This window comes from Catenuloplanes sp. NPDC051500, assembly GCF_044454585.1.
Lineage (GTDB): Bacteria > Actinomycetota > Actinomycetes > Mycobacteriales > Micromonosporaceae > Catenuloplanes.
The window spans coordinates 1-56,242 of the sequence record NZ_JBITDX010000009.1; the positions used below are offsets into that span (position 1 = coordinate 1).

General features: G+C 71.8%; 53 protein-coding genes and 1 pseudogene (1 of these 54 cut by a window edge). 30 read left to right on the forward strand and 24 right to left on the reverse strand.

Annotated elements, in window-relative coordinates; all coding sequences use genetic code 11:
• The 6 genes and pseudogenes from ACIA8K_RS19300 to ACIA8K_RS19325 form a co-directional block, all read left to right on the forward strand.
• Positions 1-191: pseudogene (locus tag ACIA8K_RS19300) on the forward strand (AAA family ATPase); the annotation flags it as partial.
• Positions 192-649: 458 nt separating this feature from the next.
• A complete protein-coding gene (locus ACIA8K_RS19305) occupies positions 650-1,147 on the forward strand; it encodes a hypothetical protein (protein WP_396060781.1) in 498 nt (165 codons plus the stop codon).
• 35 nt (positions 1,148-1,182) lie between these two features.
• Entirely contained in the window at positions 1,183-3,147 is a 1,965-nt protein-coding gene (locus ACIA8K_RS19310; RefSeq protein WP_396060783.1) for a histidine kinase, read from the forward strand.
• A 582-nt stretch (positions 3,148-3,729) separates the two neighbouring features.
• On the forward strand, positions 3,730-4,380 hold the full coding sequence (locus ACIA8K_RS19315; RefSeq protein WP_396060786.1) for a response regulator: 651 nt from the start codon (positions 3,730-3,732) through the stop codon (positions 4,378-4,380).
• A gap of 26 nt (positions 4,381-4,406) precedes the next feature.
• A complete protein-coding gene (locus tag ACIA8K_RS19320; RefSeq protein WP_396060788.1) occupies positions 4,407-5,972 on the forward strand; it encodes a Na+/H+ antiporter in 1,566 nt (521 codons plus the stop codon).
• Between the two features lie 58 nt (positions 5,973-6,030).
• Entirely contained in the window at positions 6,031-6,945 is a 915-nt protein-coding gene (locus ACIA8K_RS19325) for a lytic polysaccharide monooxygenase (protein ID WP_396060790.1), read from the forward strand.
• 104 nt (positions 6,946-7,049) lie between these two features.
• On the opposite strand, the gene ACIA8K_RS19330 is transcribed toward ACIA8K_RS19325, so the two are convergent.
• From ACIA8K_RS19330 to ACIA8K_RS19350, 5 genes are all read right to left on the reverse strand, one after another.
• Positions 7,050-7,232: a hypothetical protein gene (locus ACIA8K_RS19330; RefSeq protein ID WP_396060792.1), complete on the reverse strand. Its 183-nt coding sequence runs from the start codon at positions 7,230-7,232 to the stop codon at positions 7,050-7,052.
• Positions 7,233-7,328: 96 nt separating this feature from the next.
• A complete protein-coding gene (locus ACIA8K_RS19335; protein WP_396060794.1) occupies positions 7,329-8,564 on the reverse strand; it encodes a hypothetical protein in 1,236 nt (411 codons plus the stop codon).
• Between the two features lie 217 nt (positions 8,565-8,781).
• Positions 8,782-9,723 carry a hypothetical protein gene (locus tag ACIA8K_RS19340; protein WP_396060796.1) on the reverse strand — a complete coding sequence of 314 codons (942 nt, stop codon included), beginning with the start codon at positions 9,721-9,723 and terminating at the stop codon, positions 8,782-8,784.
• 134 nt (positions 9,724-9,857) lie between these two features.
• Entirely contained in the window at positions 9,858-10,934 is a 1,077-nt protein-coding gene (locus ACIA8K_RS19345) for a sensor histidine kinase (RefSeq protein WP_396060799.1), read from the reverse strand.
• Positions 10,931-11,590 (reverse strand): response regulator transcription factor, encoded by a 660-nt coding sequence (locus ACIA8K_RS19350; protein WP_396060803.1) that lies wholly within the window; start codon positions 11,588-11,590, stop codon positions 10,931-10,933. Before ACIA8K_RS19350 ends, ACIA8K_RS19345 begins: the two co-directional genes overlap by 4 nt.
• 165 nt (positions 11,591-11,755) lie before the next feature.
• On the opposite strand from ACIA8K_RS19350, the gene ACIA8K_RS19355 reads away from it, so the two are divergent.
• Positions 11,756-12,679 (forward strand): hypothetical protein, encoded by a 924-nt coding sequence (locus ACIA8K_RS19355; protein ID WP_396060805.1) that lies wholly within the window; start codon positions 11,756-11,758, stop codon positions 12,677-12,679.
• 84 nt (positions 12,680-12,763) lie between these two features.
• On the opposite strand, the gene ACIA8K_RS19360 is transcribed toward ACIA8K_RS19355, so the two are convergent.
• Positions 12,764-13,651, reverse strand: a complete 888-nt coding sequence (locus ACIA8K_RS19360; RefSeq protein ID WP_396060807.1) for a hypothetical protein — start codon at positions 13,649-13,651, stop codon at positions 12,764-12,766.
• Between the two features lie 28 nt (positions 13,652-13,679).
• Positions 13,680-14,168, reverse strand: coding sequence for a peptidase inhibitor family I36 protein (locus ACIA8K_RS19365; RefSeq protein WP_396060809.1), 489 nt, complete (start codon positions 14,166-14,168; stop codon positions 13,680-13,682).
• A gap of 318 nt (positions 14,169-14,486) precedes the next feature.
• On the opposite strand from ACIA8K_RS19365, the gene ACIA8K_RS19370 reads away from it, so the two are divergent.
• The gene (locus ACIA8K_RS19370) at positions 14,487-17,231 is read left to right on the forward strand and encodes a germacradienol/geosmin synthase (protein WP_396060812.1); all 2,745 of its coding nucleotides are present in this window, start codon (positions 14,487-14,489) and stop codon (positions 17,229-17,231) included.
• A gap of 115 nt (positions 17,232-17,346) precedes the next feature.
• Here ACIA8K_RS19370 and ACIA8K_RS19375 read toward each other — a convergent pair whose 3' ends face one another.
• The 9 genes from ACIA8K_RS19375 to ACIA8K_RS19415 all read right to left on the reverse strand — a co-directional run bounded on the left by ACIA8K_RS19375 (position 17,347) and on the right by ACIA8K_RS19415 (position 26,903).
• The gene (locus tag ACIA8K_RS19375) at positions 17,347-18,042 is read right to left on the reverse strand and encodes a hypothetical protein (RefSeq protein ID WP_396060814.1); all 696 of its coding nucleotides are present in this window, start codon (positions 18,040-18,042) and stop codon (positions 17,347-17,349) included.
• Between the two features lie 297 nt (positions 18,043-18,339).
• Positions 18,340-18,978: a maleylpyruvate isomerase family mycothiol-dependent enzyme gene (locus tag ACIA8K_RS19380; protein WP_396060817.1), complete on the reverse strand. Its 639-nt coding sequence runs from the start codon at positions 18,976-18,978 to the stop codon at positions 18,340-18,342.
• A gap of 21 nt (positions 18,979-18,999) precedes the next feature.
• Positions 19,000-20,061, reverse strand: coding sequence for a polyprenyl synthetase family protein (locus tag ACIA8K_RS19385; RefSeq protein ID WP_396060819.1), 1,062 nt, complete (start codon positions 20,059-20,061; stop codon positions 19,000-19,002).
• Positions 20,058-21,476, reverse strand: coding sequence for a family 2B encapsulin nanocompartment shell protein (locus ACIA8K_RS19390; protein ID WP_396060821.1), 1,419 nt, complete (start codon positions 21,474-21,476; stop codon positions 20,058-20,060). Before ACIA8K_RS19390 ends, ACIA8K_RS19385 begins: the two co-directional genes overlap by 4 nt.
• Positions 21,476-22,900 (reverse strand): family 2B encapsulin nanocompartment shell protein, encoded by a 1,425-nt coding sequence (locus ACIA8K_RS19395; RefSeq protein ID WP_396060823.1) that lies wholly within the window; start codon positions 22,898-22,900, stop codon positions 21,476-21,478. Before ACIA8K_RS19395 ends, ACIA8K_RS19390 begins: the two co-directional genes overlap by 1 nt.
• 278 nt (positions 22,901-23,178) lie before the next feature.
• On the reverse strand, positions 23,179-24,651 hold the full coding sequence (locus ACIA8K_RS19400; RefSeq protein WP_396060825.1) for a glycosyltransferase family 39 protein: 1,473 nt from the start codon (positions 24,649-24,651) through the stop codon (positions 23,179-23,181).
• Between the two features lie 11 nt (positions 24,652-24,662).
• Positions 24,663-25,607, reverse strand: a complete 945-nt coding sequence (locus ACIA8K_RS19405; protein ID WP_396060827.1) for a GNAT family N-acetyltransferase — start codon at positions 25,605-25,607, stop codon at positions 24,663-24,665.
• A 17-nt stretch (positions 25,608-25,624) separates the two neighbouring features.
• Positions 25,625-25,834 (reverse strand): hypothetical protein, encoded by a 210-nt coding sequence (locus ACIA8K_RS19410; RefSeq protein ID WP_396060830.1) that lies wholly within the window; start codon positions 25,832-25,834, stop codon positions 25,625-25,627.
• Between the two features lies 1 nt (position 25,835).
• A complete protein-coding gene (locus ACIA8K_RS19415) occupies positions 25,836-26,903 on the reverse strand; it encodes a LacI family DNA-binding transcriptional regulator (protein ID WP_396060833.1) in 1,068 nt (355 codons plus the stop codon).
• A gap of 149 nt (positions 26,904-27,052) precedes the next feature.
• Here ACIA8K_RS19415 and ACIA8K_RS19420 point away from each other — a divergent pair, with 149 nt between their 5' ends.
• The 4 genes from ACIA8K_RS19420 (at position 27,053) to ACIA8K_RS19435 (ending at position 30,414) form a co-directional block, all read left to right on the forward strand.
• Positions 27,053-27,655, forward strand: coding sequence for a hypothetical protein (locus ACIA8K_RS19420; RefSeq protein ID WP_396060835.1), 603 nt, complete (start codon positions 27,053-27,055; stop codon positions 27,653-27,655).
• Between the two features lie 284 nt (positions 27,656-27,939).
• On the forward strand, positions 27,940-28,419 hold the full coding sequence (locus tag ACIA8K_RS19425) for a macro domain-containing protein (protein ID WP_396060836.1): 480 nt from the start codon (positions 27,940-27,942) through the stop codon (positions 28,417-28,419).
• Positions 28,420-28,478: 59 nt separating this feature from the next.
• Positions 28,479-29,669 (forward strand): cellulose binding domain-containing protein, encoded by a 1,191-nt coding sequence (locus ACIA8K_RS19430; protein ID WP_396060839.1) that lies wholly within the window; start codon positions 28,479-28,481, stop codon positions 29,667-29,669.
• 25 nt (positions 29,670-29,694) lie between these two features.
• Positions 29,695-30,414: an alpha/beta hydrolase gene (locus tag ACIA8K_RS19435; protein WP_396060842.1), complete on the forward strand. Its 720-nt coding sequence runs from the start codon at positions 29,695-29,697 to the stop codon at positions 30,412-30,414.
• Here the strand turns inward: ACIA8K_RS19435 and ACIA8K_RS19440 are convergent.
• On the reverse strand, positions 30,407-30,811 hold the full coding sequence (locus ACIA8K_RS19440; protein ID WP_396060845.1) for a hypothetical protein: 405 nt from the start codon (positions 30,809-30,811) through the stop codon (positions 30,407-30,409). The two genes, ACIA8K_RS19435 and ACIA8K_RS19440, sit on opposite strands and share 8 nt — an antisense overlap.
• 186 nt (positions 30,812-30,997) lie before the next feature.
• The gene (locus tag ACIA8K_RS19445; RefSeq protein WP_396060847.1) at positions 30,998-31,987 is read right to left on the reverse strand and encodes a hypothetical protein; all 990 of its coding nucleotides are present in this window, start codon (positions 31,985-31,987) and stop codon (positions 30,998-31,000) included.
• Between the two features lie 296 nt (positions 31,988-32,283).
• Here ACIA8K_RS19445 and ACIA8K_RS19450 point away from each other — a divergent pair, with 296 nt between their 5' ends.
• Entirely contained in the window at positions 32,284-33,711 is a 1,428-nt protein-coding gene (locus ACIA8K_RS19450) for an MFS transporter (RefSeq protein ID WP_396060850.1), read from the forward strand.
• 28 nt (positions 33,712-33,739) lie between these two features.
• Positions 33,740-34,492: an SGNH/GDSL hydrolase family protein gene (locus ACIA8K_RS19455; RefSeq protein WP_396060853.1), complete on the forward strand. Its 753-nt coding sequence runs from the start codon at positions 33,740-33,742 to the stop codon at positions 34,490-34,492.
• A gap of 63 nt (positions 34,493-34,555) precedes the next feature.
• On the opposite strand, the gene ACIA8K_RS19460 is transcribed toward ACIA8K_RS19455, so the two are convergent.
• Positions 34,556-35,218 (reverse strand): FMN-dependent NADH-azoreductase, encoded by a 663-nt coding sequence (locus ACIA8K_RS19460; RefSeq protein ID WP_396060856.1) that lies wholly within the window; start codon positions 35,216-35,218, stop codon positions 34,556-34,558.
• Positions 35,219-35,356: 138 nt separating this feature from the next.
• Here ACIA8K_RS19460 and ACIA8K_RS19465 point away from each other — a divergent pair, with 138 nt between their 5' ends.
• Positions 35,357-35,929 carry a MarR family winged helix-turn-helix transcriptional regulator gene (locus tag ACIA8K_RS19465; RefSeq protein WP_396060858.1) on the forward strand — a complete coding sequence of 191 codons (573 nt, stop codon included), beginning with the start codon at positions 35,357-35,359 and terminating at the stop codon, positions 35,927-35,929.
• A gap of 14 nt (positions 35,930-35,943) precedes the next feature.
• Here the strand turns inward: ACIA8K_RS19465 and ACIA8K_RS19470 are convergent, their stop codons facing one another.
• Positions 35,944-37,038, reverse strand: a complete 1,095-nt coding sequence (locus ACIA8K_RS19470; RefSeq protein WP_396060861.1) for a CapA family protein — start codon at positions 37,036-37,038, stop codon at positions 35,944-35,946.
• Positions 37,039-37,299: 261 nt separating this feature from the next.
• On the opposite strand from ACIA8K_RS19470, the gene ACIA8K_RS19475 reads away from it, so the two are divergent.
• From ACIA8K_RS19475 to ACIA8K_RS19525, 11 genes are all read left to right on the forward strand, one after another.
• Positions 37,300-37,929, forward strand: a complete 630-nt coding sequence (locus ACIA8K_RS19475) for a CDP-alcohol phosphatidyltransferase family protein (RefSeq protein WP_396060863.1) — start codon at positions 37,300-37,302, stop codon at positions 37,927-37,929.
• Positions 37,926-38,864: a DUF881 domain-containing protein gene (locus ACIA8K_RS19480; protein ID WP_396060865.1), complete on the forward strand. Its 939-nt coding sequence runs from the start codon at positions 37,926-37,928 to the stop codon at positions 38,862-38,864. The genes ACIA8K_RS19475 and ACIA8K_RS19480 overlap by 4 nt, the downstream gene beginning before the upstream one ends.
• On the forward strand, positions 38,864-39,196 hold the full coding sequence (locus tag ACIA8K_RS19485; protein WP_396060867.1) for a small basic family protein: 333 nt from the start codon (positions 38,864-38,866) through the stop codon (positions 39,194-39,196). Before ACIA8K_RS19480 ends, ACIA8K_RS19485 begins: the two co-directional genes overlap by 1 nt.
• 17 nt (positions 39,197-39,213) lie before the next feature.
• The gene (locus ACIA8K_RS19490; protein ID WP_396060869.1) at positions 39,214-40,941 is read left to right on the forward strand and encodes a DUF881 domain-containing protein; all 1,728 of its coding nucleotides are present in this window, start codon (positions 39,214-39,216) and stop codon (positions 40,939-40,941) included.
• A gap of 29 nt (positions 40,942-40,970) precedes the next feature.
• Positions 40,971-41,351 carry a glycine cleavage system protein GcvH gene (gene gcvH, locus ACIA8K_RS19495; RefSeq protein WP_396060873.1) on the forward strand — a complete coding sequence of 127 codons (381 nt, stop codon included), beginning with the start codon at positions 40,971-40,973 and terminating at the stop codon, positions 41,349-41,351.
• Positions 41,352-41,590: 239 nt separating this feature from the next.
• A complete protein-coding gene (locus tag ACIA8K_RS19500) occupies positions 41,591-42,037 on the forward strand; it encodes an FHA domain-containing protein (RefSeq protein ID WP_033337387.1) in 447 nt (148 codons plus the stop codon).
• Positions 42,038-42,158: 121 nt separating this feature from the next.
• Positions 42,159-42,839, forward strand: coding sequence for a MerR family transcriptional regulator (locus ACIA8K_RS19505; protein ID WP_396061614.1), 681 nt, complete (start codon positions 42,159-42,161; stop codon positions 42,837-42,839).
• Positions 42,840-43,022: 183 nt separating this feature from the next.
• A complete protein-coding gene (locus tag ACIA8K_RS19510; RefSeq protein WP_306831386.1) occupies positions 43,023-43,487 on the forward strand; it encodes a bifunctional nuclease family protein in 465 nt (154 codons plus the stop codon).
• A 245-nt stretch (positions 43,488-43,732) separates the two neighbouring features.
• Positions 43,733-44,281 carry a MerR family transcriptional regulator gene (locus ACIA8K_RS19515; protein WP_396061617.1) on the forward strand — a complete coding sequence of 183 codons (549 nt, stop codon included), beginning with the start codon at positions 43,733-43,735 and terminating at the stop codon, positions 44,279-44,281.
• A gap of 207 nt (positions 44,282-44,488) precedes the next feature.
• Positions 44,489-45,043, forward strand: a complete 555-nt coding sequence (locus tag ACIA8K_RS19520; protein WP_396060875.1) for a hypothetical protein — start codon at positions 44,489-44,491, stop codon at positions 45,041-45,043.
• A 168-nt stretch (positions 45,044-45,211) separates the two neighbouring features.
• The gene (locus ACIA8K_RS19525; RefSeq protein WP_396060877.1) at positions 45,212-45,718 is read left to right on the forward strand and encodes a hypothetical protein; all 507 of its coding nucleotides are present in this window, start codon (positions 45,212-45,214) and stop codon (positions 45,716-45,718) included.
• A gap of 48 nt (positions 45,719-45,766) precedes the next feature.
• On the opposite strand, the gene ACIA8K_RS19530 is transcribed toward ACIA8K_RS19525, so the two are convergent.
• The 3 genes from ACIA8K_RS19530 to ACIA8K_RS19540 all read right to left on the reverse strand — a co-directional run bounded on the left by ACIA8K_RS19530 (position 45,767) and on the right by ACIA8K_RS19540 (position 49,300).
• Positions 45,767-46,663 (reverse strand): LLM class flavin-dependent oxidoreductase, encoded by an 897-nt coding sequence (locus tag ACIA8K_RS19530; protein ID WP_396060879.1) that lies wholly within the window; start codon positions 46,661-46,663, stop codon positions 45,767-45,769.
• A complete protein-coding gene (locus ACIA8K_RS19535; protein ID WP_396060881.1) occupies positions 46,660-48,912 on the reverse strand; it encodes an LLM class flavin-dependent oxidoreductase in 2,253 nt (750 codons plus the stop codon). Before ACIA8K_RS19535 ends, ACIA8K_RS19530 begins: the two co-directional genes overlap by 4 nt.
• A gap of 160 nt (positions 48,913-49,072) precedes the next feature.
• A complete protein-coding gene (locus ACIA8K_RS19540; RefSeq protein ID WP_396060884.1) occupies positions 49,073-49,300 on the reverse strand; it encodes a ferredoxin in 228 nt (75 codons plus the stop codon).
• A 190-nt stretch (positions 49,301-49,490) separates the two neighbouring features.
• On the opposite strand from ACIA8K_RS19540, the gene ACIA8K_RS19545 reads away from it, so the two are divergent.
• From ACIA8K_RS19545 to ACIA8K_RS19555, 3 genes are read left to right on the forward strand one after another with little or no spacing between them, the layout of a single operon-like run.
• Positions 49,491-50,474 carry a DUF418 domain-containing protein gene (locus ACIA8K_RS19545; RefSeq protein WP_396060887.1) on the forward strand — a complete coding sequence of 328 codons (984 nt, stop codon included), beginning with the start codon at positions 49,491-49,493 and terminating at the stop codon, positions 50,472-50,474.
• Positions 50,474-51,688 carry a sensor histidine kinase gene (locus ACIA8K_RS19550; RefSeq protein WP_396060890.1) on the forward strand — a complete coding sequence of 405 codons (1,215 nt, stop codon included), beginning with the start codon at positions 50,474-50,476 and terminating at the stop codon, positions 51,686-51,688. The genes ACIA8K_RS19545 and ACIA8K_RS19550 overlap by 1 nt, the downstream gene beginning before the upstream one ends.
• Positions 51,685-52,311, forward strand: coding sequence for a response regulator (locus tag ACIA8K_RS19555; protein WP_396060892.1), 627 nt, complete (start codon positions 51,685-51,687; stop codon positions 52,309-52,311). Before ACIA8K_RS19550 ends, ACIA8K_RS19555 begins: the two co-directional genes overlap by 4 nt.
• Positions 52,312-52,337: 26 nt before the next feature.
• On the opposite strand, the gene ACIA8K_RS19560 is transcribed toward ACIA8K_RS19555, so the two are convergent.
• A complete protein-coding gene (locus tag ACIA8K_RS19560) occupies positions 52,338-53,855 on the reverse strand; it encodes a sulfatase-like hydrolase/transferase (RefSeq protein WP_396060895.1) in 1,518 nt (505 codons plus the stop codon).
• Positions 53,856-54,289: 434 nt separating this feature from the next.
• On the opposite strand from ACIA8K_RS19560, the gene ACIA8K_RS19565 reads away from it, so the two are divergent.
• Positions 54,290-56,242, forward strand: partial view of a phosphocholine-specific phospholipase C gene (locus ACIA8K_RS19565; protein WP_396060898.1) — the 5' portion only. It continues 72 nt past the right edge of the window; 1,953 of the gene's 2,025 nt are visible here — the first part of the coding sequence; it begins with the start codon at positions 54,290-54,292; the stop codon falls past the right edge of the window.

Below are 56,242 nucleotides of genomic sequence, written 5' to 3' on the forward strand. Positions count from 1 at the left end.
TCGAGGACAACCTGTCCGAGCGCATCCTCTTCAACGAGCTGCGCCCCGGCCACATCATCGTCGTCGACTGCGAAGGCGACCCGGACAACATCGACGAGTCGAAGCTTGTCTTCCGCTCGTCGGAGAAGCCGGCCGAGGTGCCGGACGCGATCCCGGCCGACCTCGGCACGGCCGCGTCCACCGAGGAGTAGCAAGACCAGGCAAGACACCGACGAAGGCCCCCACCCTCCCCCCGAGGGTGGGGGCCTTCGCGCACCCCCCGGTGCAATAAAGCTGCGGTCAGCCCGGCCCGAGATAGCGGCGAGATGTCGCATATCCGCCGCAATCGAGGTACGAGCACGTCGTGTGGTGCAGGCTCGTCGCGTACATCGTCGGCTTCCGTTCTGTGGGTTGTCCCGGCCGGCGCGTTCACCCCGCGCCGCTGTCCTGAAGAAGACAATGGCCGCCGGGATGTCCCGCCCGATGCGGGCTGGTGTCCCGCCGCCCCGGGAGCTTCGGCCATTTCCGCTGCCCGAGCGGTGTGCCAGGCCACCGAAACCTCCTACCGCCTCGGGACATCCGTCCCATGGATCCGGGTCGACAGCGGTGTGCAGGATGGGCGCGAACACAAGCGACGCCTTCACATCCGCATTGGATAAGGGAGATCCGGATGTCCACAGAGTCCCTGCACGCGATCTTCGCGGTCGCCGCCGACAACAAGTGGGTCCACGTCTACCGCGACGTGAAGACCCTGCTCGCCGAGACCGACATGGGCGTCGGCCACGAGCCCACAGTCGCCAACACCATCGAGTTCTTCAACGTCAACGGCAAGCGGCTGCTCCCCGCGTTCGGCCGCGACTGGGCCCTCGTCGACCTGATCGAGAGCGGCGACGCCGCCGACCCGGCCGGCGTCCACGCCCGCATCACCGCGGTCATCGACAAGACCAAGGCGATGATCCTGGAGCACGCGGACGACTTCACCGAGGCCGGCTTCAACCCGCAGACCACCATCGCCCAGCTGCCCACCACCGCAGGCAAGACGCTCACCGAGATCGCCGACGAGCTCGAGCCGAACTTCGGGGCGCTCACCGAGCCGCCCGCGGTCCGGTCCCTGGTCATGATGACCCAGGGCAGCGCACTGCACATGCTGCTCTGCCACAGCTGGTAAGAACAATCCACCACACCATCTGCATAGGAGTCACGATGCCCAGGACCCGTGGTTGGCTCGGGACTCCGAGCGGCGCCATAGCCGCGGCCACCTTCGTCATCGCGGTGTTCGCGGTCATCGGCCAGCTGGTCAGCGACAACCCGTACATGCTGGACTTCACCGGTCTGAACGCGGCCATCGCGGTCGCGTTCACCGCCGCCGGCATGCTGGTGCTCACCGGCGCGCCACGGCACCGCGTCGGCCTCCTGATGACGGCCGGCGGGCTCAGCGCCGCGATCTCCGTGCTCGCCGGTTCCTGGACCGGCACCGTGCTCACCGTCTGGATCAGCAAATGGCTGTGGTGGCCGCCGTTTGGCCTGGTCCTCTTCGCGCTGCTGCTCTTCCCGGACGGCAAACTGCCGTCCCCCCGGTGGCGCCCGGTCGCCTGGGCCCTCGCCGTCTCGGTGCTCGTCGCCACCCTGGGACTCGCCGGCACCGCAGCGGACCGGCCCTACGCCTTCCTGATCGAGGACACGCCCGAATTCAGCACCCTCGGACGTGCCTCACTCCTGGTCGCGCTCCTCGGCGTCGGCATCACGCTGGCGCTCGGCATCGCGATCGTCGCATCACTCTGGGCGCGGTGGCGTGTGGCCGAGGGGGACACACGCCGCCAGCTCGCCTGCCTCATCCCGGCCTCGGTGCTGATGGCCATCGGTATCGGCCTCGACGCCAAATTCGGCTTCGCGCTCGCGTTCCCGCTCATCGCGGTCGCGGTGCCGATCGCCATGGCCGTCGCCATCCTGCGCTACCGGCTCTACGGCCTCGACCGCACCGTCAACCGCACCACCGTGTGGCTCGTCATGACCCTGCTCGTGCTCGTCACGTTCGTCGTCGTGGTCACCGCGCTCCGCACGGTCCTGGTCGGCGACGACAACTCCACAAACGCGTCCCTGCTCGCCACCGGCCTCATCGCGGTCGGCTTCGAACCCGTCCGCCGCCGCGTCCAGCAGAGCGTCGACCAGCTCCTCTACGGCGACCGCGCCAACCCGTACAAGGTGATCGGCGTGCTTCTCGACCTGCTCCGGCACACCGCCGAATACGGCGACGTGCTCCCACGCCTCACCAGCGCCGTCGCCGAAAGCCTCCGCCTGCCCTACGTCGCCGTCGCACTCACCGACGCCGACGGCACCCGCATCGTCGCCGAACACGGCGAGCGCAGCAACCACCTCGAAACGTTCGCCATGCAGACCCACGGCAAAGAGGTCGGCCGCCTCCTCGTCGGCCGCCGCAGCCCCGGCAGCCACTTCACCGCCCGCGAACGCCGCCTCCTCGCCGACGTCGCCCTCAACGCCGCCATGGCCGCCGAAGCCACCCGCCTCATCCAGGACCTCCGCCAGTCCCGCGAACGCCTCGTCATGGCCCGCGAAGAAGAACGCCGCCGCCTCCGCCGCGACCTCCACGACGGCGTCGGCCCCGCCCTCACCGGCATCGCCATGCAGATCCGCGCCGCCCGCAAACTCTCCGGACCCTCCAAGGTCACCGACATCCTCGACGGCCTCACCGGCGACCTGCAGATCTGCACCGCGGAGGTCCGCTCCCTCGTCACCGCGCTCCGGCCACCGGCCCTCGACCGCGGCCTCGGCGAAGCACTCCGTGCCGAATGCCAGCGCTTCAACAGCGACGACCTCGACATCTCCTTCGAAGCCGACGGAGACCTCACCGGGCTCCCCGCCGCCGTCGAAGTAGCCGCCTACCGCATCGTCTCCGAATCCCTCAACAACGTCGCCCGCCACGCCCGCGCCCGGCACTGCCGCGTCTCGGTCACGCGTAGCGGGACGCTTGACCTCGAAGTCATTGACGATGGGGTGGGGTTGCCGACGTCTGATACGGGGCGGGCGGGGGTTGGGCTTCAGTCGATGCGTGAGCGGGCTGAGGAGCTTGGTGGGGAGTGTGTTGTGACGTCGGCTGTTCCGCATGGGGCGGCGGTGCGGGTGCGGCTTCCGATTGTTGGCTTGGGGTAGGGGTTCGCTGCTTTCGGGCTTGGTCTTGTGGGTTGCGCTGGGTGGGGTGTCGGGGCATGGCGCCTTACTTCGGGCGGTCAGGCTTGATCCCTACGTAAGGCGCCATGCCCCGACACCCTCGGTGGGCACGTTTAGTGGGGCGGCGGCAGTCTGCTTTTTAGGCTTGGTGTAGCCGCTGTGCAGGGGTTATAGCGGAGCGCAGTCGGGTGTTGTGAGCCGAGGGTGGAGAGCGAGTGCTGTTCGTGGCTGCGTCGCAGGTGCGGTTGCGTCACGTTGTGGTCCGGGGATTGGCGGGGTCGAGTGCAGACCTGGCCTTGCCTGGAACCCCTGTCCGGTAACGCTTTCACGAATTTTGGGGTGTCTGCAAGATGACATAAAAGGGTGAAAGGGCAGCTGGCGGCTTGGTGGGTGTGGGCGGGGGGATCGAGTGGGAAAACGATGTTTGGGGGAGCTGCAGGTCAGGGATGGAGGGGGCGGTGGAAGGGGTGTAGGGATGCGCACTATCGTCTTCTGCTTGGTGGAGGCAGGTCGGTAGGGGGCCGCCGCACGGGAAGAAAGCCCGGAGTATCGAAGGCGGCGCGCATGGCCCAGATGAAACGGGTGCTCGTGGTGGACGACCACCCCGTGGTGAGGCGTGGCTTGCGCGCGATGCTCGAGAACGAGGACTGGGTGTCCGAGGTTCTCGAGGCGTCCACAGTCGCGGACGCGGTGCGGGAAGCGGTCGCCGGCCAGGCGGACGTCGTCGCGATGGACTTCGCGCTCCCGGACGGGGACGGCATCGAGGCCACCCGGAAGATCCTTGCCGCCAGGCCTGCGGCGCGGATCGTCATGCTCACCATGACTGACGACGAGGATGTCGTGATCAATGCGCTGCAGGCGGGCGCGGCCGGCTTCGTCGTCAAAGATGATGATCCGGACGTGGTGATAGACGCACTCCGTACCGCCGGCAATGGTGGGGTTGTTCTCGGGCCTTCGGTCACGGCGAGCGTGCTGTCGGGCGTGGGGCGGACGAAACCGCTTCCGGCGCCGTTCGACAAGCTGACGCCGCGGGAGCGGGAGATCATGGGACACCTGCTGACCGGCGAGGCGAACGCGGAGATCGCCAGGCATCTCACGGTCAGTGAGAAGACGATCCGCAACCAGCTCACGGCCGTTTTTGCGAAGATCGGGGTCACCGATCGGACTCAGGCGGTGCTGCGCGCCCGCGATGTGGGTATGGCTCCCGCGCATTAGCTGACGCACGACACAAGGACGGCCGGATGGCGCTGGAGATCGTCGTGGTGCTCGGCGCCACGGTGCTGTTGTGCAATGCGATCGCGGGGCGGCTGCGGGTGGCGCCGCCGGTGCTGCTGCTCGGTGCGGGCGCGCTGATCGGGCTGGTGCCGGCGTTCCACGAGGTGCGGCTGCCGCCGGACGTGATGCTGCTGCTGTTCCTGCCCGCGCTGCTCTACGTGGAGAGCCTGACCACGTCGCTGCGCGAGATCCGGTACATGCTTCGCGTCGTGCTGCTGATGAGCACGGTGCTCGTGGTCGCGACGGCAGGCGGCGTGGCCTGGATCGCGCACGAGATCGGCCTGGCCTGGGGTCCCGCGTGGGTGCTTGGCGCGGCGCTGGCACCGACTGACGCGACAGCCGTCGGTGTGCTCGCGCGGGCGCTGCCCCGCCGCACAATGACGGTGCTGAGAGCAGAAAGCCTGATCAACGATGGTACGGCGCTGGTGCTCTACGGCGTGGCGGTGGCACTGACCATCGGCGAGGAGACGCTGAGCCTGCCGCACATCGGTTTCCTGTTCGCGGTCTCGTACGTCGGCGGTGTCCTGGTCGGCCTGGTGGTCGCCGGTGCCGGACTGTGGATCCGCGCGCACCTGGACCGGCCGATGCACGAGAACCTGGTGTCGCTGCTGACCCCGTTCACCTCGTTCCTGCTCGCGGAGCTGTTCGACGCGTCAGGTGTGCTCGCGGTGGTGGTCGCCGGGCTGGTGATGAGCCAGGTCGGGCCGCGGGTGATGCGGGCGGACACCCGGCAGCAGGCGTTCGCGTTCTGGCAACTGTCCACGTTCGCGCTCAACGGCGCGCTGTTCGTGCTTGTCGGACTGCAGATCACCGCCTCGGTACGGGATCTGCCGGCGGGCGGCCTGGCGGAGGCGCTGATCGCGGTCGGCGTGATCAGCGCGGGCGTGGTCGGCGTGCGCTTCCTGTGGAGCTTCACGCTGCCCTACCTGCTGAGGGCCGTTGATCGCCGGCCCAGCCAGCGGGAGCGCCGGTCCACCGCCCGCTCCCGGGTGGTGATGTCGGTGGCCGGCTTCCGGGGCGCGGTGTCGATGGCGGCGGCGCTCGCGGTGCCGGTCGCGCTGCGCTCGGGGGAGCCGTTCCCGGACCGCGAGCTGATCATCTTCGTGACGTCGGGCGTCATCGCGGTCACGCTCGTGGTCGGCGGCCTGGCGTTGCCGGCGGTCGTGCGGTGGGCGCGGCTGCCGGAGGACACCGAGGTCGAGGAGGAGACGCACCTGGCCGAGCGGGAGGCGACCCGCGCCGCGATCGAGGCGCTGCCGGAGGTCGCGGAGCGGATGCGGATCCCGGCAATTGTCGCGGAGCGGCTACGACTGGAGTACGAGCAGCATCTGAGCCACATCGAGGCGACTGACAACGGCGACGCGGACGCGCTGGACGCGCTGCGGCTGGAGATGGTCCAGTACAAGCGGATGATCGTGGTCGGTCTGCGCGACGACCGCCGGATCGACGACATCGTGCTCCGCCGTCTGCAGCTGCGGCTCGACATCGAGGAACTGCGCCTGGCCAACCGCGGCTCGAACGACGGGGATTGAACCCTGGCGGGGGTCGCGGCCGTACCTCAGCACACAATGCCTGAGGAAGGGCCGTTCCATGTCTGCTGGACGCCGGATCGCCGCGCTTATCGCTGCCGTGAGCGCACTGGTCGCGGTGCCCGTGCCCGCGTTCGCGCACGGCGCGCCCACGAACCCGCTTAGTCGCTCGGCCGCCTGCGGTCCGGAAGGCGGCGGCGCCCGGGGTTCCGCCGCGTGTGAGGCGGCCCGCGCGGCCGGGTTCGCCGCGTGGGACAACCTGCGGGTCGCGGGCGTGGCAGGACGGGACCGCCAGGTGGTGCCGGACGGCGAGCTGTGCAGCGGCGGGCTGCCCGCCTACAAGGGGCTGGACCTGCCGCGCGAGGACTGGCCGTCGACCACCCTCAAGCCGGGCGCGACGATCACATCCACGTACCGGGGGACGATCGCGCATCCGGGCGAGTTCCGGATGTACGTGACGCGGGCAGGCTACGACCCGGGGGCGCCGCTGACCTGGGACGACCTGGAGGCGAAGCCGTTCTTCGCGGTGACCGACCCGCCGTTCCGCAACGGGTCGTACGCGATGAGGGTGACGCTGCCCGCGGACCTGACCGGCCATCACCTGATCTACACGGTGTGGGAGAACACCGGGCCGGACACGTACTACTCCTGCTCGGACGTGATCTTCGAGGCGCCCGCGAAGCCGTCCCCCGCGGCGGAGGCCGCGAAGCCGTCCCCGAGCGCGCCGTCGCCGAGTCCGGCCGGGTCGAGTCCGGCGGAGTCGAGCGCAGCGGAGCCGAGTGCTTCGCCGAGCGCCGGCGGGCCGGCCGCGGTGGAGAGCGAGACCGCCCCGCCCACAAACCTGGTCGCCTCGCGGTCCGGAACCGGGACGCCGCTGATGTTCACGCTTGTCGCGGCCGGGCTGATGGTGCTGCTGGCCGCGGTCGCTGTCACGTTGCTCGTGCGCCGCCGCACCCGCCGGTCCACGGCGGGCTGACGCGGCGGACCCGAGGCTCGGAAACTGATCGAGCGCTCAGGCCATGTGAACTGACCGGTCAGGCACGAGGTGAACTGACCGGTCAGGATCGGCGGAGTGACGGCTCAGGCGGGCGGGGGAGTGGCGGGGGCGCCGGTGATCGCCTCACGGAGGCTGCGGACCTCGTCCGCGATGGCCAGCAGCGCGCGTACCTGCGCTTCGGCGATGAGCCGGTCGCCGGCCGGGTTGGCGGACGCCTCCTCGATGATGCGGAGCGCTTCTTCGCGGTTGTTCCGGTGATCGACCATCGAAGCTCCTCAGGTGCCGGGATGCATGTCCTGGCTCCATCCAAACCCCACGACCGCGGAAACGCAGCCGGACACGCGATCAATTTTTCCGGCCGTTCACCCGGGCAGGCCGGGACGCCGCAGATAGAGCCAGGCGTGCCCGCCCGCGGTGATTCTCCGGAACGCGGCCGGATCCGGCGGCCCGTCCCCGCCCGCGACCGTGTCCCGGAACAACGCATCCGGTACCACAAGCGCGAACGCGGCATCCCGATGCTCATCCAACGCCGCCCGCACGGCCGCCGCCTCAAGCAACGCCTCCAGCGCGCCGGTCACGGCCCGCTCGTCGGCCGGCAGTTGATCCACCGTGTACCGACAGGCCCGACCACCGTCCGGCAGCGCTTCCGGCGCGCCGTGCTGCTGACCGCCATGCTGGTCACCGCCGTGCTGGTCATCGCCGTGCTGCTGACCGCCGTGCTGCTCATCCCCGTGCTGCTCCGACAGTGTCCGGTGCAGCGCGAACCGTAGCCGCACTCCGTCCGCCTGTGCCTGTGCCGCCCGCCCCGCCACCGCCGCCGTCAACGCCGACACCAGTGCCGGCACCTCCACCTCCGGCGGTAGCAGCGCGAAACGCCCCGCGCCCAGCCGATGCCGCCCCCCGATACCAGCCGCCGCCAGTACCTCCGCGACCGTCACGCCCTCCGGATCGGTGGCCGGGTCGCCGGCGGCCGCGGCCAGCCAGAGCCGGGTGGCGGGCGAGGGGCCGGGGGCGTCCGGCACCGGGACGGAGAAGGCGAGCGGCTTGCGCGTCCCCACCCGGCGCAGTGTGGCGCCAGACAGGTCCGCCTCCGCGGTCAGGAAGCCGAGAAGCGTGGACACGTCCGGCGCGATCTCCAGCAGCGCGTGGCCGGCCAGCTCACGCGGCAGGTCCGGGGTGGCCCGCCGGTCGGTGAAGCGCCAGCCGAAGCGTGGGCTCCCGGCGCCGTCGACGGCCGCGACCGGCGTCTCCCGCCGGACCAGGCCGGATGCGGCCCGCAGCGCCCGCCAGGCGAGCGGCGTGGAGCAGCCGTCCGGGGAGACGCCGAACTCGCCCGCGTCCGCGTAGACCGAGAGCGCGACGACGCGGGACGTGTCCGGATGTCGCAGGTCGACGCGGAGCCAGGCCGCGGCGTACCGCTCACCGCGCCGGGTGGCGGGCAGCCCGAACGGGAACATCGCGCCGACGAAGCGGGCGCCGGGGGTGGCGCGGAGCGGGGCTGGCAGGTCGGTCACGGCCACCGGGTAGAGCACCGGGCGGCCGCAGGCGAACCGGACCGGACTCGCCGGGATGTGCCGCGCAGTGGATCTCGCCACCATCGGTGTGCCTCCGCGTGAGCTTGACGCCGCGGGCGCCCGGCGCGGGCCCCCGTCCGGCATCTCACTGTGGCATCGGCTCCTACGCTGGGACAACGTCCTGCGGGAATGACGGCCGAACGTCGTACCCATTCCGGCTCATCCACGGGCCGCCCGATTTTCACAGACGAAAAGGCCTGCGGGGGTACGCGTACCCCCGCAGGCCTTTGACGTGTCTTTGTCAGCGGCGCAACGTCGGGGCCAGCAGCGGGCCACGGCGTCCACGACCGCGGGAGGGCGGCGTGAAACCGTCGTCGTCCTCGGCCGCGGTGGGGTCGTTCCTGGTCCCGCGCATGACCGTGACAAGCAGTGCGCCACCGATGCCGGTCATGCCGACGCCGACCACGATGATCAGCGGGCCGAGGCCGTTGAAGAACGTGGTCTGGCCCGCCGCGGTGGTGAGGTCGACCCCGGCCGCTTGGTTTCCCTGCTCGGCGGCCGGTGCGTCGGTGTCGTCGTCCTCCGCCGCGGCGCCGGCTTCGGCAGTTTCCTCATCGTCGGGGCTGCTGTCGGATCCAACGGTGTCGTCCTCGTCTACTGTGCCGGGGTTCTTCTGCGGGGAATCGTCGTCTTCGTCGTCCGCCGCGCGGTTGTTGCCGGTGCCCTGCAACACCTGCCGGGTCTCCACCGTGCGGTCCAGCCGGTCCGCGTTGGCGCTGTTGAACGCCTCGCCGATGAAGTCGACGCGCCCGTCCGGCGCGTCACCGGTGAACGTGACCCGGTACCGGACCTGGATGCGCTGCTCCTGGCAGAGCTGGGCGTTCGCCGGCACGACCGGGGCGCTGGAGACCGCGTCGTCGGTGAGCTGCACCGTGTTCAGCGGGATCCAGGTGCCGTTCTCGTTGACCGCGATCTCGATCTCGTCGCGTTGCAGGCCGGACATCTGCACGGTCATCAACGTCTTCACCCGCACGCAGTTACGGTCCGTGCGGGTCACCTGCAGCACCGCCTCACGCGGCACGTTGTCGGTGGCCAGGTCGCCGGAGACCCGCAGACTGACCTGGCCGGGTTCGGCGTGGGCGGGCGAGGCCGCCAGGACGATGCCACCGGCCACTCCGGCGAGCGCGGCACCGACCCGCAGTGACCAGCTTGGCCTCACGGCCACGACTGCTCTGCTCGACACGCGAAACGCCTCCTCCTCGGCCGGGCGCGGTGCCGGCCGGTGTCGTCACCGGGCAGAAAGTCCCAGAACCCATCCGAAGCGAGATACGGCCTTCGGGCGAGGAAGGTTCAAGCGTTCAGTCTTTGTGGCGATTCCTACGGCTGTGGAAACAGGACCGTAATACGGAGACCGCCGGCCGGGCCGGGCTCGGCCGTTATCGTGCCGTCGTGCGCGGCCACGATCGAGCGCGCGATGGCCAGGCCGAGGCCGCTGCCGCCGCCGTGATCGATCCGGTCGGTGGCAAGCCTGGTGAACGGCTCGAACAGGCGGCCCACCTCGGCGGGCGGGACCGGCGGGCCGGTGTTCGTCACGGTCAGCGCGGGCTCGTCACCGACCTCCACATGCACGGTGCCGCCCGGCGAGTTGTACAGGATCGCGTTGTGCACCAGATTGCGGACCAACTGCTCCAACAACACATCATCACCGGGTACGGTGCGCGGTGCCAGCGACCGGACCAGCGTGACCGACCGGTCCGCGGCCGGGACTGCGTGCGCGGTGACCACCTCGTCCGCGATCGCGTCCAGCCGTTCCGGCCGGCGCCCGGCCAGCCCTTGATCTGCCTGGCTGAGCACCAGCAGGCCCTCGATCAGCCGCTCGTTGCGCGCGTTCGCGGCAAGCAGCTGGCTGGCCAGCAGCGCGGACTGCTCCGGCGTGAGCGGCACGGCCATGCCCACCTCGATCAGCGTGCGCTGCAGCGCAAGCGGGGTGCGCAGCTCGTGCGACGCGTTCGCGGCGAACCGGCGCTGCGCCTCGTAGCCGGCGCCGATCCGGTCGAGCATGGTGTCGAGCGCGCGGCCGAGCTTCGCCACCTCGTCGCGGCGGCGGCGCGCCGGGCGTACCCGGTGGCCGAGGTTCTGCGGGCCCATCTGGGAGATCACCGGGACCATCGCGCGCAGCGGCGCCAGCACCCAGCGGGCGAGCAGCGGGAACAGGGCCGCGGTCAGCACCAGCATCCCGACGAGCGGCCCGAACGTCGTGATCGGCAGGAACCGCTGGGCCTGCGCGCAGAGCTGGGTGACGTCGCGGTACTCCATGTTCCAGTACGCCTGGCTGAGGCAGCTCTGGTCCAGGCCGTAGAACGCGGTCGGCAGCCGGTACCAGTTCTGCTCGACGCTGACCGTCACCAGCAGAAGCCCGGCGAGGACCAGCGCGAGGCGGGCCCGGACGTTCACGCGCCGACCCGGTACCCGGCGCGCGGAACCGTGTGCACGATCGCCGGCTCGCCGAGCTTGCGGCGAAGCGTCATCACCGTCACCCGGATCACGTTCGTGAACGGGTCGGTGTGCTCGTCCCAGACCTGTTCCAGCAGGTCCTCCGTGGTGACTGTCTGTCCGCGGGCCCGCATCAGCGCGTGCAGCAGGCCGAACTCCTTCGTGGTCAGATGCAGCGGCCGGCCGTCCCGGGACGCGGTGCGCGCGGCCACGTCGACAACGATCCCGTCCTGCTCGAGCACCGGTGGCAGCGCGGGCGCGGTGCGCCTCCCCAGCGCACGCACCCGCGCCACCAGCTCCGCGAACGCGAACGGCTTCGTCAGGTAGTCGTCCGCGCCAAGTCCCAGGCCCGCGACCCGGTCGTAGACGCCGGCCGCGGCCGTGAGCAGCAGCAGGCGCGTCTCCGGGCGGTTCGTGGCGGCCCAGCGGCACAGGTCGTCGCCGGTCTGCCCCGGCATGTCCCGGTCCAGCACGGCCACGTCGTAGCGGTTGACCGAGAGGCGCTCGTGCGCGCCGTTCCCGTCGTAACAGACGTCGACCGCCATCGCCTCCCGGCGCAGCCCGAGCGCCACGGTGTCGGCGAGCAGCCGCTCGTCGTCGGCAACCAGAACCCGCACCGTCGTCACTCCCCGTCACCCGTGAACCAGCGTCTTGCATGATGGCAGATGCGGGGATAAGCCGGAGATAAAGACGGCGGGCATCAGAGCCTGTGCCGATCTGCCAGGCGGTGGCTGGGCCTCGCCACAGTCGGCCACCACATCGACACAGGCTAGGGTCTGCGGGTGATGTTTCGGGGCGCGGTGGCGCTGTTCGCGGTGGCCTGCGTGATCCACGTCGGTGGTGCGGCGCTCGGCACAGACGGCCCGGTCCCGGTGGCGGCCGGCGCGTTCGCGCTGGCGCTGCTCGCCGGGTACGTGATCACCGCGCCGTCCGGGGCGCCGGGCGGCGTGTCGGGGCGGGCGCGGGCGCTGCTCTGCGGCGGACTGCTCGCGGTCGCGGTGGCGATCGTCGCGGGGTGGCAGCCGCAGCCGGATTCGTTTCCCGCCGGGTCTGCGCCGGACCGGATCCTCGCCGCCTATGCCGAGCGCGCCGTCCCGCTGGCCTCCTCGGCCCGGGCGGTCGCGATCGCGCTGGCGGTGGCGGCGGCCGCGTTCCTGCTCGGCATCCTCACACTTCCCCGGGACCGGCGCGGCGGGTTCCTCACCGCGGGCCTGGCGATGATGCTTGTGGTGGGCGTCGCCGTGATGTTCTCGCTGTGGGTGCCGCTGCCCACGCTGCCGCTGCTCTTCGGCGGGCCGGTGCGCTTCGCGCTGTCGCTCGCGGCCGGGTTCGCGATCGCGGTGTTCCTGCTGCTCCGCGCGGCGGGCCGGCGCGGTTTCCCGGTCGGGGTGGCCGGCGTGCTGCTCGCGGCCGGTCTCGGTGCGGTGGTGATCCACCTGCTGGGCGCCTGGGAGTCGATGGAGGACACCCGGGCGGCCGCGGAGGCGACCGTGGCGCGCGGCAACGCGTTCCTGCAGCCAGGCCTCCGGATCAGCAGCGCCAGCGCTGTCTCGACGGCCCCGGGGTGGGCCGGGCCGGGCGCTACGTTCCGGGCGGCGCTGCTGCTGGCCGGGCCGCTGTTAATCGTCGCGGGCGCGCTTGGCACATTCCGCCTCCCGCGGTGGCCGCCCACCGCCTTGGAGAGCGTGCCGCCTGCGGACTCCTGACGGCGGGCCGTCTGCCGACCTGAGGAGCCTGCCGCGCGCACCCGTGACCGCGGCCACCCGCCGGTCCCCGACAGTGTGGCGCCCTCAGGAGAGCGTTCCGGCCCGGGCGACCGCCTGGGCGCGGAGGTCTGCGAGCGCGTTGAGTTCCGCGATGCCCGTCTCGTCCAGGCCTGCGGCGTGGTCGCGCAGCAGCGACTCGACCGTGCCCGGGACGCCGGCCCGTGTCGCGCACCCGGCGTCCGCGACCGCGACCGCGATCTCGTGCGGCGAAGCGGTCGCCGGGGCGTCGGGCGGGTACTCGGCCGCGAGGCTCTGCTTGGCCGCGCTCGGGCTGGCGAAGTCGTGCCCCTCGGCCCGCATGCACGCGGACCAGGCGGTCAGCGCGGTCCGGTAGGCCGGCTGCGCGATCGCCGCCAGGTAGGCAGTGTTGTGGTAGTTCTGCGCCAGGTAGTCGATCCGGGCGGCCTGCGCCGGGTCCCCGAAGACAGTGGTCCGGGCTTCCGCCAGGCACCCGGTGCTCGGGAACGTGAACTGCTGGCCGTCGCGAAGCGTGATCGCCTGCTGGGCGTCACCGTTCATCGCGGCCAGGAACTGGTCCTGGCGCTCCGCGGGGAGTGCCCTGACGTAGCGCCCGGCCGGACTCTCGGCCTCCGCCTCCTGGGAGGCGCGCAGACGGTAGCCGCCGGCCTGCCGCTCGGCGAGCACGGGCCGCCACTCCTCGTCGGCGCTGCCCGGACGGGTGGTGTCGACCGTGAATCCGGCCGCGGCCAGGCAGCCGTCGGCGAGCCGGTTCTCGGTGCGTTGCAGCAGGTCCTGGTCCTGGTAGTAGGTGCCGGTACGGCTGATCAGGTCGCCTGCGCCCGCGGTGAGCGCGGGGCCGGCCGGAGTCCTCGCCGGCTGCGGTGCGCAGCCGGCGAGGAGCATGACCAGGACGGCGACACGCGCGTACCGGAAGGTGAATGGTCTGGGCATGTCGCGTCCTCTCCGGGTCAGTGGGCGGTCAGCACCAGTTGTTCGACCGGATGTTGTTGTTCCAGTCGTAGCCGCTGATCGTGCCGAGGCTGGCGTAGCCGCTGCCGCGCGAGACGTTCAGCACCGGCGCCCCGTAGTTCTCGTAGTAGTAGACGTGCGCGACGCAGCTGGTGCCGTTGTTGTAGATGGACGAGGCGCAGTCGCTCCAGGTGCCGTCCGGGCAGGAGGAGTGGCTGAAGTTGCCCCAGTTCGTGTTGCTGCCGCTGACCTTGCCCGGGCCGTCGCTGTAGTTCGTGTTGTTCCAGAAGCACAGGTAGGTGGCACCGCAGTTGGCCGGCGCGGCCAGCGTGGTGACCGGGGCGGACTGCGCGACGACCGCCGCGCTCTCGGCCGCCGGGGCGGACTTCTCGGACACCGCGGCGGAGGCCGCAGAGGCGCCGCTGAAGGCGAACGCGAGCATCGTCGCCGCGCCCACCACGAACAGGCGTGCGGGGCCGACCTTGCCGAACAGGGACATGGTGTTTCCTCTCTCCGTGCGGAGATGCGGACCCCCGTGCCAGGAACCGCTGGCTGGGCCGTCATCGCTTTCGAGATAGATCGTTTCAACCATCGAAGATCGACTACACGGAGTTTCGATCAGCATCGAAAGAGGGAAATCTATTGCTGTAAGCCGTTCTGGCGGGCGGCTGGATCGACGATCGTGTGTTATTGGGCCCGAGTGTGCGGGCGCTCGGCGTACCCCCAAAGAGCGAATTTGGTGGTTTTTTGCCCCTAAAACCGGACGAAAGGGTGAGATGGGGGCGTCAACGAGGTAGTCAGGAAAGGCCGAAGCAGCGTGAGCCAGCCGTTCACCCTCCCCGAGTTCTACGTGCCGCACCCGGCCAGGCTCAATCCGCACCTCGAAGGCGCACGCGTGCACTCGAAGGCATGGGCGCGCGAGATGGAGATGATCGAGGGATCCGGCATCTGGGACGAGGCCGACTTCGACAACCACGACTATGCGCTGCTCTGCGCCTACACGCATCCGGACTCGGACGGGCCGGAGCTGGACCTGATCACCGACTGGTACGTGTGGGTCTTCTTCTTCGACGACCACTTCCTGGAGCTGTACAAGAAGACGCGTGACCAGGCGGGGGCCAAGGCCTACCTGGACCGGCTCCCCGCGTTCATGCCGATCGGCGACCTGTCCGCGATGCCGGAGCCGACGAACGCGATCGAGGCGGGCCTGGCCGATCTGTGGCGGCGGACCGTGCCGGCGATGTCCGAGGCGTGGCAGACACGGTTCCGGGAGAGCACCGAACACCTGCTCGTGGAGTGCGTCTGGGAGCTGTCCAACATCAGCGACGGGCGGCTGGCCAACCCGATCGAGTACGTCGAGATGCGCCGCAAGGTCGGTGGCGCGCCCTGGTCCGCGGACCTGGTGGAGCACGCGGTCGCCGCCGAGCTGCCGGCCCGGGTGGCGCTGACCCGGCCGCTGCGGGTCCTCAAGGACACGTTCTCCGACGCGGTCCACCTGCGCAACGACATCTTCTCCTACCAGCGGGAGACGGAGACCGAGGGCGAGGTCAACAACGGCGTCCTGGTCTTCGAGCGCTTCTTCGGGATCACCCCGCAGGACGCGGCGGACGCGGTCAACGACCTGCTCACCTCGCGCGTGCAGCAGTTCGAGAACACGGCGCTGACCGAGGTGGCGATGATCGCCGCCGAGCACGGGCTGTCGCCGGACGAGGCGCTGGCGGTGGCGCGGTACGCGAAGGGCCTGCAGGACTGGCAGTCCGGCGGGCACGAATGGCACCTGCGGTCCAGCCGGTACATGAACAAAGGGTCGCACCCGGGGCTCGGGATGTCGGCGACGCGGCGCTTCACCGCGCAGCCGGGCGCGGGTGCGGTCGGGGCCGGGCGGCTGAAGCAGCTCACGCACACGCACTTCCAGCCGGTCGGCGAGCTGCCGAGACCCGACTTCCTCATGCCCTATCCGTTGCGGACCAGCCCGCACCTGCAGCGCGCCCGGGAGGCGACCGTCGCCTGGTGCCGGGACCAGGGATACTTCGCGCCGGCCGTCGGCGTGCCCGGCCCGCCGGTGTGGAACGAGGAGCTGCTGCGCGGCTTCGACTTCGCGCTCTGCGCCGCGCACATCGCCCCGAACGCGTCGCCGGAGCAGCTTGACCTCTCCTCGTACTGGCTGGCCTGGGGCACCTATGCGGACGATTACTTCCCGCTGGTCTTCAACAGGTCCCGCGACTACGCGGCGGCGAAGGCGCACATCACGCGGCTCAAGCAGTTCATGCCGATCGAGGACCTCGCGGGTGTGCCGGCGCCGGCGCACCCGCTGGAGGCCGGGCTCGCGGACCTCTGGACCCGCACCGCCTCGCCCATGAACGCGGACCAGCGCACGCAGTTCCGCCGCGCGGTGTCGGACATGCTGGACAGCTGGCTCTGGGAGCTGCAGAACCACCTCCAGCACCGGGTGCCCGACCCGGTCGACTATGTGGAGATGCGCCGCCGCACGTTCGGCTCCGAGCTGACCATGAGCCTGTCCCGGATCGCGCACGGTGACCTGCTCCCGCCGGAGATCTACCGCACCCGCACCATGCGCGGCCTGGACAATTCGGCCGCCGACTACGCCTGCCTGATGAACGACGTCTTCTCCTACCGCAAGGAGATCGAGTTCGAGGGGGAGCTGAACAACGGGGTGCTCGTCATTCAGCGCTTCCTGGAGATCACGCCCGCGGAGGCGATGCAGGTGGCGGCCGAACTGATGGCCGCACGACTCCAGCAGTTCGAACGGATCGCGGCCGACGAACTCCCGATCCTGTGCACCGATTTCGCGCTGTCCCCCGAAGCAGTGCAAAAGCTCCGGGGGTACGTGGACGAGCTGCGCGACTGGATGGCCGGCATCCTCGCCTGGCACCGCGGAACGGAACGGTACGACGAGAAGGACCTGCACAAACTCCCGCACTCGCCCCGCAATCTGGTTCCGGTGGCCACGCCGCGCGCGTCCCGCCTCCCCGGGCCGGTCGGCGTGCCCGGCCGGGCGGCCGTGAAGGAGCGGCGCGAGCCGTTGCCGGCCGGTACATCGGGTGCCCCGGCTGTGCCTGCGCTTGCCGGTGTGACAGCGCTTGCTGGTGTGCCTGCGCTCGCCGGTGTGCCTGCGCTTGCTGGAGTGCCTGCGCTGAGCGGGATCTCGGGCATGGCTCCGTGGGCCGGGGCTTCCGGCTCGCAAGCACAGGCCGGTGCGTCTCGGCTGCCCTCCTCCGGCGTGCCCCTGCCGTCGGGCGCCTCCGGGGTCTCCACACCTCACGCCACCTCCCATGTGTCCGCGTTGCCGGGTGCGTCCGTGTTGCCGGGTGCATCTGCGGTGCCGGGCGCACCCGGGTCGCCGGGCGCGTCCGGGGTGTCCGCCCTCGGTGGAGCGTCCCGGGTGCCGGTGGACTCCGGCGGGTCCGTGCCGTCGATCGTTCCCGCTGTCGGTGGCGCCTCCGCTCCGGCCGCCCCGGCGCTGACGATGACGCTGCCCGGCCCGGCCGGGTTCGGAAACAGCGCCGCCCGGCTGTTCGCGCGCACCCCCGCCTCCCACTAGTGGTCGGTGGTCCGGGCGTCACGGTGCCGCGTGACGCCCGGGCCGTGGTGGGCTGAGCCGCGTGATGCCCCGGGCCGTGGTGGGCTGAGCCGCGTGATGCCCGGGTCGTGGTGCGCTAACCGGATCGGTGTGCGCGGACGCGGAGGGCCGCCAGCCCGTTCAGCCCTACGCCCCAGATCAGCGCGACCACCAGGTACCGCGCCCAGTCCGCCGCGTCCACCTCGCCGGAGATGAGCGTGCCGGCGACCGGGAACGGGGTCACCCACTCCCGGACGGCCGCGAGCGGTCCGGCGAACCCGAGCAGAGCCCACACTCCCAGCGGGATCACGATTGTGGCGAGGCAGGCGACCCAGGCCGGCCTGATCAGCACGCCCAGGCCGGTGCCGGTCAGGGTCGCCACCGGCTGCATGAGGAGGCCGCCGAGCATGATGAGACCGGCGTGGTCCCAGGCGCCCGGCACGTCGGAGCCGGTGGCGGCCAGCGCGGCCACGATCACCAGGTCGCCGAGGGTCGCCACGCCAAGCGCGACCGCCATGGCCGCCCTTAGCGCCGGTGCGATCGGGGCCGCGGGATCGGACAGCAGGTCGCGGCCGAGCAGCACGCCCAGGAACGGCAGCGTCACGGACATGACCATGTGCGTCGGATAGGCGATGATCGCCAGCGTCCGCTCGTCGGAGGGCGGCGCGGCGGCCACCGCGACCGCGGTCAGCACGCCGAGCAGCAGCGTGATCGCGAGGATCCACCACCGGGTGCGGGTGGCGAGGATCCGCCGGAACGCGTGCGCCGGGTGTCCGGTGTCCTGCAGGCTCATGAAGATCGACCCCCGTATGTCTGTGAGGCCATCATGGCGGCCCGATCACACACAGAGCCAGCGTTTTGCCACGCCACCGGCACGATCGGTCACACAGCGGTGAGGGCTGGCCGGGCGCAGGCGAGCGAGCCTCGCCGGCGGCGCGTTAGGCCGGGCCGAACCCGCCTCGAGCCACGCCGGGCCGAGTCGCCGGCGACGGAGAGCGTCTGCGCCAGCCAGAAGGCCCGAAAGCCCCGACGAGACGACCGAGCGCCCCTACCAGACAACCGAACGCCCCTATCAGACGATCGGAAGCGGTCAGGAGACAAGGGGGAAGAAGGCCCCGGCGCCACGGCCGGTGGCGGCCTCGATGAACGCGACCGGGGACGGGATCGCGGCCAGGATCTCCGCGGTCTGCGTCAGGCCGGACTCGGGCACTGACGGCTCCCGGCCGAGCGCCCGCTGCAGGTCGAGCAGGTGCACAGTTGATTCGACCACGCCGATCCCGGCCGCCTCGGCAAGGGAAAGCCGGGCGATGCCGAAGTACTCGACCACGACCGGCCCGAGCCGGTGCGCTTCGTCGATCGCGGCGGGCCCGATTGCGGCGAACGCCTCGGTGAGCTGCTCGGGCGTGTGCTGCAGGGCGGCCTCGCGGGCGCCCTTGGCGACGCGCGGGGCTTGGAGCGCGGCCAGGCCGCGCGGGCGGTTCAGGTCGCGGAGCAGGGAGGTGGCGGAGTCGTGGGTAGGCTCGTCGTCCCGGACCAGGCTCAGCATCTGCGCGAAGCCGTGCGGCCACGCGGCGAGGTGGGCGAAGAGGGCCTTGACGTCCCAGCCTTCCAGCCGGGTCGGGCGGGTCCAGCGGGCGGCGTCCAGATCGTGTCCGTGCGCCGCCCACACCGCCCACAGCTCGCCGAGCGCCGTCAGGCGAGCCTCGAGCAACTGCTCCGCAGAGGACATGCCGCAGAGGATAGCCGGAGATCAGTACGCACGGTGCGTGGCGACCCGTGCGAGTTCCGTCAACTCGGCCGCGCCCTCCGGCGTGGGTGACGCCGCGGCCAGCGCCTCCGAGGCCTGGTGCAGCAGCGCGTCCCGGTGCGCGATGCACCAGGCCCGGCCTCCGGCCTCGTCGATCAGCGCGGCCACCCGGACCAGCTCCGCGTCGGTGAACGCGGACTCCCGTTCGTAGAACGTGACCAGCTCACGGCCGGCCGGCGTGCCGGAGGTGAGCGCGGCCAGCACCGGCAGCGACTTCTTCCGGCTGCGCAGGTCGGAGTGGTTCGGCTTGCCGGTGACCTGTGGGTCGCCCCAGATGCCGAGCAGGTCGTCGACGAGCTGGAACGCGAGCCCGACGAGGGAGCCGAAGCGGTCCATCGACGCGGCCCGTTCGGCGGTGGCGCCGCCGAGCAGCGCGCCGACCGCGCAGGACGCGCCGAGCAGCGCGCCGGTCTTGTCGGACGCCATCGCCAGCGCGTCCTCCAGCCGTACCGACGTGGTCTGCTCGAAGCGCAGGTCGGCGGCCTGCCCGTCGATCAGCGCCTGGACGGCCGCGCACAGCCGCCGGATCGCCGGGACCATCGCCGGGTGCCCGGATCCGGCCAGCGCCTCGATCGCGGCGGCAAGCAGCGCGTCCCCGGCGAGGATCGCGGTGTCGATGCCGTAGACCGCCCAGACCGTGGGCCGGTGCCGCCGGGTGGCGTCGCCGTCCATCACGTCGTCGTGCATCAGCGAGAAGTTGTGCACCAACTCGACCGCGACCGCACCGGGTACGGCCGCGGCCCGGTCCCCGCCCATCGAGGCGGCCGCGGCCAGCGCGAACGCGGGCCGTAGCGCCTTGCCGGCGTTCCCGGCGGACGGCTGCCCGGCCGCGTCCCACCAGCCGAAGTGGTAGCCGCTCGGCAGCGCCGTGGACGGCGGCAGGGCGGCTACCGCTTCCCGTAACGCGGACTCGGCGAGCGTCCGGCCCTCGGTGGGCGTCCGGCCCGCGGGCTCCGCCGCGCCGGCTGACCCGGCGGAGCCCCGTACCGTGGAAAGGGTGGTCATGAGCTCGTGCCGATCTCGACGTGTTCGAGAATGCCGAGCGCGTCCGGGGTCAGCACCGCTGCCGAGAAGTAGTTGCTGACCAGGTACGACGTGATCGCGTTCGCGCCGACGCCCATGTACCGGACGTTGAGGCCCGGCTCGGTCTCGTGCGGGAGCGCCTTCGGGATCAGCCCGACCACGCCCTGGTCCTCGGCTCCGAGCCGCATCGCGATGAGCGACGTGGTGCCGGCCGCGGTGACCGGGATCTTGTCGCAGGGCAGGATCGGGACGCCGCGCCAGGACGGCGCCCGCACCCCCTCGACAGTGACCGTGGGTGGCGTGAGCCCGCGAGAGTTGATCTCCCGGCCGATCGCGGCGATGGCGCGTGGGTGCGCCAGGATGACCTTCGTCTTGCGGCGGCGCGAGATCAGGTCGTCCAGGTCGTCCGGGGCCGGCGGCCCGGACCGGGTCGGGATGCGCTGGGTCAGGTCCGCGTTGTGCAGCAGGCCGAAGTCCGGGTTGTTGACCAGTTCGTCCTCCTGCCGCTCACGAAGTGCGGTGATGGTGATCCGCAGCTGCTCCTCGGCCTGGTTCATCGGCTGGTTGTAGAGGTCGGCGACGCGCGTGTGCACCCGCAGGACCGTCTGCGCGAGGCTGAGCTCGTACTCCCGCGGTGTGAGCTCGTAGTCGACGAACGTGCCCGGGATGGGCGGCTCGCCGTCGTGGCCGCTGGTGAGCGTGATGTCCGACTCGCCGAACGCGTTGCGCGGCACCGCCTTCGACTCCGCTACCCAATTCCGCAAATATCCAATTAAATCGGACCGGAGCGACCCGTCGAGCGCGCGCAACGCGTCCGCGGACAGCGTCAGCACCGTGCACGCGGTCTCCGCGCGCACCGTGTGCGGATGCGTCGCGACCGGCACCAGCAGCGTCGAGGTCAGCACCTCGCCGCCCACATGGTCCCCGTCCGCGATCATGCCCAGCCGCACCGTGTCGCCGTACTCGCCGGACTGCAGGCGTGACGCCTTGCCGTGCGCGATCAACACCAGCTGGTCGACCGGATCACCGGCAGTTGCGATCACCGCGCCCGGGACGTACTCCCGCTGGGTGAACCGGTCCGCAAGCCGGGCCAGCCCCGCCAGGTCCGGAAAGCCCGACAGCACCGGGATCTCCCGCAGCGAGCCCGGCACCACCCGCACCGCGGCCCCGTCGTTGACGAACCGCAACCGCCCGTCCCCGGCCTGGTAGCGCGCACGCCTGTTGACCCGGAACGCGCCGCCCTTCACTGGCACCCACGGCAGCATCCGCAGCAGCCAGCGCGGCGAGTCGGCCGCGTTCTGCGGCCTCGTCTTCGTGGTGGTGGCGAGCTTCTTCGCCGCGGCCGGCCCGAGCGACTGCCGCCGCTCCTCCTCGACCGGATCCAGAACCGCGGTCATCAGTCCTCACGCCCGAGCTCGACGTTCTCAAGCACGGCCAGCGCGTCCGGCACCAGAACGGCCGCGGAGTAGTACGCGCTCACCAGGTACTGGATGATCGCCTGCTCCGTGATGCCCATGAACCGCACGTTCAGGCCCGGCTGGTACTCGTCCGGGATGCCGGTCTGGTGCAGGCCGACCACGCCCTGCTTGTCCTCGCCCGCGCGCATCAGCATGATCGAGCTGGTCCGCCGGCCGGTGACGCCGATCTTGTTGGACGGGAAGATCGGGATGCCGCGCCAGGCCGGCACCTGGTGCCCGGCCACGTCGATCGACGACGGGTAGACGCCACGCTTGCTGCACTCCCGGCCGAACGCCGCGATCGTGCGCGGGTGCGCCAGGAAGAACGTCGGGTCCTTCCAGACCAGCGCCAGCAGCTCGTCCATGTCGTCAGGCGTCGGCGGGCCGGACCGGGTGTAGATGCGCTGCTTCAGGTCCGCGTTGTGCAGCAGCCCGAAGTCCGGGTTGTTGACCATCTCGTGCTCCTGGCGCTCGCGCAGCGCCTCGATGGTCAGCCGGAGCTGCTGCTCCACCTGGTCCATCGGCTCGTTGTAGAGGTCCGCCACCCGGCTGTGCACGCGCAGCACGGTCTGCGCCACGCTCAGCTCGTACTCGCGCGGCGACGCCTCGTAGTCCACGTAAGTGGCGGGCAGCGCGGGCTCACCCTCGTGGCCGGACGCCAGCTCGATCGCGGCCTCGCCGTGCTTGTTCTGCGGCCGCCCGGTCTTCTGCGACATCCGCTGGATGTGCGCACGAAGCGGCTCCGCCTGGCCGTTGAGCTGCTGCATCGCCTGCGTGGGCAGCTCCAGCACGGTGCACGAGGTGATCGTCTTGATGGTGTACTGCCAGCGGCCCGGCGTACCAGTAAGCACCTGCTCGCCGAAGTAGTCGCCGTCCGCCATCAGGCCGAGCACGGTCTGGTCGCCGTACTCGCCGGCGCCGATCTTGTTGACCTTGCCGTGCGCGATCAGGTAGACGCGGTCCGCGGTCTGGCCCTCGGTCACGATGATCTCGCCCGGGCCGTACTCCTTCTGCTGGAACCGCTCCGCAAGCGCCTGCAGCGCGCCCGCGTCGGTGAACCCGCGCAGCGGCGGCAGTTCGGTCAACTCCAGCGGCACCACAGTCACCTGCGAGCCGGTCGTCGTGAACGTCACCCGCCCGTCGCCGATCGCCAGGCTGAGTCGCCGGTTGACCCGGTACACGCCGCCGGAGACCTGCACCCAGGGCAGCAGCTTCAGCAGCCACCGCGACGTGATCCCCTGCATCTGGGGCGCGGTCTTGGTCGTGGTGGCCAGATTCCGGGCCGCAGCCGGCCCCAGGCTCTGCCGTTGCGGCTGGTCGCCGTTCTCAGCGGGCCGGGTTCCTACCGTGTCCAGAAGAGTCACGCGCGTTGCTCCGATCGATCTGAATTCTCTGCGGCCCGTACCGCGCCGGACGGCACGGCGAGCCTTCGAGAGACACGGGAACAGCACCCGCCGCACCATTCCGGCGCCCGAGCGTCCCGCGATGACAAAAATATGCAAGATCCCTTAAAACGGGCGCCACGAAACGCCGAACTGCACCCTTTGTTCATAAAACATCCAAATCAAGAGGCTTCAGCGGTACGCCCGGGTGGCGCGACGCCGCGGCGGTGCACCCCGCCGCGGAGCGGACACCCTGCCGACTACGCCCGGCGCCGGTAGAACGCCACGGTGGCGCCGTGCACCCTGAACAGCCCGGCACGCCGGAACCCGGCACGCAGCACCGGCGCGACGCGCGGCTTGTGCACAAGCGGATCCTCGGCCCCGGTGGACGCGACCACCAGCCACACCCGCTCCACCCCGTCCAGACGGCCCGCCACATCGGGGTACTCGTCCGCGATCAGCCCGGCGACCTGCCCCGCGGTCCGGCGGAGCAGCAGATCGACGGGCCGCCCCGGATCGCCCCGGTAGTAGAAGTCGACGCCGGCCCGCAGCGCGCGGTTGCCGTCCTGGTAGAGGATGACGTCCCCGGCCTGGTCCCGCTCCTGGATCAGCCGGGTCAGCGCCCGGTAGTCGGACCCGTTCTTGGCGAGATCCGCCCGCTGCTCCCGCTGCCCGGGCCACGCCGCGGCGACGAACACGACCAGCACCAACGCGACCTGCGCCAAGGGCCGCGCCCTGGTCCACGACGCCGCAGCCGGCCACTGTTGCTCCGATGCCACAGGCGGCCGCGCGCCGGGGACGATCGCGGCGGCGGCCAGCAGGGCCATTGGCGGCAGCACGACCAGCAGGTAGCGCGGCACCCACAGCGGGCCGACGAGCAGCGAGTACCCCGCCAGCGCGGCCATCGGCACGACGCAGAGGGCGACGAGGTCGAGCAGTGCGAAGCGGGCGACGACGAGCACGACGAGGACGATCAGGAGCCAGGCCACGGCGCTGGAACCGATCAGCTCGGCGGGGGAGCGGCGCAGCACGGCCACCGAGAGCGGCCTGATCCAGGCGACCTGCCCGGACTGCTGGCCGGCGCCGAGCGAGGCCAGCGGGGCGAGCAGCGCGACGACGATCGCGGCGGCCGGGGCCCACGCCCGCAGAAGCCGCCTGTCGCGCCGCAGGACGATCAGCGCGTGGGCGGCCAGGATCGAGACGCCGACGAGGTGGCTGAGGCCGAGCAGCAGGACGGACAGGCCGTAGAGCGCCCACCGCCACCACCTCGGCCGGCGCAGCGCGGTGTGCAGCAGCAGTAGAGAGAGCGCGGAGAAGAGGACGCTGAACGCGTACGGACGGGCCTCGGCCGCGTACCTGAAGCTGTTCGGGATGACTACCAGGATCAGGCCGGCGGTCAGGCCGGTGAGCGGCGAGAACAGGCGGCGGCCAAGCTCACCGGTGAGCGCCGCGGCGAGCGCCATCGCGATCACCTGGGGCAGGCGCAGCGCGGTCTCCGACGTGCCGGCCAGCGCGGTCCAGGCGTGCATGGCCAGGTAGTACGGCCCCAGGACCGCGTCGATGTGCCGCATCAGGCGCCAGATCTCCGGCGGCGTGCGCCCGGCGATGTCCGCGGTGGCCACCTCGTCCCAGCTGAAGCCGGGCCCGGTGATGCTGATCAACGCGGTGACCAGCAGCAGCACGCCGGGCACGAGGCTCGGGGCACATCGTCTGACGAGGTCGAGGTGCCGCACAGCCGCTTCCTTTACATGACACGCCGCCAGGCGTCGATGATCACGACGGCGCGCATGCCCTCGGAGAGGTACAGACCCAGTGCGGGCCGGCGCGGGTCCGTGTCCACGTGCAGGATCGTGCCGGCGTAGCCGTCCCGGGCGTCCTCCGCGAACGCGTGGCGCAGCAGCCATCGTCCCAGGCCCCGGCCCTGAAACGCGGGATGCACGCCGAGCAGCCGCAGGTAGCCGCACTTCTCGTCCGGCGCGAACTGGGTGGAGCGCAGCGACAGGCCGGCCGGCTCGCCCGCGTCCGTGTAGAGCACTGTCAGGAACGACCAGTCGTGCACGCTCCCGGACTCCAGATTGGCCGCCCACTCGCCGAACTCGCGCCGCACGTGCCCGAAGTGATCGTGGAACGCGGCCTCGCGGAGCGCGTGCGCGTCCCGCCGGGCCTGCTCCGGCCCGGCGCCGGACCGGACCGCGAACCCGGGCGGCGGGGCCGGGAACGCCACCGGCCCGGCGTGGTCGATGCGCAGCCGCTGGTAGACGGTGGCGACCTCGAACCCGTACCCGGCGAGCCGGGCCGCGGCCGCGGTGTCTTCCCGGTACACGCCCGCGTCCACGGTCACCGTCGGCCAGCCGCGCTCGTGCCCGATCTCCACGGCCCGCCGCCGGACCGTGTCCCAGAGCCAGTCGGCGACGGCCGTGTCCCGGGTGAACACGTCGACGTCGACAGTCCCGCTGTCGCCCCCCGGCCAGGCCCAGCCCCAGCCGACCGGCTCGTCACCGTCGAAGACCAGCCACGCGTCCGTGCTCAGGTCGCCGTCCGGCGAGCGCAACTCGTCGCGTACGTCCTCGAGCGTGTAGTCGAGCCGCCCGATCGTGGCCCGCTGACCGGCCGCGATCACCGCGTGGATGGTCTCCGCGTCCGCCGGGACCGGGCGGCGCACGCCGTACCGTGGCGAAAGGTCCTTCATGAAACCAGACCGTAGCCTCAGGCGGTGGCGCACGTCCCGGCATTTACCCGGGGCTCGACGCGGTCGGCCACGGAGTGAAGCACACGCGCGACGACGCGGCGGGCCCCGGCCACTCGCGCACGAGGGGGCCGGCCGGGCCGGATCGGGGCGCCGGGCTGTGCGGACGTGACCTCGTGCATCATCGCCTTCATCGCCATGTTCATGCCGAGGGCGTCGGTGGTCTGCATGTCAGTTCCTCCCGTCGGTTGCCGGGCCGGTGCTGGCCCGGACGATGAGCTCGGTGGGGAGCGCCACGCGGCGCCCCTCCGCGGTAGCCGGCGGGTCGAGCAGCAGCTCACCCGCGATGCGGCCCTTCTCGGTGGCCGGCTGGCGGACCGTGGTCAGGCCCGCCTCGGCCGCCTGCGGGATGTCGTCGAACCCGGTGACCGACACGTCCCGGCCCGGGCGCAGGCCCCGGGCGCGCAACGCGTCCATGGCGCCGAGCGCGATCACGTCGCTGAACGCGATCAGTGCGGTCGGGCGGTCCCGCCTGTCGAACGCCCGGGCGGCACCCTCCAGACCGGACTCCCGGCTGTTGCCGCGCACGTTGATGATTGTCACCTCGTCCCAGTCCAGGTCCGCCTTCCGCCAGGCCTGCTGGTAGCCGCGCAGCCGCTCGCCGTCGCCCAGATAGGACACGTCCTCCGGCTCGCGGACCACGGCGTTCCGTGGGCTCGTCGCGGGGTGCAGCAGATCCGCGACGATCGCGACCCGGTGGTGGCCGAGCGCGGTCAGGTGCAGGCCGGCCGCGCGGGTCGCGGCCGCCTCGTCGATCCCGGCGGCAAGCATCTCCGGATCGGAGGAGAGCAGCTCGGTGCCGACCACCGGCAGCCCGCGCTCGAGGATCGCCTGTCGCGCCGGATGGCCCTCGGCCACGCAGAACACGCAGAAGCCGTCCACCGCCGCGTTGCGCACGGCGGCCCGTGCGGCGTCCGGATCGTCCGGGACCGGGATGAGCAGCAGGCCGGTCTCGTGCCGTTCCGCCGCGAGCGACAGTCCTTGCAGGAAGCGCACGGCGAACGGGTCCCGGAACGCGTAGGAGAGCACGTCGGTGAAGAGCACGCCGATCGCACCGGCCCGGCCCCGGCGCAGGCTCCGCGCGGTCGGGTTCGGACCTGAGTAGCCCAGCTCGCGGGCCGCGGTGAGGATGCGCTCGCGCAGGTCAGGGGAGAGCTGGTCCGGCCGGCCGTACGCGTTCGAGACGGTGCTGCGGGACACGCCCACCGCGTCCGCCACGGTCTGCAGCGTCGGTTTCACGCTGCGCCTCCTCTGTATCGATCCAGTCGCCTTCTAAATCGATACAGTACGCGCGCCCCTTCGTACCCTCAAGGCCTTTTCTGGATCGATGCAGAAATCGCGGAGACCCATCGCGAGCCGGGTCGCCCGCGCCTGACATGATCGGGCGCATGAGCGTGACCACCCCGGAGAAGACCACTGTGGACAAGCTGGCCCGGCTGGTCACCGAGCTCTTCGCGCCGACCATCTGGGCCGTGACCATGCCGTTCGTCTTCGCGATCGCGCAGACCCGGTCGATCGAGGGCGTGTGGTGGGCGCTGCTGGCCTGCATACCGTGCGCTCTCATCCCCTACGGCATCGTCCGCTTCGGCGTGATGCGCGGCACGCTCACCGACCACCACATCGGACGCCGTGAGCAGCGCCGCACCCCGCTGCTGCTCGCCATCGCGTCCGTCCTGGCCGGGCTGGTGCTGCTCTGGGCGCTCAAGGCCCCGTCCCACCTGATCGGCGTCATCGTGCTCATGCTCGGCGTCCTCACCCTGGTCATGCTCAGCAACCTGGTCTGGAAGCTCAGCGCGCACGCCGCCGTCGCCGCCTCCTCCACCACCGGCCTGATCTGGCTCTTCGGCCCCGCGCTGCTGGTGCTGGTCCCGGTGGTCGCCGCGGTCGCCTGGTCCCGGGTGCGCCTCGCCGACCACAGCTGGCTGCAGGTCGCGGCCGGCACGGCAGGCGGCGCAGCGGTCGCGATGCTGCTCGGCCCGCTCTTCTTCTGACCGCGGCGGTCCGTGTCGGGCCACGTGGGTCTCACGTCGGCGCAGGTAGGTGGGGTGCGGCTGCGGTTGGGCGGTCGCAAGGACCGGCGTCGAAGGCAGGGGATTCCGGCGCTCGGGTGTATGCCGGCCGCGCGCGTTCGGGGCGGCTCCGGTCCAAGGCACCACCTGAGCCGCAGCTACGCCGCCTGACCGCCGGTGGCGCGAGGCTAGGTCCGACCGGCGCGCCGCGACTGCCAGGATCACGTGGCCGGCTTCCTGTCGTACCCGGTCGGCACACTGACCCGATGACTCCGCTCCGCGAGATCCAGGGCGACGCGACCAGCCCGCAGGCCGCCGGGCCGAAGATCATCGCGCATATCTGCAACGACCTTGGCGGCTGGGGCAAGGGCTTCGTGCTCGCGGTCTCCCGGCGGTGGCCTGAGCCCGAGCGCGACTACCGCGACTGGCACCGGCGCCGCTCGCGCAACGACTTCGGCCTGGGCGCGGTCCGCCTGGTCCCGGTCGCCCCGGCCCTCTGGGTGGCGAACATGGTGGGTCAGCACGGCATGCGCACCGGCAGCAAGGGGCCGCCGATCCGGTACGACGCGGTCGCCCGCTGCCTGGCCACGCTCGGCGACGAGGCGCTGCGGCTGCACGCGTCCGTGCACATGCCGCGGATCGGCTGCGGCCTGGCCGGCGGCCGGTGGGAGCTGATCTCCCCGCTGATCACCCAGCATCTGTGTGAGCGGGAGGTGCCGGTCACGGTCTACGACTACGGGCAGTGATCACGTGACAGCGCGTGCCCGTTGCGCGCGGATATGAACGGGCTTCTACAGTGCTTCACGTGACGACGGAGAGCGCCGCGAGCGTGGAGATCGAGATCGAGGTGGAGGTCGACCACCCCGCCGAGCGGGTCTGGCGTGCGCTGACCGAGCCGAAGCTGCTCCGCCAGTGGTTCGCCGAGACCGACCTGAAGCCGCGCGTGGGCGCGTTCTTCCAGCTCTCCGGCACCGACCTGCCCGGCCTGCAGCCCGATCCGGCGGCCGAGCTGCCCGGCGAGGGCTCAGTGGTCGAGGGCGAGGTGGTCGGCGTCGAGACCGGCGAGCGGATCGTGCTGTTCCTGCACGGGCCCGGCCTGGTCTCCCGCTTCCGCTGGGAGATCGCGGCGCTCGACGAGCACCGGACGACTGTGGTGCTGCACCAGTCCTGGCGCGAGGGCGCGGGCTCGGACGCGGAGCTGGCGCAGAAGCGCGCCGCCTACGAGTCCGCGCTCGGCACGCCGCTCGCCGCAGTCCTGGACTGGCTGGCGTTCGGCGAGGTCGACCTGGAGAGCATGCGCGGCCGTCGCGGCCCGGAGACCGTGATCCTGCCCCGGCTGTCCAAGGCCGGGCTGCGTAACGCGCGGAAGCCGTTGATCATCGCGGGCGTGGTGATCGTCATCGGGCTGATCGCGGTCACCGGCGGCATCCTCTGGGGTCGCGGCTCCGGCGACGACGAGAACCTCGCTGCCGAACCCGGCGTCCCGACCGTCACCTCCTCCGCCTCGCCGGAGTCGACCGAGTCGCCGCTCACGTCGTCGACAAGCACCACGCTTCCGGTGCCGGGCGGGCCGGCGCCGTCCGCGGGCGCGAGCACGCAGACCGCCCCCAGCCTGCCGCCGCCGTCGGCCGCCACGGCGGCGCCCGCGTCGCCCGGCGCGCCGGACGCGCTGTCGGCCGCGTACAAGACCGACGCGGACTGGGCGTTCGGCTACCGCGGCAAGATCGACCTGGCGAACCCGGGCACGGTGCAGAACGGCGCCTGGACCGTGGTGATCACGCTCAAGGACCCGATCGCGGTGACCAAGGTGGCAGGCGCGTCCTTCACCCAGACGGGTGAGACCGTCACGTTCACCCCCGCGGCCGGCGCGCTGCCGGTCGGCGCGGGCGGCGGGACGGCCTCCTTCACGTTCGAGGCGGACCTGAAGGGCGCCATCTTCAACGACCGCGAGCCGACCGCGTGCACGATCAACGGCCGGGCCTGCAGCGGCGTGTGACCGGCCGTCCACATAGGGTGTTGCCATGGCGGAACCGACGTACCTGAACCCGTTCGTGCTTCCGGTCGCGCTCGTCACCCCGGAGCGCCACGACCCGATCGACCTCTACCCGCCCGCAGGCGACGGCCCGTACCCCGCGATCATCTTCGTCCACGGCGGGCCGATCCCACCCGAGATGCAGCCGTCACCGCGTCACTGGCCGATGTTCCGCGGATACGGGTCGCTTGCCGCGTCCCGGGGCGTGCTCGGCGCGGTCGTCGACCACCCGCTGCACACGCCTGCCGACTACCCGGCGGCGGGCGCGGCGCTCGCCGAGGCGTTCGAGACCGTGCGCGCGGACCCGCGCGTCGACCCGGACCGGATCGCGGTCTGGTACTTCTCCGGCGGCAGCCCGCTCGCCGCGGACCTGCTGCACCGGCCGCCGTCCTGGCTGCGGTGCCTGGCGCTCACCTACCCGCTGCTGGAGCCGTTCCCCGGCACCGAGGTCGACCCGCACTACCGCCCGGTCGAGGCGGTCGCGTCCGCGGGCGCGCTGCCGATCGTGCTGACCCGGGCCGGCCGCGAGCACCCCTTCATCGCCGGCACCGTCGCGAACTTCCTGACGGCCGCCGCCTCGGTCTCCGCGAACGTGCGGATCATCGACGTCCCGAACGGCCGGCACAGCTTCGACATCCTCGACGACACGGACGAGTCCCGCACTGCCATCGACACGGCCATGACCGAAGTGATCAACAAAATCACATAATTCGCTGTCCCGCTTCCGCGGTGGTCACTCCCCGCGAGCTCCCGCGGCCTCGGATCCGCGGGTGGTCACGGAAACCCACGGGCGTGCGGGGCGGCCCGCCGAGTTCGGCGGCGCCGGAGCCGAGCAGCCGGGCCGGAGTCGAGCAGCCGGGCCGGGGCCGAGCGGCCGGGCCGGAGTCGAGCAGCCGGGCCGGGGCCGAGCAGCCGGGCCGGGGCCGAGCGGCCGGGCCGGGGCCGAGCGGCCGGGCCGGGGCCGAGCGGCCGGGCCAGGGCCGGGCAGCCGGGCCGGAGCCGGGCAGCCGGGCCGGAGCCGGGCAGCCGGGCCGGAGCCGGGCAGCCGGGCCGGGGCCGGGCAGCCGGGCCGGGGCCGGGCGGCCGAGCAGGCCGAGGGCGGCCATCGCGGTGCGGGCCGGGCGGTTGGATAGCGATGTCGCCGCGGGCCTGCTCCGAAACCGCGCGGGCCGGCGGGTGTCTCCGCTCCTCAGGTGGTCGCCGGATCAGCGTGCCGCCACTGCGGCCGGCTGCCTTCCGTCCCGCGGGCGGTTACCGGAACCGACCGGCGGCTGCCGTCGGCCGGGCCGCTGTCAGACCGGGTCGGGTTCGGGCAGTTCGGAGAGCCAGTCGGCGACGGCGGTGCGGAAGTCGTCGCTGACCGGGAGGGCGGCGTCGCGGAGGGCGCGGCGCCAGGACATGGCGCGGGAGAAGCGGGTGACCCGGCAGGCGAGCGAGGCCGCGCGGCGCAGCATCGCCGGGTCACCGGGCCAGCCGGACAGGTAGGCGTCCCGGAGCCGGGCCAGTTCGGGCGCTCCCGGCCGCAGATCCAGCGCGTAGGCGGCGTAGGAGAGGGCCACCAGCAGCGAGCCGAACGGGTGCGCCACACCGGCGTCGCCCCAGTCGAAGAAGCGGTACGGCGGGCCCGCGAACACGTTGGCATCCGTCAGGTCGTCATGCTGGATCGTGGCGGGAACCCCGGAATCGGCCAGTTCGGCGCACCAGACGGCGAACGCGGGCGTCACCGCGGACACCGTCGCCAGCCGGTCCGGGCCGAGATCCGCGCGCACCGCCGGATCGTCAAGCAGCTCGGCGAGCTGGCCGGGCAGCGCGGCCGGCCGGTGGTCCGGAACACCAAGTGCCAGCAGCTCACTCGCGTGCGGCGTCACCTCACGCTGAAGCTCCGCATAGGACCGCAGCATCTCCGACCAGCGCCCGATCAGCGCGTTCCGGTCCGTGGCGGAGGCGTCGGTCGTGGCCCGCATCGCATGGATCTCGTCGCGCAACGTCGGCCCGGCATCCGCGGTGAGCAGCCAGCCGCGCGCCGCGTCGATCGCCAGCGGCGCCAGGACCCGATCCGGCCAGCGGCGGCCGAGCGCGTCGGCGAGCACGGCCTCGTACCGGCAGTCGGTGATGTTGGCCTTGAACCACCGGCGCCCGGCCCCGGTCGGGACGCTGTGCGTGACCGACCACGGCCGCGCCCGCATCTCCTCGACCGGGCCGGTGGCGGGCGCGTCCAGGTGCGCGATGACCCAGTCGTGGGCGGCCGTGCGCCAGGCGGGGTCCTGCCAGTCGTTGTCCATCGTGGAAACCCTAGTGACAGGGCTCGGCCCGACGCATCGACATTTCCCGGCCCGGCGCGGAGGAACACGTGCGCGACGCGCCCGCGAACTGGCTGCACGGTCCGGGTTGGCTGCACGGTCCGGGGCGGCCGCACGACCCAGGGTGGCCGCACGATTCGCGCTGGCCGGGGCTGCGGTGCCGGCCGCACGGCTTACCGGCGGTCGCGCTGTTCCGGTCAGGCCGGGCTTGACCCTCGAGCGGGTCGAGCCCACAGGCTCCCCATCCGTCACGTTCCTTGCATGGGTGGAGAGCAGCTGTGCCTCGTCGTACCCCGGTGGTCGTCTGGCTCGCCGGCACCGCCCTCAGCCTGGCCGGCACGCAGGCGATGGGATTCGCGCTGGTGTGGGCCGCCGCCGCGCACAGCGCGCCGCTCGCCGCGCTCACGCTGACCGCGATCATCGTGCCCCGGGTGCTGTTCGTGTTCCCCGGTGGCGCGCTCGCCGACCGGCTGGGCGTGTGGCGGGTCCTGATCGGCGCGGACCTGGCCGCCGCGCTCGCCATGCTGCTGTTCGCGCTGCTCCTGGGCGTCTTTCCGGCGTCGCTGTGGCTGGTCCCGCTGGCGGCGCTGGCCGGCGGCCTCGCGGACGCGGTCTACCTTCCCGCGTCCGCGACCGTCCCACGCCTGCTCACCGGGGACGAGCCGGGCGGCGCCGGGCTGTCCCGCACGATGGCGGCGCGGCAGATCGCGGGGCAGTCGGCGGCGCTGGCCGGGCCCGCGCTCGGCGGCCTGCTGGTCACGACCGCTAGCCTCGCCCCGGTGGTGGCCGCCAACGCAGCCACGTTCGCCGCCATGGCTTTCGTTCTGCTCCGCCTGCGTCCTCACCTGAGCGCGCCCGTGGCTGCCGGCTTGCCCGTGGCTGCCGGCTTGCCCGTGGCTGCCGGCTTGCCCGTGGCTGCCGGCTTGCCCGTGGCTGCCGGCTTGCCCGTGGCTGCCGGCGTTCCCGCGGGCCTGGTGACGGCGAGGGCCGTGCACACGGAGGGGAGGGCTGCTGTCCCGCCCGCGTCGCGAACGGCAGCGGGGGCCTCGAAGCCGGTGGCCCGGAGGCGGTGGCGCGCGGGCCTTCGCGAGATGGCCGGCGGGCTGCGGGTGGTGACGGGAGATATGGCCGGCGGGCTGCGGGTGGTGACGGGAGATCAGGTGTTGCGGGCGGCGCTTGGGCTGACCGCAGTGGCCGCCGGTTTCCTGCTGCCGGTCTCAAGTCTGCTGCTGCCGTTGCTCGCCCGGGAGCGGGACTGGCCCGGCAGCCACACCGGGCTGCTCGCCGCCGCGCTTGCGGCGGGTACCGGCGGGGTTGCGCTGATCGTGCTGGTCCGGGGTTCGCTGCGGCGGCCCGGGGTGGTGGCGATGGCGGGGCTGCTCACCGCGGCGCTGGGCATCGTGATGCTCGTGGCGGGCGAGGCGCTGCTTCCGGCCGGGGTGGGTGCTCTGGTGATCGGTGTCGGGTCCGGGGTGTTCGCGACGCATGTCGGGCCGTTGTTCCTGAGCAGGGCGCCGCGTACGCATCTGGCGCGCACCCAGTCGGTGCTGGTCCTGGCGCAGAGCCTGCCGCTGCTCGCCACCCAGAATCTGTTCGGCGCGGCGGCCACGCCCGTGGGCGTACCCCCGCTGCTGGTGATCTGTGCTCTGGCTCTTGTGCTTGCGGCGGGGGCGGGGTGGTGGTCGCGGGCGCTCCGTGCGGCGTGACGGCGGCCCGATTGCTATCGTCAGCCGCGTGCGTTTCCTGGCGATCGGCGACAGCTTCACCGAGGGAGTCGGCGACGAGCTCCCGGACGGCACCATCCGAGGCTGGGCGGACCTGGTCGCGGCCGGTCTGGCGGCGGCCTCCGGCGAGCAGGTCGAGTATGCGAATCTCGCGGTGCGCGGCCGTCTCCTGGAGCCGATCATCAACGGTCAGCTGGAGGACGCGCTGGCCATGTCGCCGCTGCCCACGCTGATCTCGCTCAACGGCGGCGGGAACGACATGCTCCGGCGCGGCATGGAGGTGAGCCATCTGATGCGGCTCACCGAGCACGCGGTGGCCCGGTGCGCGGAGAGCGGCGTGCGGTTGCTGCTGATCAGCGGGCCGGATCCGTCGCAGCGGCTGCCGTTCGGGAAGACGATCCACCGGCGCGGGTCCGAGCTGACGGTTGCGGTGGCGGAGCTGGCGGCGCGGCACGGGCTGCCGTTCGCGAACTCGTTCGACGACGTCGAAATCCGCCGGCCGGAGTACTGGGCGCCGGACCGGCTGCACCTCAACGCTGCAGGTCACCGCCGGGTGGCCGGGATCGTGCTCACCGCGCTCGGCCACGCGGCCGGCGATCACCGGCTGGACCCGGCGACGGCGTCGGAACGGCGGCTGCTCGCGGAGGCGCGGTACTACCGCGAGCATGTGGTGCCGTGGCTGCAGCGGCGGGTGCGGGGGCGTTCGTCGGGCGACGGCCGGTCCGCGAAGTACCCGGCCTGGACGCCGGTCCCGGTGGCCTGACCATCCAGCCCGTTCCGGCGGTGTCGACCCCGCCGGTACCGGCCGCACTCCCACGGGCCGCCGTCAGGCTGTGGTGAGTTCCGAGACGCGGGCCGCGATGGTGCGGCCGTGCGACTCCGCGGTCACGTGCGCGTCCGCGAGCGACTTCTCGGCCAGGCCGCGCAGCGCCTCCATTGCCGGGTTCACGCCGGCAAGCGTGAGCTCCGCCTCCGCCACGTGCAGGTCGAGGCCGAGGATGTCGCCGAACATGCGCCGCAGGTACGGCGTGCTGTGGTCCCATCCCTCGCGCGGCGTGCCCGGCCCGTAGCCGCCGCCGCGCGCGGTGACGAGCACGGCGGGCCGGCCCTCGAGGATCCGGTCGCCGCCGGGGCTGAAGCGCGGCTCGGTCAGCAGCAGGTCGAACCAGTGCTTGACGTGGTGCGGGATCGCGTAGTTGTAGAGCGGGACGGCAAGCAGGTACGCGTCCGCGGCGAGCAGTTCGTCCGCGAGGGCGGTGGCCAGCCCGGCCGCGTCGCGCTGGGCGTCGGTGCGGTCGCCGGCCGGCAGGAACGCGGCGCTGACCGCGGTGCGCCACGCGTCGGCGGGCAGCGGGTGCTGGCCGAGGTCGCGGCGCAGGATCGGGACGCCGGGGTGCTCGGCGGTCCACGCGGTCTGCACGGTGTCGGCGACCGCGCGGGTCACCGAGCCCTCAAGGCGGATGCTGGCGTCGAGGCGGTAGAGCGTCATCGTGACTCCAAGGCAGGGTGTCGGTCTGTCACACAGATCGTCTGTCCAGAATACTATCTAGTCAACAGTAGTCTGCATCACAGACGATCCGGTAGTCACGGGAGAAAGGGACTGGTAAAGCCTCCGTACTATGGGAACGTGACCACTGTCGCTGAAGCCGAAGCCGCGCTCGCCGCGCACGCGAACGAGTGCGCCGAGCAGGGCCACAAGCCGATCGACACGGATCTCGGCTGGGGCCTGGGCGTGGTGTTTCGCAGCTACCTCAGCGCGTCCGAGCACGTGGTCGACGACCTGCCGGGCGGCCCGCGGGGCTACCAGATCCTGCGCATCGCGGCCGGCGAGACCGCGCTCAGCCAGGCGCAACTCGCGCAGAACCTCGGGATCGACCGCACAGTCATGACGTACCTGCTTGACGACCTGGAGGCGGCCGGCCTGGTCGAGCGCCGCCCGGACCCGGCGGACCGGCGCACCCGGCGGATCGTCGCCACGCCGCACGGCCAGGAGCGGCTCGCCGTGCTCACCGAGGGCTTCGAGGCGGCCGAGGAGCGGGTGCTCGCGTCGCTGCCGGCCGGCGACCGCGCACTGTTCCGGGTGCTGCTGCAACGCCTGGCGACGGTTGCGGACGAGAACCACCAGCGCCACGCGTGCGAGGCGGTCGAGGCCGCTCGGGCGACTGCCGTGACGCCGCCGCGCCGCGCCCGCCGCCGCTGAGGCCGGACTCCGCTCTAGGAGGCGGTCGGTGACGGGCGGGTCGGCGCGGCCGCCAGTCCCGAGCAGGACCGCCGCGCCTCGAACCGGGTGACCGCCTCCTGCGCCTGTGAGCCGGTCAGCGGCACCGCCCGGCCGGTCGTGGGCATCCGGGCCGGGGTGAACGACGCCTGCGTCACGGTGCCGCCGTGCACTGTGACCTGCAGCAGCCCGGTGTCGGCAGAGACCGGCGAGTCGGCGAACCAGACCAGGTCACCGAGCGAGTACGCCACGTACGTCGCGCCCAGCCAGCCGGCGCCCTGGAGCGTGTGCGCGCCGGTGCCGACGATCACGTCCGCGCCCGCGTCCGCGAGCGTGCCGGCGAGCTTCTGCTGCGCGAGCGAGGGGCACTCCGCGTCCTCCTTGCCCCACTGCTGGTAGACGACGACCACGTCCGCCACCCGCTCGGCGTCGATCACGGCCGCGATCGCACGCTTGGTGTCCACGGGCGCGGCCACGCCGGGGTCGTCGCCGGAAGCCGCGAAGCTCTCCGCGAAGAGCGACCCGGTGTTGAGCGCGACCACCGCGACCTTGACGCCCTGCACCTCGATCACCCGGGCCGCGAACGCGGACGCCTCGTCCTTTCCGGCGCCGACGACCGGGAAACCCGCCTTGTCCGCGGCCGCGAGCGTGTCCGCCAGGCCCGGCTGCCCGTAGTCGAGCACGTGGTCGTCCGCGATCGAGACGACGTCCAGGCCGGCCTCCTCGAGCGCCGGGAACACGGTGGCGGGCGCGCGGAAGTTGCCCTCCTTGCGGACCGGCTCGCCGCGCGTGGTGACCGCGGTCTCCAGGTTGGCAACGGTCAGGTCCGGGGCGCTGAGCAGCGGCGCCAGTGGGCCGAATGCGGTGGACGGGTCGTTCAGCAGTGCGGCAGTACGCCCGGCGAAGTGCACGTCCCCGGCCAGGCCGATCGTGATGGGCCGGGTCGGCGCCGCGGTCTCGTCGGAGTAAATCGGCAGAAATGGCGTGCCGGTGGCCGCCACGGGCTTCACGTCGTCAGTCGTGGCGCAGGCGGTGGCCAGGCACAACACCGCCATCGGAAGCGCCAGCGCGCGAAGCCGTCCCAGGGTCACGGCTCAAAATCGTAGGGACAAATGGCACCGTTAAGGATCACAGAGGAATAACGAAGTCCTAGGACGCAGGAACCGTCACGAACGGGGCGTAATCACAAGATCAGCGTGGGGCAAGTGATCGGCCGCCGACCGGGCGTTATAGTGGCCCCGCGGTGCGACCGACCGGCCGGGGCCGGGCGGGGCCGCACCATGGACCGCTACATCACGGCGAACCGGGCGTGCTCACCGGCCCGAGCAGAGACTCAGCGGGAGGGGACTTCAGTGGCGCGTCGGCCTGCGCCTTGGGCGCCCGGACAACCGCTCGACGGCATCTTCAGCGAGCGCGTCGCCACCGTACCGAACGTGATCAGTTTCGTGCGCCTGCTCGGCGTCCCGCTCTTCCTCTGGCTGCTCATCGCCGAGGACGCGAAACTCGCCGCGCTGATCGTGCTTGCCATCGGCGGCACCACTGACTGGGTGGACGGCTGGGTCGCCCGCCGCCTCGGCCAGGTCAGCCGCCTCGGCGAGCTGCTCGACCCGTTCGTCGACCGGCTCTACATCGTCGCCACGCTCGTCGCGTTCACGCTCACCGCCGTGGTGCCCTGGGAGTTCACGGCCGCGCTTGTCGCCCGCGAGGCGGTGCTGATCGTGTGCCTGCTCATCCTGCGCGCCCACGGGTACGGCCCGCCGCCAGTGCACTACGTCGGCAAGAGCGCCACGTTCATGCTGCTCGTTTCGTTCCCAATCCTGCTGATGTCGCAGGCGGTGGCGCCGGTGTCCGCGGTGGCCCACGCGATCGGCTGGGCCTGCGCGATCTGGGGCCTGGTCCTCTACTGGATCGCCGCGTTCTTCTACATCTACCAGGTGTCCCGGCTGATCCGGGTGGCCGAGCCGGCGAGCGGCCAGGCATGACCGACGCACAGGCCGGCCCGGAGGACGTGCCGGGGGCGGGTGGTCGGGGCGGCAGCGGGGCGAAGCAGCGGCAGTACGCACCTGATTTCCTGACCGAGCTGTTCCGCAACCCGCTCGACCCGGGGTACGCCGACGCGGCCGCCCGCCGGGAGAGGGAGGGCCCGCGCACCGGCTGGCGTGGCGGGTCCGCCCGCGCCATCGCGCTCACCACGCTTGTGCTCGTCGGGTTCCTGTTCGCGATCGCCTACCGCCGGACCGTGGCCGAGGAACCCGCCCGCGGACAGGCCCGCACCGCGCTCGTCGACCAGATACACACCCGCCAGGACTCGACCAAGGATCTGGAGCAGCGGGCCGCCGCGCTCCGCGCCGAGGTCAACGCGCTTCGTGACGCGAACCTGGAGACCGACACCGCGGCACACCTGCGGAACCTGGAGGCGGCCACCGGCCTGGCCCGGGTCAGGGGCGACGGCGTGGTGGTCACGGTGGCGGACGGTCCGCGGGACGTCAACGCGGTCACCGGCGGCGGCAAGGACGTCTCCAAGGTCCTCGACCGCGACCTCCAGGACATCACGAACGCGCTGTGGGCGCTCGGCGCGGAGGCGATCGCGATCAACGGCGAGCGCCTGACCGCGACGTCCACGATCCGGGCCGCGGGCGAGGCGATCCTTGTCGACTACCACCCGATCACCGGGCCGTACGAGGTGGCCGCGATCGGGCCCGGCGACCTGAAGGACCGCTACGAGGACTCGCGAAGCGCCGCGCTGTTCGGCAACCTGGTCGACAGGTACGGCATGAAGTTCCAGGTCTCCTCGCGCGACGACCTGGAGTTGCCGGCCGCGGGCACCGCCGACCTGGAACACGCGTACCCCTCGCCCGTACCGTCCTCGCCCGCGTCCCCGACTGCCCAGACCTCAAGCTCCCCGGAAGGCGAATGATGTACGCGGTCATCGCGTTGATAGTGGGCGTCCTGCTCGGTGTGTACCTGGACCCGACCGTGCCCGCCGCGCTGCTGCCCTACCTGCCGATCGCGGTGGTGGCGGCGCTTGACGCGGTCTTCGGCGGCGTGCGCGCACAGCTCGACCGGAACTTCGACGACAAGCAGTTCGTCATCTCGTTCATCTCGAACGTGCTGGTCGCCGCCGTGATCGTCTACCTGGGCGATCAGCTGGGCGTGGGCGGGCAGCTCTCCACGGGCGTCGTGGTCGTCCTCGGCGTGCGGATCTTCGGCAACGTGGCGGCCATCCGCCGCCACCTGTTCAGCGCGTGACGGGTAGCTTGTAGCCGATGAGCAGCGACGAGCCGAAGAACAGCGCCGCGGAAGCGCGCGCCGACTCGCCCTCGCTTCCGATCGAGGAGCAGCCCACCGTCCGCCTCACCTCGGCGGACCTCCGGCACACCGAGACGCCCGCGACCTCGGTGCCGCCCGTGGTGCTGCCGCCCGTCGCACCTCCCTCCGGCGTCGCGCCGAAGAAACCAGACACCCAGACCGCCGCGGGTACGGAGGAGACGCTTCGTCTTCCGGTGCCGGGCTCGGCGGCCGGGCGCAGACCGAGCCCGCAGCAGCCGTCCGCGCAGGCCGGCCCGGCAGCACCGCAGGCACCGCCCGGCCCGGCGCCGCGGCGGGGCCCGGCAGGTCCGGTGGCTCCGCAGGCAGCGGGTCCGGTACATCAGCAGGCCCCTGCCGGTCCGGTGGCTCCGCAGGCCCCGTCCGGTGCGGCGCCTGACGCGCGGCGCGGCACGGCCCGGTCCCAGACCGGCCCGGCGACACCTCAGGCGCCGGGCGGGCCGAGCGTGCCGGTGAGTCCGGGGGCGCCGCGTGCGACGCCCGAGGCCGCGCCGGTGCAACCGCAGGTCAGCCCGGCGCCGCACCGGCCGAGGCCGACGCCGGGTGCGGAGGTGACCGCGGCGTTGACTCCGATTCCGCAGCGTCCGCAGGTGGCGCCGGACGCCGTGGCGAGGCCGGAGGGTGTGACCCGGGCTGGCGAGAGCGCGTCCGTGGCGAGGCCGGAGGGTGTGACCCGGGCTGGCGAGAGCGCGTCCGTGGCGAGGCCGGGGGGTGTGACCCGGGCTGCCGAGAGCGCGCCCGTGGCGACGCCGGAGGGTGTGACCCGGGCTGCCGAAGGCGCGCCCACCGAGGCACGTAAGGTCGTCGCGCCGGCGAAACCCGAGGGCGGGCGCGTAGTCCCGGCAGCGGCGAAGCCGTCCCGCGAGGAGGCTGAGGGCCCGGCCGGGGCCGTGGAAGGCCCTGGCGTACCCACGGATGGGGTTGATCTTGAAGCGGTGGCGGCGCCCGCGCCCCGCCGGATGTCGGCGACCACCGTGATGATCGCGTTGCTGCTGGTGCTGTTCGGGTTCACGCTCGTGGTGCAGTTGAAGGCGAACGACGGCGACACCACGCTGCTGACCATGCGCCAGGAGGACCTGGTGCGGCTGTTGTCGGATCTGGAGTCGCAGGAGCAGCGCACCCAGGCCGAGGTGGCGGAGCTTGAGGACAGCAAGGAGTCGCTCAGCTCCGGCGCGGAGGGCCGGGAGGCCGCGTTGCGGGAGGCGTCGCAGCGCGCGGACGATCTCGGCGTGCTCGCCGGTGAGCTGCCCGCGCGCGGGGCCGGCCTGGTCATCAAGATCAATGGTGGGGACGATCAGGTCGAGGCGGACGACCTGCTCAACGCGGTGCAGGAGCTGCGCGGCGCGGGTGCGGAGGCGATGCAGATCGAGGGCGGTGACGGCACCGCGGTGCGGATCGTGGCGTCCACCTCGTTCCAGGACTCCGCGGCCGGCCAGGGCGGCGACCGGTTCGGCGTGATCGTCGACGGCAGGCGCCTGACATCGATGTACACGATCACGGTGATCGGTGATCCGAAGACGATGGAGACGGCGCTCCGGATTCCCGGCGGGGTGATCGAATCGATCATGGACAACGGCGGTAACGTGACCCCGAAAGAAGAAGGCGTGGTGGACGTGTCCGCGATCCACGACGTGACCACGCTGCGGTACGCCCGACCGGTCTCCTGACCCGGCTCTCACCGAAGGACGAACGACCCGTGATTCCTGAGCACCTGCGTTACACCGCCGAGCACGAGTGGGTCTCCGGCGACGGACCGGCCGCGGTGCGCGTCGGCATCACCGACTTCGCGCAGGACGCCCTGGGCGACATCGTCTTCGTGCAGCTGCCCGCCGAGGGCGAGGCCGTGCAGGCGGGCGAGTCGCTCGGCGAGGTCGAGTCGACCAAGAGCGTCTCCGAGATCTACGCGCCGATCTCCGGCACGGTCGCCGCGCGGAACCTCGCGCTCGCCGACACGCCCGAGCTCATCAACACCGATCCGTACGGCGAGGGGTGGCTTCTCGAGATCGTTCCCGCGGACCCGGCCGCCGTTGCCGCGCTGCTCAGCGCGTCCGCCTATGGTGAACTGATCAACAAGTAGTTCGCGTCGCACCGACACAGTGTGATATCTGACAACCAGACGCGTTGCGCGCGCCTGGTTGCCGCACCCTACCCCGCTGGCTACTCTGCCGTAGTCACGCGAGAACTTGATATTGAAACCGCATTGTCGAACGTCCTTCATATGCCACCGACGGCAGCCGGGGGAGGCCCCGCCGGGCGCTGGCCGGCGGTTGTCCCGGTCCGAAGGGCGTGCGACCGAAACAGACACGAGGTGGTCCGATGACGCGCCCAGACGACGAGTTCCCCCCACTCGACGTCACGTCGACGCTGAACCTGGGTTCGCTCGACGAAGTGCTCGATGGCCCGGATGCCGACGTGGTGCCCAGCCGGATGTCCGGCTCGCTCCCGCCCGGCATGGCTCTGCTCGTCGTCCGCCGGGGGCCCAACGCGGGCGCCCGGTTCCTGCTCGACCACGACGTGACAACCAGCGGCCGGCACCCCGACAGCGACATCTTCCTCGATGACGTCACGGTGTCCCGGCGGCATGCCGAGTTCCACCGCGACAGCGGGACCTTCACGGTCCGGGACGTGGGCAGCCTCAACGGCACCTACGTCAACCGCGAGCGGGTCGAGGCCGCGACGCTGTCCAACGGCGACGAGGTCCAGATCGGCAAGTTCCGGCTCGTCTTCATCGCCGGGCCGCGCCCGGACGAGGGTGGCCGCTGATGCCCGTGATCCTCCTGCCAAGCGAGGACATGTCATGACTATGTCCGGGGCGGCGGCGGCCTTCCCCGGTCCGCCGCCCGGTCATCATCACCGGGCGGCGCAGCAGGACGGGCGCCGCCTGATGAGCATCGGTGAGGTGCTGTCCGAACTACGCCCGGATTTCCCCGACACCACCATCTCCAAGCTGCGGTTCCTCGAGTCCGAAGGGCTTGTGGAACCGGAGCGCGCCGCGTCCGGCTACCGCAAGTACAGCCGGGACGACGTGGCACGGCTGCGGTTCGTGCTGACCGCGCAGCGGGACCAGTACCTCCCGCTGCGCGTCATCCGCGCGCAGCTCGCCGAGATGGAGGCGGCGGGCGCGACGCCGGTGGCCCTGCGGCTGGTCGGCGCCGACCCGATGCCGGACGACGACGAGCCGGCCGAGCTTGTCGACACCCGGTGCAGCCGTACCGAGTTGCTGGCCCGGACCGGCCTGGCGGACTCGTCACTCGTCGAGATCGAGCGGCTCGGCCTGATCGTCTGCCGCTCCCCGGGGTGGTACGACGAGGACGCGCTCTCGATCGCCGCGGCCGTGGCGGGTCTGGCCGAGTACGGGATCGAGCCGCGACACCTGCGGGCGTTCCGGGCCTCCACCGATCGTGAGGTCGGTCTCTATGCCCAGTTGCTTGCGCCGCTCGCCCGGCAGAAGGACCCGGCCGCCCGGGCCCGTGCCGCCGAGACCGCCCATGAGCTGGCCGGACTCTCCCAGGCACTGCATGCGGCGCTGTTGCGGGCCGGTCTGCGCGACATCCTTGAGCGCTGAGTTGGGGATTTGTCCGTAACACGCGTGACGTAGGCTCGCTTGGGTACGGTGCCCGGCATCGCACGGCGCGGGTGGCACTTACGCATGGTGATCCGTGTACCGTGCAGGTGAGGGGCAGAAACGCGTCTCCCGCCGCTCCACGTGGCGGTGAGGCGCACACACATAGGCGACACGGAGGCAGCGGTGCGCGAGCTGAGCGTGGTCGGGGTGCGGGTGGAGCTGCCCAACAACCAGCCGATCGTCCTGCTCCGCGAGGTCGAGGGCGACCGGTACCTGCCGATCTGGATCGGTGCGGTCGAGGCCACGGCCATCGCCTACGAGCAGCAGGGGGTCAAGCCGGCCCGGCCGCTGACCCATGACCTCCTCCGGGACATCCTGACGGCGCTCAAGGCGCCGCTGCAGGCCGTCGAGATCACCGAGCTGAAGGAGAACGTGTTCTACGCCGATCTCCTCCTCGGTGACGGCGTGCGCGTCTCCGCCCGCCCGAGCGACTCGATCGCGCTCGCGCTGCGGGTCGGCGCGCCGATCCGCTGCGCCGAGCAGGTGCTCACCGAAGCCGGCATCGTCATCCCCGACGAGCAGGAGGACGAGGTCGAGAAGTTCCGCGAGTTCCTTGAGGGCGTGCGCCCGGAGGATTTCGCGGGCTGAGCTTTTCGCTCCGCGGTTAACGGGCAGGGTGACTTCGCGATACGGTGACGAAGCGGCCACGCTGCGCATCTTCCCCCGTACGCGGCGTGTCGCGGCAAAGCATCCGCGATCCGGCCCGATGTGCGCTATATGGTGGGGCTCGTCGAGGGACGCGGCACCGCACAGCGGGAGGTAGTCGCATGGACGAATCAGGTGGATCAGCTCCGGCTCCAGAGGCCGGCGGCGGCATCGTGGCCGGCGACACCATGGGGGACGACGACGGCATCGGGATCGGCGAGGACGGCACCGTGGGCTACCGCGGCGTGACGGCCTGCCACGCGGTCGGCATCAGTTACCGTCAGCTCGACTACTGGGCGCGTACCCAGCTGGTCGTTCCGAGCATCCGGGACGCATCAGGCTCCGGCACCCAGCGTCTCTACTCCTTCCGCGACCTGGTCGTGCTGAAGGTGGTGAAGAGCCTACTTGACGCCGGCGTCTCGCTGCAGAACATCCGCAAGGCCATCGAGACCCTCCGCTCGCACGGCGTCGAGGATCTGGCCGGCATCACGCTCATCTCGGACGGCACCACCGTCTACGACTGCCGTTCCCCGGAGGAGGTCGTTGACCTGCTCCAGGGCGGTCAGGGTGTCTTCGGCATCGCGATCGGCGGCGCGTTCAAGGAGATCCAGGGATCGCTCTCCCACCTCCCGGGCGAGCCCGCGGTCTTCGCGTCCACAAGTACGCCGGCGCCCGAGCCGGAGCCCGACTTCGGTGACGAGCTGGCCGCCCGGCGCGCGCGCCGTCGCGCCGGCTGATCCTTTTCCGCACACCCTCAGAGCCGCGGTCCGCACCCTCCGGGCCGCGGCTTTCGTGTGTGCCGGGCCGGTCACCCGGTCGGGGCGGTTTCCGCTGATCCGGCACGGTGGGGTGATCGCCGGTGACAGGATTCTCCGCGGCGTGCCGGTGGGCACCGCAACAGCGGACAGACCTCTCCATCGGCTGCCCGACATGGGGGAAATATCATGCGAATCAAGGCGCGTTACGCGGCCGTCATCGCCGGGGCTCTCGCGGCGATGGCGCTGCCCGGCACGGCCTACGCCACCGGCGGCGAGCTGGACGGCGGCGAGCTGGACGGCGGGCCGGGCTATCTCCGGAACGTCGGCCTGAACGGATGCCTGACCGCGGTCCACGACGACTCCACCGGCGGTGACCTGGTCCGGGTCAAGCCGTGCGACGAGACGCTGCGGCAGGTCTGGTTCACCGAGCTGATCGAGGTGGACGCGGCGGGGCGGCCGATCTTCACCATCCGCAAGGACAGCTGGGAGTGCCTGGAGCTGATCGGCGAGGACCTGCCGGCGAACGGGCGGCTGGCGCTGCGGGACTGCGATCCGGACAACCCGCGGCAGGTGTTCCAGGCTGAGGTGGCCGACTGGTCCGTGCCGACCTGGCGGGTCTCCAACCCGCCGTCCGGTTCCTGGCTGCGGGCGTACCACGAGCACGAGGCGCCGTACGTGTCGTGGACCAAGGAGTGGCCGGGGGCGTACGCGGAGTGGGAGGGCATCCCGGTCGCGGAGTAGCTCGTTGACGTGGGTGGGGAGGGCGTGGGGCTGCCCCACCCACGGCGGTTCCGAGGCCGGACGGTCCTGTGCGGGGCCGCCGGTCCTGCGCGGCGGGCCGGCGGGCGGCCGCGGTTGACACCACAGTCGGCTGGCACCACCCGGCCGTACCAATATGGGGGATTTGTTATGAAAAATGTCTTTAAAAGCCTTGCGCTGGTTGCCGGCCTTGCCGCGATGGCGCTTCCGGGCACCGCGCACGCGGCCGGGCCGGGGGAGTCCTGGAGCCTGTTCCGCAACGCCGGCCTGAACGCCTGCGTCGACGCGGCGCCGATGAACTCCACTGTGGTCACCGACTGTGACGGCAGCAGGAGTCAGCGCTGGCTGCTTGAGAATCTCGGTGAGCGGACCGGCGAGTTCGCTGTCTTCCGGATCCGCAAGAACGACTGGGAGTGCGCGGAGCTGGCCGGCGACTGGGGTCACGCGCGGCTGCGGATCAGCCCGTGCGACCTGCACGCGCCGAACCAGCTCTTCCAGGTCACCCAGGCGGACGGTGCGTTCGGCAACCTGCACCTGCACAGCCAGGAGCACAAGCAACTGCTGAAGGCCTACCAGCGCGGTACGGCGCCGTTCACCTCCGCGACGCTTGAGTGGCCGGGCGACGCGGCGGTGTGGACGTTCCGCCCGCTCGGCTGAGGCCGGAGAGGCCGCACCGGGCTCCGGTGCGGCCTCCGGTGACCCCGGTCAGGACCGCTCGGCCGCGACCAGCTCCCGCGTCGCCGGTGCGATCTCCTTCGCGAACAGCTCGATCGCGGCGGGATTGTCCGACGCCAGGATGAAGCCGCTGGTGCCGTGCTCAAGTGTCAGCCCGGCCAGCTCCTCCGCCCACTGGTCCGGCGGCCCGTCCAGGAAGCCCTGGCTGGTGGCCGCGAACGACCCGCCCACGTTGAGCAGGCGGCGCACGGCGGACGGGGACCGTCCGGACTCCTCGGCCGCGTCGTCGATCCGCGCGTTCATGTCCACCAGGTCGGACGGGCCGCCCTTCAGGTAGGCCAGCGAGGGCAGCCACCCGTCCGCGAGCCGCCCGGTCAGCGCAAGCATGCGCGGCTTGAGCGCGCCGACCCAGATCCCGATGTCGTGCGCCGGGGCCGGGCCGCGCTTGGCGCCGTCCACCGTGTAGTACTTCCCGCGCACCCGGACACCACCCCTCTCGGACGTGTCCCAGATGGACCTGATGATCTCGATGCCCTCGGCCAGCGCGTCCACCGCCTGCCCGGGGGTGAGTCGCCGGCCGCCCATCGCCACGATCGGGTCCCAGAACGCGCCCGCGCCGAGGCCCAGCTCGACCCGGCCGCCGGAGAGCAGGTCGAGCGAGGCGACCGACCGGGCCAGCACCGCGGGATCGCGCAGCGGCAGGTTGAGCACATTTCCCGACACCCGGATCCGCGAGGTGCGGGACGCGACGTAGCTCATCAGCGTCCACGCGTCATGGAAGGCGGCCTGGTACGGGTGATCCTGGAACGTCACCAGGTCCAGCCCGGCGGCGTCGGCCGCGATGGCGAGCTCGACCGCCTGCTGCGGCGGCCGGGCGGTGGGCGTGACGAACGCGCCGAAGAGAAGCTCGTGCCCGTAGTCGGTCATGACCGGCCCTCCAAGGGGGCGATGTTGAAGTTGTCGCGGAACAGGTTCGTGGGGTCGTAGGCGGCCTTGACCGCCCGCAGCCGGCTCAGCGTGGCCGGCGGGAACGCGTCGGTGAGCCGGCCGGGGCGCGGGTCCGTCTCGAAGCTCAGATAGAGGCCCTCCATCAGCGGGTACACCTCGCGGTCCCACACCCGGTCGAGCCGCTGCCGGTTGCTGCCGAGCGCGGTGATCTGGAAGTTCGCGTCCCGGTGCGCGTAGGCGGTGTCCCCGGCCGGCACGTCGGAGATCGCACCGCCGACCGCGCGGATCTGGAAGAACTGCGTCGCGCCGCTGGCCAGCAGCCGGGAGATCGCGCCCGCGACGTCCGGCGTGAGGTGCCTGACGAAACCGGAGCGGCTGATCGGCTCGCCCTGGCCGCGGTGCGGCTCGGAGGACGCGTTCGAGATGACCGCCGCGTACGGCGCGATCACCACGTTCTGGTCGTAGAGCGCGGACACGGACGCGATCGGCGTCAGATCGGCGATGATCTTCTCCGGGTCACCGGAGTCGACCATGGCCATCACCTGCGCGACGTTCGGCTGGCCCTGGCGTGGCGGGCCCATCAGGAGGAACGGTGTCACGTCGCGCGGCGCGGCCTCGACCGCGGCGCCGTAGCGGACAAGCATCCCGGCCGTGTCCGTCGCGTCGAGCACGAACTGCGCCCAGCCCACGTCGCCGACCTCGTCCACCTGGAAGTCGAACGAGGTGACCACGCCGTAGTTCGCGCCCGCGCCGCGCAGCGCCCAGAAGAGGTCGGCGTGCTCGTCCGGCGCGGCTCGCACCACCGAGCCGTCAGCGAGCACCACTGTGGCCGCGCGGACGTGGTCGAGCGTGAGACCGTGCCGGCGGCCCAGGAAGCCGATGCCGCCCGCGGTGGCGAGCCCGCCGACGCCCACGCCGCCGTAGTCGCCGGAGGTCAGCGCCCAGCCGTGCGGGGCCAGCGCGGCGGCGACCTCCATCCACCGCAGGCCCGCGCCGATCCGGACCAGCCGCTGCGCCGCGTCGAGCACCTCGAAGTCCTTGAAACGGGCCAGGTCGAGCACGATGCCACCATCGTTCGTGGACCGTCCGCTGACGCCGTGGCCGCCGCTTCGCACGCCGAACGGCAGGTGGCGGTGCTGGGCGGCGAACGTGACGGCGTCCGAGACCTCCGCAGTGGAGGACGGGCGCAGCACCAGGCCGGGCGAGCCGCCGCGCATGTAGTTGGAGCGGACCAGCGGGTACTCGACGTCGCCGGGCTCGACAGCCGCAGTGGCAAGCGATGCGGGCAGGTCGTCGTAGCCGATGCCGGGGCGGCGCTTGGCCCGTACCCCGGATGGCTTGAAGGTTGTCGGAGCCGGCGCGGCGGCACGGAGGGCCGGGATCACCTCGGCGGCGAACCGCTCCAGGTCAGCTGCCGAATCGGTCACCAGGATCAGCGTGCCGACGCCGTCCTCAAGGATCAGCGGCAGCAGCTCGTCCACCCACTGCGACGGCGGGCCCTGCAGGAACCCGGACGAGGTGGCCGAGAACGAGCCGGAGATGTTGAGCAGGCGGCGGATGTCGGACGGCTCGCGCCCGGCCTCGACCGCGGCCTCGTCGATCATCTTGTTGCCGGCCGTGAGCCCGTCCCGGCCGATGTTGCCGAGCGTCGGCAGCCACCCGTCCGCCTTCGCACCTGTCAGCCGCAGCATGCGCGGTTTGCGCGCGCCGAGCCAGATGGGGATGTGATGGGCGGGCGCCGGGCCGCGCTGGGCGCCGACGACCCGGTGGTGCTCGCCGCCCGCGCGCGCCGGGCGGCTGCTGGACAGGTCGTGCAGCTCGCGGATGATGTCGATCGCCTCGCTCAGCGCGTCAACTGACTCGCGCGGCGGCAGCACTGTCGCGCCCATCGCGGCGGCCGCTTCCCGATAGGCGCCCGCGCCGAGTGCCAGCTCCAGCCGCCCACCGGAGAGCAGGTCGAGGGAGGCTGCGGCACGAGCCAGGACCGAGGGGGTACGCAGCGGCAGGTTGATCACGTTCGGCGCGAGGCGGATGCGGGAGGTCTGCCCGGCGACCCAGGAGAGCAGCGTCCAGGTGTCATGAAATGTCGGCAGATAGGGGTGGTCCTGGAACGTGACCAGGTCGAAGCCGAGCTCCTCCGACCGTCTGGCCAGCTCGACCGGATCATGCGGCGGCGCGTTGCCGGGCGTGACGAACGTGCCGAACTCGAGGGGGTGTCCGTAGTTCATGACCGCTTCCCGTCCTAGGTTGATGCATCAACCAGTGTGCCAGATGCGGCGGGAAACGGGTGTGACCTTCACCGCGTGCGGGGGCCGTGGGTGGGCGCGGGTCCGGTGGCGTGCAGCGGGCGCGGGTCCGGTGGCCTTCCGCGGGCGCGTCCGGTGGCCTTTAGTGGGTGCGGAGCGGGGCCGGCAGGTCGTGGGCGAGGATGGCGGCGGCCGGGCAGCGGAGGGTCGCCTCGTGGACCGCGAGGGCGGTGTGCGCGGGCGGGTGCGGGTCGAGGAGGCGGACCAGGCCGGCGTCCTCGTCCAGGTCGAAGACCTCGGGGGCGATCGAGCGGCACATGCCTGAGCCGATGCAGCTCTCGCCGTCGACGTCCACCCGCAATGACGCCATGCGCCACCTCCGCTCACCGTCGGTCTAGGACATCGTTCCCGAGAGTGAGGGCTGGCGCCAGGCGCGCTGATTGCGCATGACGCCAATCCCGGCAGGTTTGCGTCTTTCCGGCCGAAAGTACGACGGGAGCCGTGTGTGCCTGGCCCAAAGACCGAGGTGTCGACCTCCTTGGGTGACCAGGCTGGACCGCATGTCGACGACTGCACGGCGGATCCGGGCGCTTGACGTCCTCCGCGGGTTCGCTCTCTGCGGGATCACTGTGGCGAATGTGAAGCCCATCGCCCACAACGGTTCCGTGACCGACGGGACCGGGACGGTGCTGCCCCCGTCCGATGACAGCGGCGGGTGGCTGCACCTGCATCTCCTCGTCGACCAGCGGTTCTATCCGATCTTCGCGGTGCTGTTCGGCATCGGCTTCGCGCTGCTGCTGCGGTCGGCCGGGTCGCGGGTGGTGCTTGCCCGGCGACTACTGGCACTGCTGGCGATCGGGTTGCTGCACCTGACGCTGCTGTGGCCGGGAGACGTGCTGACCGCCTACGCGCTGTTCGGCCTGCTGGTGCTGCTGCCGGCGTCCTGGCTGCCACGTGGCGCCGCAGGAGTGCTGAGCGTCCTGCTGATCGCCGGTTCGCTGGCGCTGGCCACCGGTTTCTACCTGCTGATACCCGGTCTGCTGATGCTGGGCTCGGTGCTGACCCGATACGGGCTCGCCGACCGTTTCGACGACCTCCCGCCACGGGTGCCCGCGCTGTTCTTCGTGGCCTTCGCCGCCGCTGCCGTGCCGTTCACCTGGATGCAGGCGTCCGGCCTCGCCCTGCCGTACTCATATCCGATCGCCGGGCTGCTGATCGCGGGCGCCTACGTCTGCGGGATGCTCGCGCTGCTGGCGACCCGGGCGCGCGCGGTGCTGGAGCCGGTGTTCGCGCCGCTGGGGCGGATGGCCCTGACGAACTATCTGGGTACGACAGTGCTGGTGCTGATCGTTGCCGCGCTCGTCCCCGGATCGTCCGACGGCTGGGGGACCGGGACCGTGCTCGGGATCGCGGGCGCCATCCTGGCCCTACAGTGGCTGTGGTCGACGGCCTGGCTGCTCGTCTTCCGGCAGGGGCCGCTGGAATGGGGCTGGCGCTGGGTGACCTGGTGGCGCCGGCCGCCACTGCTGCGGGAGCGCGCGTGATGATCGGTCGTCTGGTGCTCGCGGCGGTGCTCGGCCTGGGCCTGCTACTGGAGATCGCGGTGACGGTCAGCGCGCATCCGCCGGTGCTGCGCGCCCTCTTCACGGTGACGGCAGCACTCGGCGTGTGCCTTGCGGCGGTGCTCCGGCGACGCCACCCCCGGATCGCAGCCGCCGTCGCCGTCGGCCTGGTCCTGGCGGCGGAGCTGGTGGGCGCGGACGGTGCCGAAGGGCCCGCACCTGTCGCGTTCCTGGCGATGCTGATCGTGATCGGCGCGGCGGTGCGGCGCCTCAGGTTCGCCGAGGTCGTGCTCGTCTGGGCCGGCGGGGCGGCGCCCGTGCTGCTTGCCGAGTCGCGGTACTCGTCGACGGTCACGCTGGTGATGATGATCGGCTGGGCGGCCGCTACCGGCGCGGGCGCGTGGCTGCGGGTGGCCGACGGCCGGCAGCGCGCACTGCGGGAGACGGTCCGCCGCACGGAACGGGTGGCGCTCGCCCGCGACCTGCACGACGTGGCGGCACACCACCTCACCGCCCTGATCATCCAGGCGCAGGCCGGGCAGGTCCGGCCGGGGGACTCACGCGCGGTGCTGAGCGACATCGAGACGGCGGGGGTGGAGGCGCTCGACTCGCTACGGCGGCTGGCACGGCTGCTGCGGGACGAGAACGAGGCCGCGCCCACGCCGCCGGGGACGGTGGCGGACCTGGTGACGGCGTTCGGGCGGCGCGGCCTCCTGGAGGCGGATCTGGCTTCCGCGTGGCCGGACGACGCGGACACCGAGGACGGGGCCGGCCGGGTCGGCGCGACTCTGGAGCTGCCGGACGGGCCGCAGCCGGAGGACTGGCCGCCGGAGGTCGCCACCGGCATCTACCGGATCGCGCAGGAGGCGCTGACGAACGTCGCCCGGCACGCCGACGGGGCCCGGCAGGTGACGGTGACGCTTGCTCACGACACCCGGTCGATCCGCTTGACCGTGACCGACGACGGACGCGCCGCGCCATCGCCGCCAGGGTCGGCGAGCGGGCACGCCGCGCCGCCGGAGCAGGTGGCCGGGAGTGTGGGTCGCGGCCTGGACGGCATGCGGGAGCGTGCCACCGCACTCGGCGGCACGCTCACCGCCGGCCCCACCGATCGGGGCTGGATCGTCCGCGCGGTCCTCCCCGCGCCGCTGTCGCCCATCCGTTCCGTACCCCCGTCGTGGAAGATCTGGCGATGAGCATCAGTGTGCTGGTCGCGGACGATCAGGCGATCGTGCGGCGTGGGCTGCGGCTGTTGCTTGACAGCCAGCCCGACATCACAGTGATCGCCGAGGCCGCGGACGGCGTGGAGGCGGTCGAGGCGGCGCGGCGGCTGCGGCCGGACGTGTGCCTTGTCGACATCCAGATGCCGCGCCTCACCGGCCTGGACGTGACCCGGGCACTCGCCGCCGACACCAAGGTCGTCGTGATCACCACGTTCGACCTGGACGAGTACGTGCACGGCGCGCTCAAGGCGGGCGCGGTCGGCTTCATCCTCAAGGACTCCGGTCCGGCGCTGCTGGCCGAGGCGGTCCGGGCCGCGCACGCCGGGGACGCGCTCATCTCACCGTCGATCACCATGCGGATGCTTAAGCACTTCGCCGGGCCCGGCCCGATGCCCGCGGACCGGCCGCCCATCACAGAGCGGGAGTTGGAGCTGGTCAGGAAGGTGGCGCGCGGGCGGACGAACCTGGAGATCGCGGCCGAGCTGTTCGTGTCGGTAAGCACCGTCAAGGCCCACCTGACAAACATTCAGACCAAGCTGGACCTGCGGAACCGGGTGGAGGTGGCGGCATGGGCGTGGGAAAACCGCCAGATGTGAGCGCCGCCGCCACCCCACCCCCGGCCTCAGTCGCTGAACGTGGTGAGGAACTTGTCGCGGAACGCGTCCATCGGCCAGACCGGCGCGTCCGGGGCCGGCTTCAGGCCGTCGGTCCACCCCCAGGACGTGATCCGGTCGAGCACTGCCGGGTCCTTGGCGACAAGTGTGATCGGCACGTCGCGGCTCGCGTTCTCACCGGTGATGATCGGCGCGGGCTGGTGGTCGCCGAGGAAGACCAGCACCGTGTTCTCATCGCCGTAGGTGGAGATCCACGAGGTCAGCGCCTCGATGGAGTACTCGATCGACTGGCGGTAGTGGGCGCGCACCCTGTCCGAGTTGCTCCACAGCTCCCGGGTCGACTCGCCCGCCCGCGCCTGCGGCGTGAAGATCGAGCCGTCGCCGACCTGGTTCCAGTCGACCATCTGCGGCAGCCGCGTCCACGGCGTGTGGCTGGACAGCGTGTCGATCTCCGCCATCACCGGGCCGGCCTGCCGGGCCGCGCCCAACTCCCGGTTCTGCAGCACGGAGTAGGAGTACTGGTCCGGCACCACGACCCAGGTGAAGTGCTCGCCCTGGTACCCGATCGTCTCGGAGTTGTAGACCTGGTCGAAGCCGTAGAAATCCTGCTCCGGCCAGGCGTAGGTCAGCGCCGGCATCACACCCACGGTCCGCCAGTCCGCCCGCTGGAACGTGTGGGTGAGCGTGGTGTGCTCCGTGCTGACCAGGTTGCGGTACCGCTCCTGATTGTTGATCCACAGCCCCGACTGGAACGTCGAATGCGCCAGCCAGCTGCCCCCGCCCGCGGTCGGCGAGGTCAGCCAGCCGCTGCGCGCCGCGAACCCCTGCGCGGCCAGCCGCTCGCCGCCCGCGTCAAGCGCGGCCGTCACCTCGGCCGTGTAGTCGTAGCCCTCGACCGCGGTCCGCCCGTAACTCTCGATGAACGTGAAGAACACGTCCTTGCCGCGCAGGCCGGTCAGCAGCTGCTCCGGCGGCACATCGCGGAAGGCGTCGTTCGCCGCGAGCTTCGCGAACTCCCGCGAGTCCGCAAGCCCCGCGTTGACCTGCTGGACCTTGTCGATCGCCATGCGTGCGGTGCTCCACGCCGCGACCGGCCCGCCCGGGTTCGCCCGCAGTCCCGTCCCCGCGATGATCACCCAGAGCACTGTCAGCACCGCCACGGTACGGACGGAGGCCTTGTCATGCCGGACCACGAACCCGGCCAGCCGGATCATCGCGCCCGCCATCGCCGCCAGCACCAGCACCGCCAGCAGCACGATACCTACGATCGCCGCCACCGCGCCCGCCGTCCCGGTGTTCCCCTGCACGAAGTTGTAGGCATCCATGAAGAACGGCCAGTCGAGCACCAGGTCGAACGGCCGCGACAACGTCGAGTAGAACCCCATGTCGACGATCTTGATGATCAGCATCACCGCCAGCGCGGCGCCCAACAGCCCCGCAAGCACATTCCGCGCCCGCCTCGGCAACAACCGCAACACCGCGACCGCGATCAGCGCCTCAAGCGGCAGCCGCAGAAACGCCGCCAACCCCAGACTCGTCATCTGATTCGGCGACAGCAACGCCCCGAGCACCAACACCGCACAGCCCAGCGTGAGAGCCCACCCACCGACGGTCCTCAGCCGCTCTCGTACCGTGGCGGGGGTTGAGGTGGCGCTTTCCGAGGCTCCTGCCTCGTCCGCGGCGGGCTCGGCTGCCGGCATCTCATCGTCAGGCGGCGTTTCCGCGGGCGTGTCAAGTCCAGGTGTGCGGCGGAAGCGCGTGATGAGCGACAACGGTGATTTCCTTCGCAGCGGGACCCGTGCGGGCCTTCGGACCTACCCGGTCCTAGGTACGTCCGCGCCGGCCCGGGGCGTTCAACGCCGCGCGATCTTTCTGCCCTGCCGGAGGACGCCGCACCCGGCCCCGGACATTTCGGTGTCGGTCACCTGGGCGCAAGGTTGCGCTTCTAGCGTGTGGGGCCATGAGCACCGTCGATCGCCGCAGCTTTCTGACCATGCTGGGCGCGCCAGCGATCGGCGCCGCGTTGCCGGCCGGGCTGGAGCGGGCGGTACGTATCGCGCCCGACAGCCGGCACGGGAGCATTCGCGACGTCGAGCACGTGATCTTCCTGATGCAGGAGAACCGGTCGTTCGACCACTACTACGGCGCGATGCGGGGGGTGCGCGGGTTCTCGGATCCGCACCCGGCGCGGATGCGCAACGGGGAGCCGGTCTGGCGGCAGCCGCACGAGGGGGGTGTGCTGCTGCCATTCCGGCCGGACGTGCCGGACGTCGGGCAGATGTTCCTGCCGGATCCGCCGCACGGGTGGAACGACGGGCATGCGGCGTTCAACGACGGCCGGTTCGACGCGTGGGTGCCGCAGAAGGGCGTCACCACGATGACCCACCACGTGCGCGGCGATCTGCCGTACCAGTTTGCGCTTGCGGACGCGTTCACGGTGCTCGACAACTACCACTGCTCGCTGCTCGGGCCGACCGACCCGAACCGGTACCACATGTGGTCGGGCTGGGTCGGCAACGATGGGAAGGGTGGTGGGCCGGTCGTCACGAACGCGGAGCTGGGCTACGACTGGACGACTTACCCGGAGCGGCTCACCGAGGCGGGCGTGTCCTGGCGGGTCTACCAGGACGTCGGCAACGGCCTCGACGCGGCGGGCTCCTGGGGCTGGACCCAGGACCCCTACATCGGCAACTACGGCGACAACTCGCTGCTGTACTTCGACAGGTACCGGAACGCGGCGCCGGGCGAGGACCTCTACCAGAGGTCCCGCACCGGTACGTCGATCGTGGACGAGGGCCGGGACCCGCTGAAGCTGCTCACCGACTTCGAGGCGGACGTGGCGGCCGGCCGGCTGCCGAAGGTCTCCTGGATCGTCGCGCCGGAGGCGTACACCGAGCACCCGAACTGGGAGCCCGGCTTCGGCGCCTGGTACGTCTCGCAGGTCATCGACATCCTTGCCGCGCACCCGGAGGTGTGGAGCAAGATGGCGCTGTTCATCACGTACGACGAGGAGGGCGGCTTCTTCGACCACCTCGTCCCGCCCACGCCGCCGCGCACCCCGGCGCACGGTGCCTCCACCGTCCCGATCACCAACGAGATCTTCCCCGGCGACGGCGCCCTGGTCCCCGGCCCCTACGGGCTCGGCATGCGGGTGCCAATGGTGGTCGTCTCGCCGTGGACGCGCGGCGGCTGGGTCAACTCGCAGGTGTCCGACCACACCTCGCTGATCCGGTTCCTGGAGCAGCGCTTCGGCGTCCGCGAGCCGAACATCACGCCCTGGCGCCGTGCCGTGACAAGCGACCTGACCGGCGCGTTCGACTTCCGTACGCCTAACGACTCCGCCCACGTGCGGCTTCCGGACACCGGCTCGTACCGGCCGGCGGACCTCACCCGCCACCCGGACGAGGTGCCGGTCCCGCCCGCCGACCCGCAGTTGCCGGCGCAGGAGCGGGGTGTCCGGCCGGCGCGCGCGTTGCCGTACCGGCTGCATGCGGATCTTCGGGGTTCGGATCTTCGCCTGCGAAGCGACGGCGGTGCCGCGGCCGTGTTCAACCTCCGCGCGCCCGACCACGATCCGCGTACGTTCACTGTCGGCGACGGTTCCGAGATCACCGCGTCGCTGGCCGGCTACGGCTCCGCGGAGGTGCACGGGCCGAACGGCTTCTTCAGGCGTTTCGCGTTCGGCGGGCGCACGCCTGTCGACGTGCGGGCTCGCTACGACGAGCACCGGCTCGAACTCATCCTGGAGATCAGCAGCCGGTCCGCGCAGCGGGCCGAGGTCCGGATCGCGGACCGGTACAAGAGCCGGGCGCGCACGCTCACGCTGAAGCCGCGCGAGACCCGGGCCGAGCGCTGGTCTCTGGCCCGCACGAAGGGCTGGTACGACCTGACCGTCACGGCCACCGACACCGAA

What these genes read in the sequence shown, in the direction of transcription:
- ACIA8K_RS19305 (WP_396060781.1), top strand. Translation starts at nt 650, where the DNA reads ATGTCCACAGAGTCCCTGCACGCGATCTTCGCGGTCGCCGCCGACAAC.
- ACIA8K_RS19310 (WP_396060783.1), top strand. Translation starts at nt 1,183, where the DNA reads ATGCCCAGGACCCGTGGTTGGCTCGGGACTCCGAGCGGCGCCATAGCC.
- ACIA8K_RS19315 (WP_396060786.1), top strand. Translation starts at nt 3,730, where the DNA reads ATGGCCCAGATGAAACGGGTGCTCGTGGTGGACGACCACCCCGTGGTG.
- ACIA8K_RS19320 (WP_396060788.1), top strand. Translation starts at nt 4,407, where the DNA reads ATGGCGCTGGAGATCGTCGTGGTGCTCGGCGCCACGGTGCTGTTGTGC.
- ACIA8K_RS19325 (WP_396060790.1), top strand. Translation starts at nt 6,031, where the DNA reads ATGTCTGCTGGACGCCGGATCGCCGCGCTTATCGCTGCCGTGAGCGCA.
- ACIA8K_RS19330 (WP_396060792.1), bottom strand. Translation starts at nt 7,232, where the DNA reads ATGGTCGATCACCGGAACAACCGCGAAGAAGCGCTCCGCATCATCGAG.
- ACIA8K_RS19335 (WP_396060794.1), bottom strand. Translation starts at nt 8,564, where the DNA reads ATGGTGGCGAGATCCACTGCGCGGCACATCCCGGCGAGTCCGGTCCGG.
- ACIA8K_RS19360 (WP_396060807.1), bottom strand. Translation starts at nt 13,651, where the DNA reads ATGCCCAGACCATTCACCTTCCGGTACGCGCGTGTCGCCGTCCTGGTC.
- ACIA8K_RS19365 (WP_396060809.1), bottom strand. Translation starts at nt 14,168, where the DNA reads ATGTCCCTGTTCGGCAAGGTCGGCCCCGCACGCCTGTTCGTGGTGGGC.
- ACIA8K_RS19375 (WP_396060814.1), bottom strand. Translation starts at nt 18,042, where the DNA reads ATGAGCCTGCAGGACACCGGACACCCGGCGCACGCGTTCCGGCGGATC.
- ACIA8K_RS19380 (WP_396060817.1), bottom strand. Translation starts at nt 18,978, where the DNA reads ATGTCCTCTGCGGAGCAGTTGCTCGAGGCTCGCCTGACGGCGCTCGGC.
- ACIA8K_RS19385 (WP_396060819.1), bottom strand. Translation starts at nt 20,061, where the DNA reads ATGACCACCCTTTCCACGGTACGGGGCTCCGCCGGGTCAGCCGGCGCG.
- ACIA8K_RS19390 (WP_396060821.1), bottom strand. Translation starts at nt 21,476, where the DNA reads ATGACCGCGGTTCTGGATCCGGTCGAGGAGGAGCGGCGGCAGTCGCTC.
- ACIA8K_RS19405 (WP_396060827.1), bottom strand. Translation starts at nt 25,607, where the DNA reads ATGAAGGACCTTTCGCCACGGTACGGCGTGCGCCGCCCGGTCCCGGCG.
- ACIA8K_RS19410 (WP_396060830.1), bottom strand. Translation starts at nt 25,834, where the DNA reads ATGCAGACCACCGACGCCCTCGGCATGAACATGGCGATGAAGGCGATG.
- ACIA8K_RS19420 (WP_396060835.1), top strand. Translation starts at nt 27,053, where the DNA reads ATGAGCGTGACCACCCCGGAGAAGACCACTGTGGACAAGCTGGCCCGG.
- ACIA8K_RS19425 (WP_396060836.1), top strand. Translation starts at nt 27,940, where the DNA reads ATGACTCCGCTCCGCGAGATCCAGGGCGACGCGACCAGCCCGCAGGCC.
- ACIA8K_RS19435 (WP_396060842.1), top strand. Translation starts at nt 29,695, where the DNA reads ATGGCGGAACCGACGTACCTGAACCCGTTCGTGCTTCCGGTCGCGCTC.
- ACIA8K_RS19440 (WP_396060845.1), bottom strand. Translation starts at nt 30,811, where the DNA reads ATGGCCGCCCTCGGCCTGCTCGGCCGCCCGGCCCCGGCCCGGCTGCCC.
- ACIA8K_RS19445 (WP_396060847.1), bottom strand. Translation starts at nt 31,987, where the DNA reads ATGGACAACGACTGGCAGGACCCCGCCTGGCGCACGGCCGCCCACGAC.
- ACIA8K_RS19460 (WP_396060856.1), bottom strand. Translation starts at nt 35,218, where the DNA reads ATGACGCTCTACCGCCTCGACGCCAGCATCCGCCTTGAGGGCTCGGTG.
- ACIA8K_RS19480 (WP_396060865.1), top strand. Translation starts at nt 37,926, where the DNA reads ATGACCGACGCACAGGCCGGCCCGGAGGACGTGCCGGGGGCGGGTGGT.
- ACIA8K_RS19485 (WP_396060867.1), top strand. Translation starts at nt 38,864, where the DNA reads ATGTACGCGGTCATCGCGTTGATAGTGGGCGTCCTGCTCGGTGTGTAC.
- ACIA8K_RS19490 (WP_396060869.1), top strand. Translation starts at nt 39,214, where the DNA reads ATGAGCAGCGACGAGCCGAAGAACAGCGCCGCGGAAGCGCGCGCCGAC.
- ACIA8K_RS19500 (WP_033337387.1), top strand. Translation starts at nt 41,591, where the DNA reads ATGACGCGCCCAGACGACGAGTTCCCCCCACTCGACGTCACGTCGACG.
- ACIA8K_RS19505 (WP_396061614.1), top strand. Translation starts at nt 42,159, where the DNA reads ATGAGCATCGGTGAGGTGCTGTCCGAACTACGCCCGGATTTCCCCGAC.
- ACIA8K_RS19515 (WP_396061617.1), top strand. Translation starts at nt 43,733, where the DNA reads ATGGGGGACGACGACGGCATCGGGATCGGCGAGGACGGCACCGTGGGC.
- ACIA8K_RS19520 (WP_396060875.1), top strand. Translation starts at nt 44,489, where the DNA reads ATGCGAATCAAGGCGCGTTACGCGGCCGTCATCGCCGGGGCTCTCGCG.
- ACIA8K_RS19525 (WP_396060877.1), top strand. Translation starts at nt 45,212, where the DNA reads ATGAAAAATGTCTTTAAAAGCCTTGCGCTGGTTGCCGGCCTTGCCGCG.
- ACIA8K_RS19530 (WP_396060879.1), bottom strand. Translation starts at nt 46,663, where the DNA reads ATGACCGACTACGGGCACGAGCTTCTCTTCGGCGCGTTCGTCACGCCC.
- ACIA8K_RS19535 (WP_396060881.1), bottom strand. Translation starts at nt 48,912, where the DNA reads ATGAACTACGGACACCCCCTCGAGTTCGGCACGTTCGTCACGCCCGGC.
- ACIA8K_RS19540 (WP_396060884.1), bottom strand. Translation starts at nt 49,300, where the DNA reads ATGGCGTCATTGCGGGTGGACGTCGACGGCGAGAGCTGCATCGGCTCA.
- ACIA8K_RS19545 (WP_396060887.1), top strand. Translation starts at nt 49,491, where the DNA reads ATGTCGACGACTGCACGGCGGATCCGGGCGCTTGACGTCCTCCGCGGG.
- ACIA8K_RS19550 (WP_396060890.1), top strand. Translation starts at nt 50,474, where the DNA reads ATGATCGGTCGTCTGGTGCTCGCGGCGGTGCTCGGCCTGGGCCTGCTA.
- ACIA8K_RS19555 (WP_396060892.1), top strand. Translation starts at nt 51,685, where the DNA reads ATGAGCATCAGTGTGCTGGTCGCGGACGATCAGGCGATCGTGCGGCGT.